Source organism: Lysobacter sp. GCM10012299, assembly GCF_042649405.1.
Lineage (GTDB): Bacteria > Pseudomonadota > Gammaproteobacteria > Xanthomonadales > Xanthomonadaceae > Lysobacter_J.
Genome location: NZ_JBHRZC010000007.1, coordinates 110,093 through 164,759 on the forward strand (window position 1 = coordinate 110,093; position 54,667 = coordinate 164,759).

General features: G+C 64.1%; 63 protein-coding genes (1 of these 63 only partly in view). 49 read left to right on the forward strand and 14 right to left on the reverse strand.

Annotation, left to right across the window (positions count from 1 at the left end; translation table 11 throughout):
• The first annotated feature begins 464 nt into the window (after positions 1-464).
• The 38 genes from ACFOPO_RS16450 (at position 465) to ACFOPO_RS16635 (ending at position 31,012) form a co-directional block, all read left to right on the forward strand.
• Positions 465-911: an N-acetylmuramoyl-L-alanine amidase gene (locus ACFOPO_RS16450; protein WP_386704610.1), complete on the forward strand. Its 447-nt coding sequence runs from the start codon at positions 465-467 to the stop codon at positions 909-911.
• A 10-nt stretch (positions 912-921) separates the two neighbouring features.
• Complete coding sequence (locus ACFOPO_RS16455) at positions 922-1,392, forward strand: hypothetical protein (protein ID WP_386704611.1); 471 nt, start codon at positions 922-924, stop codon at positions 1,390-1,392.
• A 2-nt stretch (positions 1,393-1,394) separates the two neighbouring features.
• A complete protein-coding gene (locus tag ACFOPO_RS16460) occupies positions 1,395-1,739 on the forward strand; it encodes a hypothetical protein (protein WP_386704612.1) in 345 nt (114 codons plus the stop codon).
• Between the two features lie 71 nt (positions 1,740-1,810).
• Complete coding sequence (locus tag ACFOPO_RS16465; RefSeq protein ID WP_386704614.1) at positions 1,811-1,975, forward strand: hypothetical protein; 165 nt, start codon at positions 1,811-1,813, stop codon at positions 1,973-1,975.
• Positions 1,954-2,364, forward strand: a complete 411-nt coding sequence (locus ACFOPO_RS16470; protein WP_386704615.1) for a hypothetical protein — start codon at positions 1,954-1,956, stop codon at positions 2,362-2,364. Before ACFOPO_RS16465 ends, ACFOPO_RS16470 begins: the two co-directional genes overlap by 22 nt.
• Before the next feature lie 149 nt (positions 2,365-2,513).
• Positions 2,514-3,173 carry a DUF1120 domain-containing protein gene (locus ACFOPO_RS16475; RefSeq protein WP_386704616.1) on the forward strand — a complete coding sequence of 220 codons (660 nt, stop codon included), beginning with the start codon at positions 2,514-2,516 and terminating at the stop codon, positions 3,171-3,173.
• A 379-nt stretch (positions 3,174-3,552) separates the two neighbouring features.
• Entirely contained in the window at positions 3,553-3,678 is a 126-nt protein-coding gene (locus ACFOPO_RS16480; RefSeq protein WP_386704618.1) for a hypothetical protein, read from the forward strand.
• Between the two features lie 11 nt (positions 3,679-3,689).
• Positions 3,690-4,364 carry a hypothetical protein gene (locus ACFOPO_RS16485; protein ID WP_386704619.1) on the forward strand — a complete coding sequence of 225 codons (675 nt, stop codon included), beginning with the start codon at positions 3,690-3,692 and terminating at the stop codon, positions 4,362-4,364.
• Position 4,365: 1 nt separating this feature from the next.
• On the forward strand, positions 4,366-5,946 hold the full coding sequence (locus ACFOPO_RS16490) for a TerL protein (RefSeq protein ID WP_386704621.1): 1,581 nt from the start codon (positions 4,366-4,368) through the stop codon (positions 5,944-5,946).
• 4 nt (positions 5,947-5,950) lie between these two features.
• Positions 5,951-7,249 (forward strand): phage portal protein, encoded by a 1,299-nt coding sequence (locus ACFOPO_RS16495; protein ID WP_386704623.1) that lies wholly within the window; start codon positions 5,951-5,953, stop codon positions 7,247-7,249.
• Complete coding sequence (locus ACFOPO_RS16500) at positions 7,236-8,039, forward strand: phage minor head protein (protein WP_386704625.1); 804 nt, start codon at positions 7,236-7,238, stop codon at positions 8,037-8,039. Before ACFOPO_RS16495 ends, ACFOPO_RS16500 begins: the two co-directional genes overlap by 14 nt.
• A gap of 3 nt (positions 8,040-8,042) precedes the next feature.
• Positions 8,043-9,071 (forward strand): HK97 family phage prohead protease, encoded by a 1,029-nt coding sequence (locus tag ACFOPO_RS16505; RefSeq protein WP_386704626.1) that lies wholly within the window; start codon positions 8,043-8,045, stop codon positions 9,069-9,071.
• A gap of 85 nt (positions 9,072-9,156) precedes the next feature.
• Positions 9,157-10,341 (forward strand): phage major capsid protein, encoded by a 1,185-nt coding sequence (locus ACFOPO_RS16510; RefSeq protein WP_386704628.1) that lies wholly within the window; start codon positions 9,157-9,159, stop codon positions 10,339-10,341.
• A 10-nt stretch (positions 10,342-10,351) separates the two neighbouring features.
• On the forward strand, positions 10,352-10,699 hold the full coding sequence (locus ACFOPO_RS16515; RefSeq protein ID WP_386704629.1) for a hypothetical protein: 348 nt from the start codon (positions 10,352-10,354) through the stop codon (positions 10,697-10,699).
• A 10-nt stretch (positions 10,700-10,709) separates the two neighbouring features.
• Positions 10,710-10,940: a hypothetical protein gene (locus ACFOPO_RS16520; protein ID WP_386704631.1), complete on the forward strand. Its 231-nt coding sequence runs from the start codon at positions 10,710-10,712 to the stop codon at positions 10,938-10,940.
• Positions 10,933-11,535, forward strand: coding sequence for a phage head-tail connector protein (locus ACFOPO_RS16525; protein WP_386704633.1), 603 nt, complete (start codon positions 10,933-10,935; stop codon positions 11,533-11,535). Before ACFOPO_RS16520 ends, ACFOPO_RS16525 begins: the two co-directional genes overlap by 8 nt.
• Positions 11,532-11,933: a hypothetical protein gene (locus ACFOPO_RS16530; RefSeq protein WP_386704635.1), complete on the forward strand. Its 402-nt coding sequence runs from the start codon at positions 11,532-11,534 to the stop codon at positions 11,931-11,933. Before ACFOPO_RS16525 ends, ACFOPO_RS16530 begins: the two co-directional genes overlap by 4 nt.
• Positions 11,934-11,949: 16 nt before the next feature.
• The gene (locus ACFOPO_RS16535; RefSeq protein WP_386704637.1) at positions 11,950-12,387 is read left to right on the forward strand and encodes a hypothetical protein; all 438 of its coding nucleotides are present in this window, start codon (positions 11,950-11,952) and stop codon (positions 12,385-12,387) included.
• Positions 12,384-13,442, forward strand: coding sequence for a hypothetical protein (locus tag ACFOPO_RS16540; protein ID WP_386704638.1), 1,059 nt, complete (start codon positions 12,384-12,386; stop codon positions 13,440-13,442). Before ACFOPO_RS16535 ends, ACFOPO_RS16540 begins: the two co-directional genes overlap by 4 nt.
• Positions 13,439-13,735 (forward strand): hypothetical protein, encoded by a 297-nt coding sequence (locus ACFOPO_RS16545; protein ID WP_386704640.1) that lies wholly within the window; start codon positions 13,439-13,441, stop codon positions 13,733-13,735. Before ACFOPO_RS16540 ends, ACFOPO_RS16545 begins: the two co-directional genes overlap by 4 nt.
• Positions 13,732-15,297, forward strand: coding sequence for a hypothetical protein (locus ACFOPO_RS16550; protein ID WP_386704642.1), 1,566 nt, complete (start codon positions 13,732-13,734; stop codon positions 15,295-15,297). The genes ACFOPO_RS16545 and ACFOPO_RS16550 overlap by 4 nt, the downstream gene beginning before the upstream one ends.
• A complete protein-coding gene (locus ACFOPO_RS16555) occupies positions 15,297-15,695 on the forward strand; it encodes a hypothetical protein (RefSeq protein WP_386704643.1) in 399 nt (132 codons plus the stop codon). Before ACFOPO_RS16550 ends, ACFOPO_RS16555 begins: the two co-directional genes overlap by 1 nt.
• Before the next feature lie 55 nt (positions 15,696-15,750).
• Positions 15,751-16,212, forward strand: a complete 462-nt coding sequence (locus ACFOPO_RS16560; RefSeq protein WP_386704645.1) for a hypothetical protein — start codon at positions 15,751-15,753, stop codon at positions 16,210-16,212.
• Positions 16,213-16,232: 20 nt separating this feature from the next.
• Positions 16,233-16,370, forward strand: coding sequence for a hypothetical protein (locus tag ACFOPO_RS16565; protein WP_386704646.1), 138 nt, complete (start codon positions 16,233-16,235; stop codon positions 16,368-16,370).
• Between the two features lie 4 nt (positions 16,371-16,374).
• Positions 16,375-18,468 carry a phage tail tape measure protein gene (locus ACFOPO_RS16570; protein ID WP_386704648.1) on the forward strand — a complete coding sequence of 698 codons (2,094 nt, stop codon included), beginning with the start codon at positions 16,375-16,377 and terminating at the stop codon, positions 18,466-18,468.
• A complete protein-coding gene (locus tag ACFOPO_RS16575) occupies positions 18,468-19,775 on the forward strand; it encodes a DNA circularization N-terminal domain-containing protein (protein WP_386704650.1) in 1,308 nt (435 codons plus the stop codon). The genes ACFOPO_RS16570 and ACFOPO_RS16575 overlap by 1 nt, the downstream gene beginning before the upstream one ends.
• Before the next feature lie 3 nt (positions 19,776-19,778).
• Complete coding sequence (locus ACFOPO_RS16580) at positions 19,779-20,909, forward strand: phage baseplate assembly protein (protein WP_386704651.1); 1,131 nt, start codon at positions 19,779-19,781, stop codon at positions 20,907-20,909.
• An 18-nt stretch (positions 20,910-20,927) separates the two neighbouring features.
• Positions 20,928-21,383 (forward strand): phage baseplate assembly protein, encoded by a 456-nt coding sequence (locus tag ACFOPO_RS16585; RefSeq protein ID WP_386704652.1) that lies wholly within the window; start codon positions 20,928-20,930, stop codon positions 21,381-21,383.
• An 8-nt stretch (positions 21,384-21,391) separates the two neighbouring features.
• Positions 21,392-21,793 carry a hypothetical protein gene (locus tag ACFOPO_RS16590; protein ID WP_386704654.1) on the forward strand — a complete coding sequence of 134 codons (402 nt, stop codon included), beginning with the start codon at positions 21,392-21,394 and terminating at the stop codon, positions 21,791-21,793.
• Positions 21,794-21,809: 16 nt separating this feature from the next.
• Positions 21,810-22,268, forward strand: coding sequence for a phage GP46 family protein (locus ACFOPO_RS16595; protein ID WP_386704655.1), 459 nt, complete (start codon positions 21,810-21,812; stop codon positions 22,266-22,268).
• A complete protein-coding gene (locus tag ACFOPO_RS16600; protein WP_386704657.1) occupies positions 22,243-23,583 on the forward strand; it encodes a baseplate J/gp47 family protein in 1,341 nt (446 codons plus the stop codon). The genes ACFOPO_RS16595 and ACFOPO_RS16600 overlap by 26 nt, the downstream gene beginning before the upstream one ends.
• On the forward strand, positions 23,580-24,230 hold the full coding sequence (locus ACFOPO_RS16605) for a putative phage tail protein (RefSeq protein ID WP_386704659.1): 651 nt from the start codon (positions 23,580-23,582) through the stop codon (positions 24,228-24,230). Before ACFOPO_RS16600 ends, ACFOPO_RS16605 begins: the two co-directional genes overlap by 4 nt.
• Positions 24,231-24,237: 7 nt before the next feature.
• Entirely contained in the window at positions 24,238-24,975 is a 738-nt protein-coding gene (locus ACFOPO_RS16610) for a hypothetical protein (RefSeq protein ID WP_386704661.1), read from the forward strand.
• A 34-nt stretch (positions 24,976-25,009) separates the two neighbouring features.
• Positions 25,010-26,335 carry a hypothetical protein gene (locus ACFOPO_RS16615; protein WP_386704662.1) on the forward strand — a complete coding sequence of 442 codons (1,326 nt, stop codon included), beginning with the start codon at positions 25,010-25,012 and terminating at the stop codon, positions 26,333-26,335.
• A 14-nt stretch (positions 26,336-26,349) separates the two neighbouring features.
• Positions 26,350-26,874 carry a hypothetical protein gene (locus tag ACFOPO_RS16620; protein WP_386704664.1) on the forward strand — a complete coding sequence of 175 codons (525 nt, stop codon included), beginning with the start codon at positions 26,350-26,352 and terminating at the stop codon, positions 26,872-26,874.
• On the forward strand, positions 26,871-27,542 hold the full coding sequence (locus ACFOPO_RS16625) for a hypothetical protein (RefSeq protein WP_386704666.1): 672 nt from the start codon (positions 26,871-26,873) through the stop codon (positions 27,540-27,542). Before ACFOPO_RS16620 ends, ACFOPO_RS16625 begins: the two co-directional genes overlap by 4 nt.
• A 73-nt stretch (positions 27,543-27,615) precedes the next feature.
• Positions 27,616-28,200, forward strand: coding sequence for a hypothetical protein (locus ACFOPO_RS16630; RefSeq protein ID WP_386704667.1), 585 nt, complete (start codon positions 27,616-27,618; stop codon positions 28,198-28,200).
• A gap of 7 nt (positions 28,201-28,207) precedes the next feature.
• A complete protein-coding gene (locus tag ACFOPO_RS16635; RefSeq protein WP_386704669.1) occupies positions 28,208-31,012 on the forward strand; it encodes a pyocin knob domain-containing protein in 2,805 nt (934 codons plus the stop codon).
• Positions 31,013-31,638: 626 nt separating this feature from the next.
• Here ACFOPO_RS16635 and ACFOPO_RS16640 read toward each other — a convergent pair.
• A complete protein-coding gene (locus ACFOPO_RS16640; RefSeq protein ID WP_386704670.1) occupies positions 31,639-32,514 on the reverse strand; it encodes a hypothetical protein in 876 nt (291 codons plus the stop codon).
• Between the two features lie 135 nt (positions 32,515-32,649).
• Between ACFOPO_RS16640 and ACFOPO_RS16645 the strand changes: the two genes are divergently transcribed.
• Both ACFOPO_RS16645 and ACFOPO_RS16650 read left to right on the forward strand, forming a co-directional pair.
• Positions 32,650-33,444, forward strand: coding sequence for a DNA adenine methylase (locus ACFOPO_RS16645; RefSeq protein WP_386704671.1), 795 nt, complete (start codon positions 32,650-32,652; stop codon positions 33,442-33,444).
• Between the two features lie 120 nt (positions 33,445-33,564).
• Positions 33,565-34,500 (forward strand): hypothetical protein, encoded by a 936-nt coding sequence (locus ACFOPO_RS16650; protein WP_386704672.1) that lies wholly within the window; start codon positions 33,565-33,567, stop codon positions 34,498-34,500.
• Between the two features lie 88 nt (positions 34,501-34,588).
• Here ACFOPO_RS16650 and ACFOPO_RS16655 read toward each other — a convergent pair whose 3' ends face one another.
• On the reverse strand, positions 34,589-34,822 hold the full coding sequence (locus ACFOPO_RS16655) for a hypothetical protein (protein WP_386704674.1): 234 nt from the start codon (positions 34,820-34,822) through the stop codon (positions 34,589-34,591).
• Positions 34,823-35,782: 960 nt separating this feature from the next.
• Between ACFOPO_RS16655 and ACFOPO_RS16660 the strand changes: the two genes are divergently transcribed.
• Positions 35,783-36,451: a hypothetical protein gene (locus tag ACFOPO_RS16660; RefSeq protein WP_386704676.1), complete on the forward strand. Its 669-nt coding sequence runs from the start codon at positions 35,783-35,785 to the stop codon at positions 36,449-36,451.
• Positions 36,452-36,468: 17 nt separating this feature from the next.
• Positions 36,469-36,921: a type II toxin-antitoxin system YafO family toxin gene (locus ACFOPO_RS16665; protein WP_386704678.1), complete on the forward strand. Its 453-nt coding sequence runs from the start codon at positions 36,469-36,471 to the stop codon at positions 36,919-36,921.
• A gap of 287 nt (positions 36,922-37,208) precedes the next feature.
• Here ACFOPO_RS16665 and ACFOPO_RS16670 read toward each other — a convergent pair whose 3' ends face one another.
• Complete coding sequence (locus ACFOPO_RS16670) at positions 37,209-37,787, reverse strand: hypothetical protein (RefSeq protein WP_386704679.1); 579 nt, start codon at positions 37,785-37,787, stop codon at positions 37,209-37,211.
• Positions 37,788-38,064: 277 nt separating this feature from the next.
• Here ACFOPO_RS16670 and ACFOPO_RS16675 point away from each other — a divergent pair, with 277 nt between their 5' ends.
• The gene (locus ACFOPO_RS16675) at positions 38,065-38,307 is read left to right on the forward strand and encodes a hypothetical protein (protein WP_386704680.1); all 243 of its coding nucleotides are present in this window, start codon (positions 38,065-38,067) and stop codon (positions 38,305-38,307) included.
• Positions 38,308-38,550: 243 nt separating this feature from the next.
• On the opposite strand, the gene ACFOPO_RS16680 is transcribed toward ACFOPO_RS16675, so the two are convergent.
• Positions 38,551-39,111: a dihydrofolate reductase family protein gene (locus ACFOPO_RS16680; RefSeq protein WP_386704681.1), complete on the reverse strand. Its 561-nt coding sequence runs from the start codon at positions 39,109-39,111 to the stop codon at positions 38,551-38,553.
• Positions 39,112-39,672: 561 nt separating this feature from the next.
• Between ACFOPO_RS16680 and ACFOPO_RS16685 the strand changes: the two genes are divergently transcribed.
• From ACFOPO_RS16685 to ACFOPO_RS16695, 3 genes are read left to right on the forward strand one after another with little or no spacing between them, the layout of a single operon-like run.
• Positions 39,673-40,326, forward strand: coding sequence for a hypothetical protein (locus tag ACFOPO_RS16685; protein WP_386704682.1), 654 nt, complete (start codon positions 39,673-39,675; stop codon positions 40,324-40,326).
• Positions 40,327-40,340: 14 nt separating this feature from the next.
• The gene (locus ACFOPO_RS16690) at positions 40,341-40,682 is read left to right on the forward strand and encodes a heavy-metal-associated domain-containing protein (protein WP_386704684.1); all 342 of its coding nucleotides are present in this window, start codon (positions 40,341-40,343) and stop codon (positions 40,680-40,682) included.
• Positions 40,679-41,074, forward strand: a complete 396-nt coding sequence (locus ACFOPO_RS16695; protein ID WP_386704685.1) for a hypothetical protein — start codon at positions 40,679-40,681, stop codon at positions 41,072-41,074. The genes ACFOPO_RS16690 and ACFOPO_RS16695 overlap by 4 nt, the downstream gene beginning before the upstream one ends.
• A 12-nt stretch (positions 41,075-41,086) precedes the next feature.
• Here ACFOPO_RS16695 and ACFOPO_RS16700 read toward each other — a convergent pair whose 3' ends face one another.
• A complete protein-coding gene (locus tag ACFOPO_RS16700; RefSeq protein ID WP_386704687.1) occupies positions 41,087-41,536 on the reverse strand; it encodes a BLUF domain-containing protein in 450 nt (149 codons plus the stop codon).
• A 349-nt stretch (positions 41,537-41,885) separates the two neighbouring features.
• On the opposite strand from ACFOPO_RS16700, the gene ACFOPO_RS16705 reads away from it, so the two are divergent.
• Complete coding sequence (locus ACFOPO_RS16705) at positions 41,886-42,356, forward strand: cupin domain-containing protein (protein WP_386704688.1); 471 nt, start codon at positions 41,886-41,888, stop codon at positions 42,354-42,356.
• On the opposite strand, the gene ACFOPO_RS16710 is transcribed toward ACFOPO_RS16705, so the two are convergent.
• Positions 42,341-43,147, reverse strand: coding sequence for a transporter (locus ACFOPO_RS16710; protein WP_386704689.1), 807 nt, complete (start codon positions 43,145-43,147; stop codon positions 42,341-42,343). The genes ACFOPO_RS16705 and ACFOPO_RS16710 overlap by 16 nt on opposite strands.
• A gap of 141 nt (positions 43,148-43,288) precedes the next feature.
• Here ACFOPO_RS16710 and ACFOPO_RS16715 point away from each other — a divergent pair, with 141 nt between their 5' ends.
• Positions 43,289-44,314 (forward strand): TraB/GumN family protein, encoded by a 1,026-nt coding sequence (locus ACFOPO_RS16715; protein WP_386704690.1) that lies wholly within the window; start codon positions 43,289-43,291, stop codon positions 44,312-44,314.
• Here ACFOPO_RS16715 and ACFOPO_RS16720 read toward each other — a convergent pair.
• The 8 genes from ACFOPO_RS16720 to ACFOPO_RS16755 all read right to left on the reverse strand — a co-directional run bounded on the left by ACFOPO_RS16720 (position 44,292) and on the right by ACFOPO_RS16755 (position 52,315).
• Positions 44,292-44,822, reverse strand: a complete 531-nt coding sequence (locus ACFOPO_RS16720) for a nuclear transport factor 2 family protein (protein WP_386704691.1) — start codon at positions 44,820-44,822, stop codon at positions 44,292-44,294. The genes ACFOPO_RS16715 and ACFOPO_RS16720 overlap by 23 nt on opposite strands.
• A gap of 112 nt (positions 44,823-44,934) precedes the next feature.
• On the reverse strand, positions 44,935-46,839 hold the full coding sequence (gene dxs, locus ACFOPO_RS16725) for a 1-deoxy-D-xylulose-5-phosphate synthase (protein ID WP_386704749.1): 1,905 nt from the start codon (positions 46,837-46,839) through the stop codon (positions 44,935-44,937).
• 91 nt (positions 46,840-46,930) lie between these two features.
• Positions 46,931-48,028 carry a hypothetical protein gene (locus ACFOPO_RS16730; RefSeq protein WP_386704692.1) on the reverse strand — a complete coding sequence of 366 codons (1,098 nt, stop codon included), beginning with the start codon at positions 48,026-48,028 and terminating at the stop codon, positions 46,931-46,933.
• A 213-nt stretch (positions 48,029-48,241) separates the two neighbouring features.
• Complete coding sequence (locus tag ACFOPO_RS16735; protein WP_386704751.1) at positions 48,242-48,856, reverse strand: HNH endonuclease; 615 nt, start codon at positions 48,854-48,856, stop codon at positions 48,242-48,244.
• 163 nt (positions 48,857-49,019) lie between these two features.
• Complete coding sequence (locus ACFOPO_RS16740; RefSeq protein WP_386704693.1) at positions 49,020-50,804, reverse strand: acyl-CoA dehydrogenase C-terminal domain-containing protein; 1,785 nt, start codon at positions 50,802-50,804, stop codon at positions 49,020-49,022.
• A 69-nt stretch (positions 50,805-50,873) separates the two neighbouring features.
• Positions 50,874-51,374: an LEA type 2 family protein gene (locus ACFOPO_RS16745; RefSeq protein ID WP_386704753.1), complete on the reverse strand. Its 501-nt coding sequence runs from the start codon at positions 51,372-51,374 to the stop codon at positions 50,874-50,876.
• 105 nt (positions 51,375-51,479) lie between these two features.
• Positions 51,480-51,656, reverse strand: a complete 177-nt coding sequence (locus ACFOPO_RS16750; RefSeq protein ID WP_241920033.1) for a hypothetical protein — start codon at positions 51,654-51,656, stop codon at positions 51,480-51,482.
• 230 nt (positions 51,657-51,886) lie between these two features.
• Positions 51,887-52,315 (reverse strand): hypothetical protein, encoded by a 429-nt coding sequence (locus tag ACFOPO_RS16755; protein ID WP_386704695.1) that lies wholly within the window; start codon positions 52,313-52,315, stop codon positions 51,887-51,889.
• Positions 52,316-52,568: 253 nt separating this feature from the next.
• Between ACFOPO_RS16755 and ACFOPO_RS16760 the strand changes: the two genes are divergently transcribed.
• Positions 52,569-54,667: the 5' portion of a DEAD/DEAH box helicase gene (locus ACFOPO_RS16760; protein ID WP_386704697.1), read on the forward strand. It continues 349 nt past the right edge of the window; the window shows 2,099 of its 2,448 coding nt (coding positions 1-2,099); it begins with the start codon at positions 52,569-52,571; the stop codon falls past the right edge of the window.

Below are 54,667 nucleotides of genomic sequence, written 5' to 3' on the forward strand. Positions count from 1 at the left end.
AATGTGCATTGGTCTCGCCGCCTTCACCGTGCTTGCAGCGAGATCTCCGTTTTTCGCCGACGTGTGCAGACGAATCATCTTGTTATGCGGAATGTTCTGCTGTCTCGGTGTCGGCCGCGGGTCATATGCTTAAGGGCCTTAACTGCTATACGCGTATCATGAAGAAGAAAGTCGGAATGTTGCTCCTGTCCCTTAGCCTGATGGTGTTTCTGGGTGGTTGTGACGACAGTGCGGCGGAATGCAACCTGGGCAATTGCCGGTTGTTCGGTAAGTAAGTAGCTGGGCTTCAGCCCTTGCATAGAAGTCTCCGCCGTTACTGGCGGGGACTTTTTGCTTTTCTACGCCCGGCAACGCGGATCGGCCTCGTCTCCGTCGTCGAGCCTCTCGGGGGAGGGGCGCCGGGCACCTATTCAATGCGAAGGCCTTGCCGGCAACGGTGGGGCCTTCGCCGTTTGGAGCACTTCGTGCGACGGATCGACAAGCTCATCGTTCACTGCAGCGCCACGGTGGCCGGGAAGAACATCACAGCGGCGGACATCAGGCGCTGGCACACCGACCCGGAGCCAAAAGGGCGGGGTTTCGCCGATATCGGTTACCACTTCGTGATTCTCCTGTCTGGCGAGGTGGAGCTAGGCCGGCCGGTGGAGCAGGCGGGCGCCCACGCCCGCAAGTACAACGACCACAGCATCGGCATCTGCTTGGTAGGTGGCCTGGACCAGGTGTACCGGCCGGCCAACACCTTCACGGCGGCTCAATTCGCGGCGCTGGAGGCGCTGCTCTTGAAGCTGCGCCGCGACTACCCGCAGACCGAGATCCTCGGGCACCGCGACTTGCCGAAGGTCGCGAAGGATTGCCCCTGCTTCGACGTCCGCGCCTGGTGCCGCGGCCGCGGCATCAAACCTAACGTGTGAGCTGGAATCGATGATGCTGTGGGAAGCGGCGTGCAAGCATGTGCTCGCAGCCGGCGCTGCTGGTTGGCTGGCGCACATGGCCTGTGTGGATCCGGGACCTTGGAACATCACGGTGCTGGGCATCTCGTTGGCGGTGCTGGCCACGTCGCTCGCGGCGGCGGCCATGCGCCGCATGCGGCACCCGCGGGAACCGGACGACAAGGTTGCCGGCCGCGTGCTGTCGACGGTCATCGACGGCTTCTTCGCCGGCTGGGTGGCGATGGTCCTGGTGGTGATCCCGCTGAAGTGGTTTGGCTTGGATGATCGAGCCTTGGGCGAGCTGATCCCACCGGAGGTGGTAGGCGCGCTGTGCGCGATCAGCTTGGTGCCGTTCCTCCGCCGCAAGGCGGAGGGCTGCTTTGACCGGGCGTTCGACGCGCTGCTGGGTGCCCTTGTCGACGTGTTGAAGAGCTGGCTGGGCCGAAAGGGCTCGGGAGGGTGAGCATGTTCGTGCTCCAGTGCCTGGACGTGGCTTCGCTTTGGGTGATCTGGTGGTGCGCGGCCAATTGCCTAGGGGCGGCCCCGGAAGGGCGCACTTGGAAGCTGGTGAGCCTGAAGTTGGCGCTCTGGGTGGTATCGGTCTCGGCCTTCGTTGGCGCGATCACGCTGTTCGTCGAGGCGCAGCCGATCCGATGGTGGGCCAGCGGCTTGCTGTACGGCATCGCGGTCGTGGCGCTGTGGATCTACGACTACCGCCTCGGTGTCATCCGGCAGTGGCGCCTGCTCCGAGACTGGTTGCGGTCGGTGCCGGAATGCCTGCGCGATCGCCTGAGGCGGCGAAGCCCATAAAAGCAAAGCCCCGGACGCTGGCAGGCGGACCGGGGCTTCTCATTCCACCTTGCACGACCAAGGACAGAACGTTGTTCAAGTATAAGCCGAAGAGTTCGGTTGAGGTGAAAGGCGCAATGAGCGAAGAGGGTGCTGACTACGCTGGGAAGCTGCTGGCCAAGGCCGCAGTGATCGCAGCGGCCGGTATTGCGATCGCCGGCATGGCTTCGTTGCTGTGGGCGATCCGCTGGTGGTAACACGCGTGCAGGTTGGCCTGATCGTCGGCGCGCTGATCGTGCTGGTGCTGGGATGGAGCCTGATTACCGGCCACTTCTGGGAGTGGCGCGCTGATGTCTGGAAGGGCCGCGCCCAAGGGGCGACTCAGACCGCCCATCAGGCCAAGGCAAATGCCGACAGCGCCAACGCGGGGGCTGCCAACGCCACGCAGACCCGGCAGCAGCTCGACGCCGCGGTCGACAAGACGCGGGCCGAGACGAAGCGTTCGGCCGAGAGGATCAAGCCTGCTTACACGCCTGCTAAAGCTGGGCCGGTCCCTTTGGACGTCTTGCGCGAATTAAAGGCAGGCGATCGGGCATACCGAGCAGCTGTGATGCGACTGCAGGCGCAAGGGCGGCGCCATCCCTAAACGGAGAATGAATAAGAGTAAGCGTGCTTACATTTCCGCTTGCGAATATAAGTAAGTGCACTTACATTCATTCCGTCGCCGCAGCGGTGACGTACGGGTAGCCGACTCGGCTCTCCACTCCGTTCCCTCAACTGTTCTAAGGATTTTGCATGAAGCTTCGTTCTATTGTTCTTGCAGGCGTTATTGCTCTCGCTTTCGCACCGGCCGCCTTTGCGTCATCCCAGGCTGACCTCACGGTCACCGGCACCATCACTCCGGGGGCCTGCATCCCGAGCCTGGACGGTGGCGGCAAGATCGACCTGGGCCAGATCGCCGCCGCCAGTCTGTCGGCAACGGATCTGACGACGCTGCCGTCGCAGTCGATTACGTTGAGCGTCCACTGCCCGGAAGCGGCCACGTTTGCAATTCGGGCACAAGACAATCGGGCGGGTTCCTCGTTCGCCACTGGTGGCGACGGCTTCTTCGGCCTGGGTGCGGCTCCCGGCGGCGAGAAGATCGGCGGGTATTCGCTGCATGTCGTCTCCGGCAGCGTAACCGTGGATTCGGCCTCGACGGCTTACGGGATGTCATCGACCGACGTTGGCGCCACGTGGACGCACTATGGCGCTGGCGGCACTGCGGCCCCGGGCTCTAACGGCGTCCGGATCATCGCCTTCGCCAAGACGGCCGGCGAGACGACCCCGAGCGCCATCAAGGACGCCGCCATGACGCTGCAGGTGTCCCCGATGATTGTTGCCCGGAGCCAGCTGCCGACCGCTGACGAGATCACCATCGACGGCAGCGCCACGTTGGAAGTCGTCTACCTGTAAGAGCTATCTGATGGCGGCCTGAGCTGCCATCGCCCCATGAGGCAAGGGAGGTGCCCCGACGATCGGAAGGTCGCCGGGGCATTTTTATGTGGATGAAAGGATCGAGACCTGTGCGCCAACTGGCACTGCCGCTTCTGGCGGCGTCCCTGCTGTCCTGCTCGAGCACGAAGCCGGTGATGGTGTCCACGGAGCCGCCACGGATCGATTGCTCAAGCCGGGCACCCGCTGAGGCACCGCCGCCGGTGCCCGTGGACAGCAGCCTGGAGGGCATGGCCGCCTACGCCCGCGGTTGGCAGGGCGTGGCCACGGCGGAGGTGGTGAAGCGGGCCGCGACGGCCGACTGTCTGGACCGCGAGCGTGCCGCCGGGAGGATCCGCTGATGGAGCTCATCGCGGATGTCCTGGGTTGGGCCCAGTGGCTGCTGGCCATCGCGCTGCTAGCGATCGTGATGTACGCCACCGCGCCGAATGGCGGCAAGCGCGAGCTGCCGGCGCGGCAAGAGTGATTCGAAAGGCCATGACTGAGATCAACAAGCCTGCCGCCCCAGATTGGGAGCGCATCGAGGAGCTGTACAGGGCGGGCGTGCTGTCGGTACGGGAGATTGCGGCCGACCAGGGCGTGTCCCACACCGCAATTCAGAAGCGCGCCAAGTCGCATGCGTGGGAACGCGACCTAGGCGCCAAGATCAAGGCGAAGGCCGATTCGCTGGTTGCCAGACGTGAGGTTGCCACGCAGGTTGCCACGGAAACGGCAACTTCGAAGGTGGCAACCGAGCGGGTCATCGTCGAGGCCAATGCTGAGGTGATCGCCGGCATCCGCTTGGCGCATCGGTCGGACCTTCGCCGGGCGCGGACGCTGACCATGGGGCTGCTGGCCGAGTTGGAGGCCCAGTCGGTGGACCGCCAGCTGTTCGAGCAGCTGGGCGAACTGCTCGACGGCGCCGAGGGCGAGGGCGGGGCGATCGTCCCTGACAAGATGCTGGATCTGTTCCGGGCGGTGACCAGCCTCCCGGGCCGGACCAAGACGATGAAAGACCTGGCCGAATCACTGCAGAAGCTGATCGGCATGGAGCGCGACGCGTACAGCATCGGCGACCCGAAGAAGATCGAGGTCACAATGCCTGGCGCCGGCACCCTGTCGGCGGACCCTGTGGAGGCGGCACAGACCTATCAGGCCGTGATGTCGGGCTGACATGCCGATTCCGTTCCCGTTCGATTTCAAGAACCCCGACTATGTCGCGGTCTTCGAATGGCGGTTGGAGCGCTTGCGCCGCATCCGCGAGCAGCCGGAAACACTGCCAGCGCTGAAGGCGTTCTATCGCGCCAACCCTGCGCAGTTCATCATCGACTGGGGTACCACGTTCGACCCGCGGAACCCGGAGCGCGACCTGCCGTCGACGGTCCCGTTCTTGCTGTTCCCTCGACAAGAGGAGTGGGTGCACTGGTTCCTTGAGCGCTGGCGCAACCGAGAAGACGGAATCACCGAGAAGACCCGCGACATGGGTATGTCGTGGCTCACGATGGGGTTGGCTTGCACCGTGTGCCTGTTCCGCCATGAGATCACGGTCGGCTGCGGCTCCCGCAAGGAAGAGTACGTAGACGCGCTGGGCGACCCGGACTCGCTGTTTGAGAAGGCTCGCTTATTCCTGGCTGGTCTGCCAATTGAGTTCCGCGGCGGATGGACGCGCGAAGCGCACGCCTCGTTCATGCGGATCCAGATACCGGAAACAGGGTCGATCATTACTGGCGAGGCTGGCGACGGCATCGGACGCGGTGGTCGTGCCAGCTTCTACATCGTCGACGAGTCGGCATTCCTGGCGCGTCCGCATCTGGTGGATGCCTCGCTGTCGGCGACGACGAACTGCCGACAGGACATTTCGACTCCGAACGGTCGCGGCAACTCGTTTGCCAACCGCCGCTTCAGCGGCAAGGTCAAGGTATTCACGTTCCATTGGCGGGACGACCCACGTAAGGACGATGCCTGGTACGAGTTGAAGAAGGAAAGGCTCGATCCGGTGACGCTGGCGCAGGAAGTCGACATCGACTACGCCGCATCGGTTGAGGGCGTCGTCATCCCGTCCGCGTGGGTGCAGGCCGCTATCGATGCGCACGTGAAGCTAGGGATCGAGCCCACCGGTATGCGCCGCGGTGCGCTAGACGTGGCCGACGAGGGGCGAGATAAGAACGCGTTCGCCGGAGGCCCCGGGATCCTGCTCGACGTGCTCGAGGAATGGTCCGGCAAAGGCGGCGACATCTTCACCACCGTCCAGAAGGCCTTCGAACTTTGCGATGAGCACGACTACGAGTCATTCGACTACGACGCCGACGGCCTCGGCGCAGGCGCGCGCGGAGACGCCAGGGTGATCAATGAAGCCAGGCGGGCCCGTGGCGAGACTAAGCGAAAGGCTGAGCCATTTCGGGGTTCGGGAGAGGTATTCGACCCAGAAGGTCAGATGGTCCCGAAGCGCAAGAACAAGGACTTGTTCGTGAATCGGAAAGCGCAAGCCTGGTGGGCCCTGCGACTCCGGTTCCAGCAGACCCATCGGGCTGTTGCGGAGGGCATGAAGGTCGATCCGGACAGCATTATCTCGTTGGATAAGAAGCTCAAGCTGCTGCCGCAGCTGGTCATGGAGCTTTCCCAGCCGACGTTCAGCGTGAACGGCGTCGGGAAGATCGTCATCGACAAGGCTCCGCAGGGTGTGCGGTCTCCCAATTTGGCCGACGCCGTGATGATCAAGGCAGCAAAGCGGCAGTCGAGTTTTGCAGCGGCGTGAGCAAATGAAATTCAGAGACCTGTTCCGCCGCGACAAGAAGAGTGCGGTAGATACGACAAAGCAGACCGCCATACCGATCACGCCCGGCTCGTTTCTTGAGTTCGCGCTCGGCGGCGGCGGGCAGGTGCAGCCGTCGACGGCGATGTCGTTCTATCGGCAGTGCGCATCGGTGGCCACGGCCGTCGACATGATCGCGGACGAGGTGGAGTTCATCACGCCGATGTTGGTTGGCCCGGATGGCAGCTACATTGACGACTCGGACGTGCTGAAGCTGCTGCGAAAGCCCAACTCGTTGGAGGACTGGAGCTCGTTCGTTGGCGCGCTCGCGCGCAACTACCTCTTGGCGCGAAACGCGCCTATGTATGCCGGCGGCAACGTGAACCGGCCGCCCCTGGAGCTCTTTGCCCCCAGTCCGACGTGCCTATCGGTGGTGCAGGACGGGCGCGACCGGTATCCGCACACGTTCCAGGTGTCGCAAGGTGTGGGACAGGGTGTTTACACCAGGATGGAGGCCAAAGGCGCCGCCAGGTTCTATGACGGCAACCTGCGAGAGCTCTACCGGATCGGTGGGTACGGCAGCCGCGGCCCGTCATTCCCTGATAGCCCGCTGGAGGCGGCCGCGCTTGAAGCGCGTCAGCAGATCCTCGGGCGTTACCACAACTTGTCGCTGCTGAAGAACGGCGGTCGCCTCTCGCTGATCGTCCAGTTCAAGGATGCGGAGCTCGGCCAGGATGAACTGGAGGAGCGCAGGAATGTGCTCAACCGGGTCCTCGGCGGGGCCGAGAACGCGGGGCGCATAGCGACGGTTGCATCGAACGAGATGGCCATCCATGAGGCCGGTACTGCCAACAAGGACATGGACTACTCGGTCCTTGACCAGGTAGCCGGAGATGCGATCTACCTGCGGTACAAGGTCCCGCTGCCGCTGGTCCGGATTGGGGCGGCAACCTACGACAACGTACGGCAATCCACCTACCAGCTGTACGACCGTGCGGTCGTCCCGCTGGCCAAGCGCCTGTTCTCGGGTCTGTCGGCGATGCTGCTGCCGCGGTACGGGCTCGACCCGTCTCAGTACCGGATCGCCTACAACCCCGACCATATCGCAGCGTTGGTCGAGCGTCGCTGGGAGGAGATCAAGCTGCGTAAGGAAATCAATGTCGAAACCCCCAATGAGATCCGGGACCTGATTCCTGGTCGCGGGCCGATCAAGGGTGGCGACATCCTGTATCAGCCGGCGACCTTGGTACCGGTGGGCAAGGACCTCTTCACGGATGACGAGCGGGCCGACGATGTCGAGCAGTAAGCAGCAGGCGGCGAAGCAGCTCCAGCTGAAGCTTGAGCTGGAGGTGGCGCTGAAGCCTAAGCTGCTGAAGCTGTTCCGTCGAATTGCCAGGGAGTTCCGGACGGCGGTGGCCAAGACGGGCCGGCCCCAGGAAGCAGCGCAGTACCGCGACGCGTTCGCCGCCGTCATTGCCGTGCACGATAAGAAGGTGCAGTCGGCCTTCAGGGCGCGCGCGCTGCGCACCACCAAGTCAGCCGAGCCGGTCGAGGATGACAGCGACGCGGAGGCGCTGGCGCTGCTCCTGTTGCTCTGGCGCACCGATCAGGCTGCCGCTGCGGCGGTCCAGATCACAGAGACGAACGTCGGGCAGATGGACGACGCCATCGTCGAAGCGCGCGCGCAGCTGCAGCAGGAGCGCGTTCAGGCGGCGACGGACGGAAAGGTCACGGCGCCGGCATCCAACCGCGAGGTGGCTGCGCTGGCGGCAGTACTGCTGCTGCGCAAGTTCAACGCGCGCGCGCCGCTGATCGCGCTGACTGAAACGCAGGCTGCGGCCGAGTCGACAAAGTTCATCGAGGCGGAACACGAAAGCGAGGCCGCTGGCGAAGGAAAGCCGAGGAAGCGCTGGGCCACGGTCGGCGATCGCCTGGTGCGTGGAACGCATGCCGACGCCAATGGCCAGACCGTAGACTTCGACACCGCTTTCATCGTGGGCGGCGCGCAGCTGCGCTACCCGGGCGACCGCAGCCTCGGCGCGCCCGCCAGCGAAACCATGAACTGCCGATGCGCAGCCCTCTACACCGAAGGTTGATAGATGAACCGCAATTGCGAACATGCAGTCTTCACGCTGGAACAGAAGAAGTTCACCGAGGACGACGACAACTTCTACTTCGAGGGCTATCTGTCCGTGTTCAACAACGTTGATCACGGCGGAGACCGGGTGATTCCGGGGGCCTTCAAGAAGGCGCTGATCGAGCTCGAGGGCAAAGGCGATGCCAAGCTGCCGGTGTTCTGGAATCACGACGACGACAGCCCGGTTGGGGTGTTCACCGAGCTGGCGGAGGACGAGCAGGGGCTGTTCGTGAAGGGACGGCTGCCACTTGCGGACGACTTCGTGCGCGGTCGCATCGTGCCCCAGATGAAGACTGGATCCATCGCCGAAATGAGCATGGGCTTCTCGACAATCACCCATAAGAGCGTCGGGAACGTCCGCGAGCTGCATGAAGTGAAGCTCTGGGAAGGGTCGCTAACGAGTATCGCCATGAACCCAAAGGCAAAGGTCACCGACTTCAAGTCCGCCGTTCCGTACCAGGACTACCCCATCGCGCCGAACTGGATGGAGTGGGATCCTGATGGTGCCATCCGTCGCATCAAGAATCGCGTCGGTGCGACCGATGCGCCGAATCCCGCCTACCGCCGTGCGTTCCTCTGGTTCGACTCAGAAAGCCCAGACAGCTTCGATGCCTACAAGATGCCGATCGTTGATGTCTGGGACACCGAGCTGCGGATTGTTCCGCGGGCGGTCTTCCATGCGGCCGCGCTGATGGTGGGTGCCCGCGGCGGCATCGACATTCCGGAGTCAGATCGCGACGCCGTCAAGGCGAACATCGATCGGTACTACGCGAAGCTCGGCATGGAGAGCCCCTTCGAAGAGGGTTCGTTCCGCGTGGATGACGTAGGCGCCCTGTCGGAGCGAGAACTGGAGACCCTGATGAAGAGCGGGGTCTCCTTTAGTCGGGGCCAGGCCAAGAAGGTGGTGAGCGCCATCAAGAGCGTGCAAGAGCCCTCCATTGCGCGGCAGATTAAGGCCATGCAGGAGGAGTTGGAAAGCAAGCGCAAGTAGCAACGCGGTACCAAGTAGCTCGCCTGCGGGACGCCGGTGTGTTCATCAAACATCAACGTCAACAGGTGCAGTCATGCCGGATGAAATGAAAGAGATCAACGAGGCGCTTGGCGCGCTTCGCGAGACCGCGAGCAAGTTTGGCGCGGACCATGCCGAGACGAAGGCGATGTTCGATAAGACGAACAAGGCCTTCGAAGAGCAGGAGGCTAAGAATCAGAAGGTCGTGGCGGACCTGGCCATCGCCCAGAAGGCGGCCGAGGAGAACACTGAACGCCTGATGGTTCTCGAGCTTGAGCTGTCCCGCAAGAACGGCGCGGGAGCAACGCTGAACTACAAGGAGAGCCCGGAGTACAAGGCGCTCAATAGGTTCGCGCGCGAGGGCATCGATTCGTTGGAGGGAGAAGAGAAGGCGCTGCTGCGTTCGGACTCGGGTACGGATGGCGGCTACCTGACGATGCCGGAGATGGACACCACCATCATCAAGGCGATCACAGAGATCTCCCCGGTTCGCCAAGTGGCCCGCGTTCGCACGGTGTCCCGCAACACGCTACAAATGCCGACCCGAATTGGCATTCCCGTCGCCAACTACGAGGGTGAGGCTGAGCCGGACGAGGAGTCGCAGTCCAAGTACGGGGCTGAGACCATGACCGTCCATCGTCTGTCGGTCACCGTGCCGTTCACGAAGGACCTGATGTTGGACTCGCAGTTCGATATCGAGAGCGAGATCGTCGGTGACGTGACCGAGGCGATGGCTTTCGGCGAGGGGCGCAACTTCGTCCTGGGTGACGGTAAGAAGAAGCCGCAGGGCTTCCTCTCCGACGCCGCTGGCCTGAAGGCCACTTCACGCGAATCTGGCGCATCCGGGCAGCTCAGCGGCGACGACATTCTCCTGCTGACCGGTGACCTGAAGGTTGGCTACGACCCGCGCTTCGCAATGAATCGTCGGACCTTGGTGCAGATGCGCATTCTGAAGGGCAGCGACGGCCACTACCTGTGGCAGCCTGGCCTCAATGGTGTGGTGCCCAATCAGCTGGCCGGCTACCAGTACACGCTGATGAACGACATGCCCGATATCGCGGCCAATGCGTTCGCACTCGTCTTCGCTGACTTTCGTCGCGGCTACCAGATCGTCGATCGAACGGGCATGGACGTGATTCGCGACAACGTCACGAAGAAGCACCGGGCCATCATCGAGATGACCTTCCATCGCTACAACCACGGCCAGGTGATCCTGCCGGAAGCCTTCAAGCTTCTGAAGATCAAGGCCTAAGGAGACCGCAATGCGTAATCCACTGACCGACCTGGACATCCGGGTCACCGCGGCCGATGCGGCCATCGATCTGTCGGGCTTCGAGACTGTGTTCGTGGCCGCCAGCGCTCTCGCTGCGCCGGCGACCGCAATCACTTTTGCCCTGAAGGAGAGCGACGATCCCGTCTTCGCCAATGCCACGGCGGTGGACTTGACTCAGGTGCTCAACGCCGAGGCCAAGCTCGACGCGGCGAACCAGGTGGCGAAGATCGGCTACCTCGGGAGCAAGCGCTATCTGTTCGTTACCGCTGTTGGCGGCACGCCGGACGGGCTGCTGGCGGTCCTCGGCTCGCCGTCGACGGCTCCGGTTCCGGGTTAACGGAGGGGAGATGATCAGGATCACGAAGGACGGCGAGTGGGCCGTCGGCGGTGTCGACGTGCTGATGCTGGCCAAGGGTGAGAAGCGCGACTTCGGCCCGAAGGAAAACGCCGAGCTGGTCAAGGCGGGCTGGGCGCAGCACGTCGAGCACGAGCCTGCAGCTGATCCGGAAGGCAAAGGCAAGGAAGTCGGTCGCCAGCAGGGACAGCGCGCCGGCGGTAGCAAGTCCGGCAATGGCTAATCGGTACGTGGCGGCGGCGCCGGAGTTCATCCCGGTGCCGCTTTCGGCCCTGAAGGCCCACCTGAAGATCCAGAGCGACGCCCAGGACGCGGTTCTCACCGATGCGCTCAATGACGCCGTTGACCTGATCGAGCGGTACACCGCTCGCTACTTGGCCCAGCGGGAGGTTATCGCCCACGTCGACGAGCTGGAACTTGGTGGCAGCACCATGGCCAGCCCATACGCGTGGCTCAAGCGCGCGCCGGTGCTCGACGACGCGGTCAGCACCGTCGTGGTCGATGGGACATCGCTGCCCCCAACCGATTGGCGCCTGAAGATCAGTGGCGAACAGGCGCACGTGCACCTCCTGCAGGGGGTCACGAGCGTTGCTGGCGCGCTGCCATACCCGCTCAAGATCACGTTCAAGGCCGGCTACAAGACGGCGCAAGACGTGCCCGCTGGTCTCAGGCGTGCCGTGCTCGAACTGGCGACGCACCTCTACACCAACCCGGGCGACTGTGGCGGATGTGAGGGCGGCGGCTCCTCAGCGAGCGAGATCCCCGCGAGCATCCGCGCCAAGTTGTCGCTGTACACGATCCGCAGGGTGTTTGCGTGAGCTGCGCGGTCAAGCGGATCAAGCACGTCCGCCTGTGCTCCGCGGACTTGCGCCACCAGATTGACATCGTCCGCCGGTCGCTCAGCGGAGTAACACCTGCCGATATCGGCGCGTCGCCGGTCGAGTTCGTGCCCGTGGTGCTTGGTCGTTGGGCCGGGATCGAGACGGTGCAGGGCACCAGTCGTTTCACGGGTGTGAACATCAACCCGAAAGCGACACATCTGTTCTACGTCTACTACGACCCTGCGCTGTCACTTCACCTGGAGCACGGCAACAGCTTCGTGCAGTTCGAAGGCCGGAACATGCGCGTGCTGGAGGTGACTGAGTTCAACGAACAGAAGGAATTCACCATCATCCAGTGCACCGAGCGTGGTGAGGGCGACGCCTCTCAGGCGTAAGGATGCGGACACGTCGATGGAGCTGCTGATCGCCCCTGACAAGCGATCGCGGCGGGTGTTGTTTCGCCTCGTCGGTGCCCCAAAGGCCGTTGAGCGTGCGATCCCGCGCGCCTGGGACGAGTCGGGCGCGGTCCTGAGCAAGCGGCTGACGACGCTCCTCACGACGGGGCCGCGCAACGGACGACGCTACATGCACCGTGGCGTCGAAATCACGGCATCGGCTCCCGGCGAGCCTCCCGCGAAGCGGTCTGGTCGACTGGCAAGGTCGGTGGAGTACCGCACGCGCGGCGCCCAGATGGAATTCGGCGAAACGGCGGAGTACGCGGGCTTCCTCGAGGACGGCACGAGGAAGATGGCGGCTAGGCCGCACGTCTCCCGGGTTGTCAAGACCACCAGTGGCGACGTCTACCAGATCCTCGCCCGGCACATTTCACAGGCGGCCAAGGCGCGATGATCACACCGAATGGAATCCTGTCCTACTTGTATCAGCGGCTTCCGTCTCTGACGGACCGGTTCAATCAGGACTTGCCTGTTGCCTCAGCTCGGATCGAGAGCGGCAATGTGGTCCTCGCGGTTCCGGGCCACAGCGTGGTGCCGGGTCAAGACCTGGTGGTGGCCGGTGGTGAATTGCAGAACCCAATCATCGCGGCGACCGACAATGGCGATGGCACCTACCGGCTAGAGACCCAGTTCAATCACCAGCTGACCGAGCCACGGCAGCCACTGGATCCAACGACGCTGCAGGTGGGGGCGACCACTTACGAGATTGAAGCGGTGCCAAACCGCCGCACGTTCGAAGTGGAGGCGCCGGCCGGCACCATCTTCGTCGGCCAGGCGCTGGTCGAGCGGTTGTACAACACGATTGGCTACCTTCCGGTGGTCTCTGTGTCCGGCGATGAGCTGACCCTGCAGCCTCCGGCCGGCCCTGAGCTTTACAACACCGCGCTACCCGGCCTGCGTGCATCGGCGAAGCTGCGGATCGCCGTTGCCGACAGCATCGGCCGCGCGACCACGATGTACACAAGCGACGGCCCGCAGAGGCCGTTCCTGTTCATCATCATGGGCGACACGGATGTCTCGAAGGATCGGCACACCCAGTCCGATGCGATCGCCGCTTTCACCGCGCAGGATCTGCGTCGGCTCACGCTACTGCAGAACTTCAGCGTCGCGGTGTTCCTGCCGACGGTAGACGACATCGGTTCCGCCCGCGCGCAGGAGGCCGCCTACGGGGAGATCTATCTGGCGCTGACCCAGGCGTTCTACGGCTACGGATTCAAGGAGCGCGACAGCGCGCTCCAGTACGTCACGGTGTCAGCCGGCCACGGCCCCGGCCCGGTCAACACTGCCTATTACGTGCACGTCTACGACTGGCAGTGCCCCGCGACCCTGACCTTCGAGTCGGGTGCCGTCATAGACGACAGCGTCGCCTTCCGCGACATCGATTTCACTCTCGACCGTGACGGCGCCGTGCTGTTCGCGAACGTCGATCTGGACAAGGAGCCTTTGTGAAGCAAGTGATCGTCACCAACTGTTCAAACGTTGCGATCCGTGGGCTCGCCCCGGGCGCGAGCATCCCGCTCGCCACCGACAGCAGCAACGTACCGCTGGATGCGTTCTGGCGCAGGCGCCTCAGAGACGCAGCAATCGACGGCTCTCTGCGGATTGAACCCGACCACGCCCCTGAGACGGCGGCGAGCCAGGCCAATCCTCCCGCAGCGCCGGGGCCGGCAACCCTTGAAGGCCCGCGAGTCGATGCGGACCCCACTTCGCCCAAGCAGTCCAAGAAGGAAAAGGCGTCATGAGCCACACCAGTCTTCCCCGTATCACCATCGGCCTGTTGCCGGCGGCCATCGTCTCGGCCTTTTCCGATCGTCGCGACCTGCTCGTGGGCACTCTCGCAGACGGTGCCGCCGCGGTCAGCGGCGCGCTGCTGACCGACCTACAGCGCCTGACCCGGTCCGAACAGCGAGCGCTGTTGGGCAATGGCGAGCTGTTCCAGCGCCTTCGTCAGTTCTTGGCCGGCAATGCTGGCTACAGCCCGGTCGATGTGATCGGCGTCGCGCCAGCCCCGACGGGCTTGCCGGCGACAGCCGCGGTGAAGTTGACCGGTGCGGCGACGGCACCGGGAACAATCAAGGTCTCACCGGTGGATGCCGTGCAGTTCACGGTGGACGTACCGATCTCGATTGGCCACACCGCCGACGTGGTCGCTGCCGCCCTCGTGGCAGCGTTTGATGCGATCGCGGACAAGCCATTCACCGCGGCGGCCACGGCCGGCGACGTTGAGCTGACGGCCACCGACAAGGGCACGCCGGGCAACCTGTACGGCATCGCCGTCTCTGGATCGACGCCAGGCATTACCGTGACGCTGGATGCATGGCTCGGTGGCGCAAATGATCCCAGTGTCACTGCGGTGTTCGATGCCGTCGGCGCGACGCGCTACACCGGCATCAGCTGGCCGGAGTATCTGGCGCCGAACCTGGCGATCGTGAAGGACTTCCTTCAGGCGCGCTTCAATCCAGCCAACTCGATCCAGGACGGCGTCGCATTCGTCGGCCGGTCACTGACCTATGTCGAAGCGCTCGCGGCCGTCGCCGCCGAGAACAGCCAATGCATCGTCCAGGGCGGCAACAACCGCATCTCCACGGCCGCGCACAAGGGGCCGGCCATCCTCCAGCCTGCCGACTGGACGCTCGCGTACCTGATGGGCGTGCGCTCCAAGCGGCTTACGCCCAACGCACCGCTGGCCTCGAACGTCCAAGCCACCGCCGGTTCGCTCGACGCGATTGGTGGTCCCGCGCTGGCATCGCTGCCGTTGTTCAACACGCCGCTGCCGAGTGCGCCGGTCGGCCTGCCGGGCCTGCTCTACAGCGAGCAGGAGCAGGGCGACCTGCAACGGGCAGGGTTCAGCACGTTCGGCAGCAATCTCGAATCCAGCGGAACCGTCGCCGGCGAGATCACGACCAACTGGAAGACCGACGCGTCCGGGAACGAGAGCCCATCGTTCCACTTCCTCGAGTACGTCGATACCGGCTCGGTCTGCCGTGAAGTCTTCTGGCGAACCCTGCGAAGCACCTTCGCGCAGTCGAGGCTGACGGAAGGAGCGCTGATTCCCGGCCGTTCGATCGCCAACGCCGCCTTGATCCTGGCCGAGATCCTTCGCATTTATCGGGAGTTGGCCAACTTGGCACTCGTGGTCGCCGGCTCCGAAGCCGAGGACTACTTCTCGGCCAATACCCAGGTGCTGATCGACATGTCCAGCGGTCGAGCCACGGTCCGTGGTCCGCTACCCATCGTGACGCAGCTGCGCACGATCGACTATCTGCTCCAGTTTGACTTCACCGTAGGGACGAGGGAGGCCTAATGTCCAAGCTTGCTATTACCGCGCCGAGTGTTTCGATCAACAACGAAACGATCGGCATCGTACCCAACAGCTTCACCTACGACGGCGGCGAGGGGGAGATATCCGTGCGCGCTGCCAGTGCCGGTGGCTACAGCGCTGAGTCGGTGCACGGTATCAACGCCGAGACCATGATCTCCAAGGTCACCTTTGAGCTGTTTCCGACCACGGATCTGGACGCGAAGATCCGTCGTTGGAAGCGCGGCATCGCCAGCAACGTTATTCAGGTGACCGAAGTCCTTCCTAACGGCCAAAGCATCGCGCGCACCTTCCAGCACATGAGCCTGATGAACGCGGTGGAACGAAATGCCTCCGCTGACGGCACCGTGTCGCTGGAATGGTCTGGCGATCAGATGATCTGACATCCGCACGCCTACTTGGCCGGCTCACGTCCCTATGCCCAACTCAGGAAACGCAATGAAAGAGTACGAGTTCCACCTCTCCACCCCCGTCAAATTCGCCCGCGCAGGGGGCGAGGCGGGCGAGACCACGCTGATTGTGTTCAAGGAGCCCATGTACAGGCACGCTGGCGCAACGGCGGCCCTCAAGGGGCACTACACCCAGGCAATGTTTCAGGCCTCGGAGCGAGCGTCGCGGCAGGGCATAGAGGTAAAGAACGAGCAGGAAACCGAGCCGACAGCAGAGGACCGGGCGGCCTTCATTAATCTGATGATCCGAATGGACGGCACTCTTAGCGAGGCCATCATTGGAGCATTCATCCGCTTGGTGAAGATGCCAGGAATTGCTGCCGTTGACGGTGATATCCAACTCAGCGAAGTCCATTTGGCGAGCATCCCGTACGAGGACATCGAGCGGATGACCGTAAGTTTTTTGGCCAATTTCATCGAGCGATCCTCCTCGACGGTGCCGACCGCCTAAGGCAAGCAGTTCAACTATCGATGGCGACCGACGGCGCGATTGGCTTGGCTGACGCGCTGTCACTCGACCTCGATGAGGTTTCCGTGGTCTGCGCCGAGATTGAGCAGATCAATCGCAAGCGGGCCGCCGCGATACAAGCGGCGAAAGAGAAGAAGTAGCCAAATGGCGTTCACGATCAACTACATCTATAAGGCCACTGACAAGTTCACGGCGCCCTTGGCCAAGATGGTCAAAGAGGTAGATCGAATGACGGCGCGGATGGGTGCGTCGATGAACCGCGTGTCAGCATCCATGATGGGGGTGGACAAGGCCGCCGGTCGCGCGAGGAGTGGCGTTTCTGCCCTCGGCAAGGTCAACAGCCAGTTGCAAGGTATGGCGCTCAATGCCGAGCGCTATGCCGCTGCCATGCGAAAAGTTGGCTCGGTTCGCATGGCGAACCTTCCTCGTATTTTTGCGCCTGGGCGTGGCAGGGCCGGTGGGCGTGACGCCGCCTTGGAGGGCCTGGCCGCTGGAGGTAGCGCGCTCGGGATTGGCGCGGCGCTAAACGCTGGCGCTAGGGCGGCCATGAACCTCGAGACGGAGATGACGAATGTCAAACGGCTAGCGGACCTGACCGACGCCAGTCTCGCGAGCTGGAAGAAGCGCGTCGCCGCAATGTCACCGCATCTTGCAAAGTCCCAAGCAGAACTTCATGCCATGGCGGCTAATGCCCTGTCGGCCGGCGTGGAGTTGGGTGAGATGGCCGATTTCCTCGATTTTGCGGCGAAGGGGGCTGTAGCTGCGGAGTTCGCGAGCGCGGACGAGGCTGGCTCAGTGTTCGGAACCATCAAAGCGCAATTGGGCCATGACATGGCAGCAATGCGGATGCTTGGCGATCAAGTCAACGCGATGGCGGACAAGACAAACACCAGTAACCAGAAGATGTATGACATCTTGCAGCGATCAGCTGGATCGTTGCGTAGTTACTCGACTGAGGTTCAGGCAGCGACAGCTGGATTCTTTAGCAATTTGGAGCCGGACTCTGCTGTGGCAGCGACAGCCCTGAACTCCATGCTGCTGAAGCTGAAGTTGATGAAGGGATCATTTGGCGCGCTGATGAGAAAGGATGCTGTCGCAGGCCTTACCAAGTTTGCACAGATCGTGAAGAAGCTTCCAGAAGGGAAGCAACTTCAAGTCTTGAAGAAGGTCTTCGGCACGGAACACGCCGACACTGCCCAGAAGATGGTGCAGCGCATAGATGAGCTGCAAGCGGCATTGATAACGGTGTCTGACCCTTCGGTGGTGGGTGGTCTTGGGCGCGAGTATGAAACCCAGATGCGCACCATGGCTGGTTCCACGCAGAAATTCAGGGCGCAGTGGGAGAACCTGAAGGCCACGGTCTTCGATAAAGGTGTAGGTAAAGGATTCATCGACAGCCTTACAACGGCGGTAGAGAAGATCAATGCCTTTGCTGATGCCAATCCAAAGCTGACCCAGTTCATCACGATCGCCGCCAGCGCTACAGCTGCGGCACTGGCGTTGGCTGGCGGAATCGCGATGGTCAACTTGATGCTGGCTCCGCTGGCAGGCGTTGGCCTGGTGGTTGCCGGCACCGTCGCGGCGATTGGCGCCGCGATACTGGCAGCCTGGGTCTACTGCGAACCATTTCGCGAACAGCTGAGCGGTCTGGCGACGGACTTTGGCCTAACGTCCGGTGCTGCAGACACCCTGTTCACTGCCGTCGGCTACCTGTTTGAGTTCATCGGCAAGATGGTCGGCACTGTGTTGGCGACTGCCATATTCACCGTGCGGCAGTTCTTGAACACGCTGGGCGCGATAGGAGAGATTATCTGGGCAGTAATCACTGGACGATGGAGCGAGATCGACGACATCTACAACGCTCGTGATCAGAAGTCGCGCGAGATGAGTCAGCAGTTCGACCAGTCCATGATGAAAAGCTGGACGAAATGGGGAGGCGATAGCGATCATGCCGGTAGCGGAACGCCCATCTACCTGGTTAAGGGCGGACAGGAGCAACTGGTTTCGGGCTCGCCCGTGGATAGGGCCGAGGCCGCGCGCCAACAGCTTGTGACCGCAGGTGGTGCCGCGGCATACAACCTCCCCACCTACAGCGCGGGTACGCCGGGCGCAACGCCGGCGATGCTGCCCCCCCCGCCGAGCCAGATCGAAGTCGTCGTACGGGCTGAGCCGGGGACCTCGGCGACGGTCAACAAGGCGAACCTCGCAACCGGAACGAACGTTCGGACCCAGAAGTGATGTTCGAACAGCTGCTCGAAGCCAGTTTCAAGGGCGTCACCTTCCGGGTCCGGGAGGAGTCCTTGCCTGCGTCCGGCCGCCGCACGGTGCCGCACGAGTATCCCAACAGCGACGAGCGCTTCGTCGAAGATCTTGGCTCGATTCCGGCGCAGTTCTCCATCGCTGCGTTCGTGCATGGCGCGGATTGGTTGGAAAAGGCCAAGGCGCTTGAGCGTGTGCTCAGCGAGCCTGGCGCCGGCAGGCTGTCGCTCCCGAGCTTCGGGGTGCACACGGTTTGGGCATTGCCCTACAAGAAGAGTGTCAAGCACGAGGCGCTCGGCATCGTCGAGTTCGACCTGGAGTTCGCCAGTGGCCGGCCGAGCTCCGGACCCGGTATCGCGGACCCCAACATCGAGGACGTATTCAGCGCCGGTGATTCGACGCGCGCTTCGCTGCAGTCCGGCTACGCCGGGCTGGCTGGCGTGCCCGATCTGGACGCGATCGGGCAGCAAGCGGTGGTGTCTGACCTGCTGAACGCAGTCCAGGACATCGGCCTGCTTCTGGGCGTCGTGGACCCTTCGGTGCTGGCCGACATCCAGCTGTTGGTGGGCGAGCTCACCTTGTCGGCGCCGGTGCTGTTGACCAACCCGTTGCAGTTGGCCGGGAAGCTGTTCTCGAACTCTGAGCTGGAGCCGGGGCTGTGGAGCCTGGTATCGATTGGCTCGACCGTATCCAGTTCCGCGACCGGTTCGCTCCACGAGGCGCTGTCATTCACCCGGGGATTCGGTCGTGACCTCCCCATCCGGGAGGACGATATCGAAGCTGGACGTCGCATCGAGCCGGTACCGGGCACCTCGTTGTGGCCGGCGGATACGGCTCAGCGGATCCAGCGCAACCAAGCGCGCCAGCTGTTCGTAGATTCCCAGCGAATTGCCTCGCTGACGGTCGCCTTCGAGGCGGCGGCCAGCGCTGCCTACGGTACCCGGGCGGAGATCCTCTCGGCGATTGATGCGCTGGAGACGGCTTACAGCGACGTCGCTTATGCCCCGGAAGGTCTGGCAACCCTGCAGCCTGTCCGCGATGCCCTGCGGGGCGTGCGCCTGGCCGCACTCGATGTGATCTCCGCCAAGCTGCAGAGCGCCTACCAGGTGACCAGCGTGGCGATTCCGGTCGCGGTATCGCCCTTGACGCTTTCGTATGGTCTCTACGCCGAGCAGCTGACGGCGCCGGCGGCGATCACCGACCGCGCGTACGTGTTGCGGGATCTGAACCCTGAGTTGCCCGCTGATGCGCTTGTGGGCGACGTTGCGGTCACAGTGCAGGGCTGAGGGATGTTCGAGATCAGAGTGAACGGGCGCACGTGGCGCCTGTGGAAGTCTGCGAACGTGTCGCGATCGCTGGACGACAATTGCGCGTCGTTTCGGTTCGAATCGTCGTCTCAGGGGCCCGGGTCATTCCCGATCAAGCTCGGGGACGCCGTCCAGATTCTGCAAGGCGGGCGAAACATCTTGTCCGGCTTTGCGGACGAGATCGAGGCTTCTGGCTCGCTCGACGGGCACACCATCGCCGTGTCGGGACGCGACAAGGTCGGTGACCTGGTCGACAGCTCGGTTCCGGACGCGGCCAAGGCCTTGTCAGGCAACCTGAGCATGCTCTCGGTGGCCAAGGCGGTGGTCTCGGCGCTGAAGCTCGGCATCAAGGTCATCGATAGATCCGGTGGGCGCGCCAGCAAGACGCAGAAGGACATCAAGTCCGCGGACTCTGGGCAGTCGTGTTCGGCGTTCCTGCAGGAGTACGCGGCCAAGGCTCAGGTCTACCTGATCTCCGACGGCGACGGGAACCTCGTGCTCTGGCGGCCGACCGGCTCTCGGGCGGAAACACCGCTGCTGCATCGCAAGTCCGGCGAGCAGAACAATGTCATGACGGCTTCGCTCAGATTGACGCTGGCCGACCGGTTTCATCGGTACGTCGTCCGTGTCCAGGACAACCCATCCAGTGACGACGATGCGCTGCCGGGTCTTGAATCGGAAGGCGAGGGCACCTCCCGAACCGCATCCGCGATCGACAGCCAGGTGCGCGTTACTCGCTACCTGGAGATCAAGGGAGAGGGGTCGATGACTGCCTCCGATCTGGCCGGCCGCGCCAACGAGGAAGCGAACCTGCGGCGCGCGCGCTCCACGGAGTACCGGGCCAGCGTGCAGGGCGACAGTCAGGCCAGCGGCGCGCCGTGGGCGATTGGCGACCTGATCCGCGTGCAGGACGACTTCAATGGCGTGCAGCGCGACATGCTGCTGCGATCGATCTCGATCAGTGTCGATATCAGCGGCGGTTCGCGTTCCGAGATGACGTTGGCGCCGGAAGAGGCATACACGACCGTCCCGCAAACGCGTCGCCGGCGACGGGCGCGGGCCAAGGACGGAGACGACGAGCTCGAGCGCCTCCTCACCACTGGGTCAAGTTAAGGGGGGCACGTGATCAAAATGGCAACCCTCGTGTCGGTCACCGATACGGGGCGTTTTCGGCGTGCGCTGGTTTCGTTCCTCGGCCGCCAGCAAGTAGTGCAGTTGCTCGCGCCGTACGGCTTCGTGCACTCACCTCCACGCGGCAGCCAAGTGGTGCTCCTCCCGATCATGGATGACGAATCCAATCAGGTTGGAATTGCAGACGCGCAGCCATCGCGGACACTCAGGGACCTGAAGCCAGGTGAGGTAGCGGTCTGCACTGACGAAGGTGACTACCTCTACTTCAAGAGCAACCGCGCCGTAGAGCTGAACACGGAAAAGACCTATGCCATTTCGCCCGGTGGTGTCGAGGTCACAGGCAGCGTTGCCGCTAGCGACAACCTTTCTTCCGGCACAGGCGCCAGCGGCTCATTCACAACTCCAACCGGCCAGACCGTCACGGTTCAGGACGGAATCATCGTCAACATCTTCTAGGAACCAATGTGAGTTCTCAGCCCACATCCATCGTCAATGCCGAGTACTTCGCAGCCCTGACGCGCCGCGTCGAAGGAATGAAAAGTTGCGAGGAGCTGAACGCGTTTACAGCAGAGCTGTCGACGTCGCTCACGGCGACAATCGACGCCATCACGGCGCAGATGGCCTTTCTGCAACCTGTCCTTGCGCTGCTGACGGCGCCAGGCGCAAACCCTGATCAGATCGTCACGTGGATCACTGACTTCATCACCGCGTTCCTCACGCCGTACGTTCGGCCGTACACCGTATACGCCCAGCAGTTGGTGGAAATGACGGCAGAGATCGCGAATCTTTCCGATGCGATCCAGACCGCGGCGGCCGCGATTCCGAACTGCAGCGTCTCAATCCCGCTGCCGTTGGCGTCGGAATAACGCCGAGGCCGCCGTAGTGAAGCAGGACGTACTCATTCGTGCCAGCCGCGAGCTGGTCTATGACCTACAGCTGGACGGGGCGGATTTCGCATCGGCGGGCGGCTTCGAAACGGCGATCCCTGTGTCGCTGTTCACTGATGCGCGCGCGGCTGCTTCGCAGGTCGCCGATCCGCGATCGCGCCGCGGCTGGATCGGCAATGTCCTGCAGGAGGGCTTCCGACAGCTGGGCTCCACGGCGTGGGTCTACGAGCAGTCCCGCATGGACCAGCGCACGGTCAACGGCCTGCGTGAAGCCGTGTATGGCGCATTGGCGTGGATGGTCGAGGACCGCGCGGTCCAGTCCATCGACGTCAAGGTCGTGCCGACCCAGCACCACGTGACCATCGAGATCGCGATGCACAACCAGGACGGTTCCGTCACTGGATTCAATGCCCTATGGAGAAGCACCAGTGTCGCTGCAATACCCGTCGCTTGAAGAGTGCGTTGAAGTCGGTATCGCCGAGCTGCGGCGCCAGTTGCCCCAGATTGATCCGACCGTCGCCGGTTCATGGGCACGAGCGTTCATCACCGGTGGCGGGGCACTGGCCTTCACGCAAGGCCTGCTGGTTCGGGATCTTGAGCGGCAGGCGTTTCCGCAGACCGCGACCGACGAGTATCTCGATCGGTGGGGCAATTACGAGAATCTGTCGCGCACGCAGCCGACGCCCGCAGCAGGGACCATCAGCCAGCCCGGCACGTACGGGACGCTGATCCCGGCGGGCACTGCATACAGCGGTGGGTACCTGACCTCGCTGCCGGCGGCGGTCGAGAACAATGTCTTCCCCGTGGCCAGTCTGGTCCGCACCGGTGGCATCGCCACGGCTACTACGGCGGATCCGCACGGGTTTGCAACCGGCATGTCGGTCCAGGTCACCGGCGCCTCGGACATCGCCTACAACGGGCTCAAGGTCGTTGCCGTGCTCGACGCGGTGACGTTCACCTACGCGGTGTCCGGCGCGCCGGCCACCCCCGCAGCCGGCACGATCACGGCCGCGGCGACCTATGCCTCAGTTCCCGTGCAGGCCCAGGTGCCCGGAAGCGCAGGCAACCTTCCGCCTGGCGCGCTTCTGACGCTCCAGACTGCGATTCCCGGCATCACCGGCAGTGCTTACGTCCAGCCCTCAGGTGTCGGTGGTGGTGCCGACCTCGAAAGCGATGGGGCCTACCGGGCGCGGATCCTGCTGAGCCGATCGCTGCTCGAGGGCGTGTACACCCCGGATCAGGTCCGACTGGCGGCGCTCAGCATTCCGGGCAATACCCGGGTGTTCGTCGTCCGGCCGAACTCCGCGGGGTCAGGAACGCCAGGGGTGGCCGGGTTCCAGCCGGCGCCGGGTGAGACTGCAGTCTATGTAGTGCGCGACGGCGATTCGCCGATCACTCCACCCCAGGTGGTGCTGGACCAGACCAAGCAGGCCGTCATCGTCGACGGGCGGCTTCCGGCGCACACGCGCGAGCAGGACGTCCACGTGATGGCGCCGACGCTGGTTACCGTCGACTTCAATTTCACCTCGATTACACCCGACACCTCGACCATGCGCGCGGCCATCCAAGCGCAGCTGACCGCCGTATTCGGTGATTCTGTGGACTTCGAGGAATCCGTGGATGCATCCACCTACCTGTCGGCGCTGTATGCCACGCGCGACCTGACGACGGGGCAGGGCCTTGCCGCGTTCTCGCTGTCGACGCCGGCCGGTGACATCGCGGTGCCACCGGGTGGCATCGCCGCGCTCGGGCCGGTGACCTTCGCATGAAGAACTGCTGGGTTGAACCTGGCTGGGTACAGCCGGGCTGGGTGGCGTGCGAGGCCGAGCTCGAATCACCCACGACCATGCCGGACAAGCTGGCGGAACATCTGCCGGAGGGCCGCGCGTGGATGGCCAAGCGGATTCCCGGCACGAACATCCGCGCGCTCGTCGAGGGTGTTGCGGCGTCCTTCAGTCTGTTCCGGGACCTGGTCGCTCGCCTCGATGCGGAGCTGGACATCACCAAGGCGACGGAGCTGATCCGCGAGTGGGAGACCTCTGTTGGCTTGCCGAGCGCCTGCGTGTCGCTGGCCAGCAAGTCCTTGGAGGACCGGCGCGCCGATGTGATCGCACGGCTGCGGCGCACGCCGGTTGTGACGAAGGCCGAGTTCGAAGAGTTGGGTCGCGCTCTTACTGGGTTGGACGTTCGAGTCGAGCCTGGCGCTGCAGTCGAGACTTTCCCGCTGCGGTTTCCGCTCAACTTTTCGTCCGATGGCGGGCGCTTCACCTTGTACGTATACGTGACCGGGTTCACCCACCCGCACTTTCCATACGCGTTTCCGATACCGCTCGGAGCGTATCGGAGCCCATTGCTCGAATGCATTTTCGAGCGCATCACGCCCGCCAATGTGCGGCTCGTCTTCGTCTATCACTGAGATCACGATGTTTGACTTCCAGACCAAGATCGACAACACCGCCGGCCCCGCCGGCCATCTCACGGCCGACGAATTCAATGTCCTCGCGCAGGAGGTGGAGAATCTTGTGAGGCGGGCAGGGCTGCCACTGAGTTCCTCACTGACCGACGTCCTCCAGATCGCCCAGGCTGTGGCGATTGCCGGAAGGAGTGCGGGAATCTTCATCGACGGCGGAGCGGTCAATGGGATCCAGCTGACGCCGCACGCCGGCGCCAACACGTTCCCGTTGCCGCCGGACTTCACCGGCTTGAACGGCAATGCCGTGTCATTTCGACCCGCGTTCGCCAATACCGGCGCGGCGACTATCGACCTGGGCATGACAGCCGGCGGTCTACTGGGGCCCCGCCCTCTGGTACGGCCGGATGGATCGGCCCTACAGGCCGGCGACGTCGCTCCCGGCGGCTACATCACCGCCATCTACGACGCCTCGATCAACAAGTGGCGACTGGCGCAGCTCCCGCTGTCGCTCGATTCGCCGGTATTCAGTGGCGATCCGCAAGCGCCAACGGCTCCGGTCGGCGATGACGATCAGAGCATCGCGAACACGCAGTGGGTGAACGCAGCAATCGCTGCGGCGCTCGCGCCGATCGTCGCGGCCATCGGGGACATCAACACCGCGTTGGGTAACAAGCTAGACACGGTCACGACCGCGCCGCAGAGCGTCGCTAGTGATGTGACCTTCAACGGCATCGTGAGTCACCCGTAAAGCACCGCGGTGTAGAAAACTAGAAGGACAGACCATGCCGGATTACGTGCTTCTCCGCGAGGAAAAAGGCTCGGACCTCTCGCCCGCCGAGGCCGATGCAAACCTCCAGGCGCTCTATAACAACAAGGCAGAGAAAACCGCCGTCCAGGCGATCGACGATCGCGCCACCGTTCTGGAGACAAGCCAGGTCGCCCAAGACGCGGAGCTCGGTTCGTTGGATGACCGAATCGACACGCTGGAGTCCACCCAAGCCGCTCAGGACAATGCGCTTGCCACTCACGAGGCTCGGTTAGACGATGGCGAGGCGCGTCTTGCAGAGCTGACGGACAAGAGCTCTCGGGACAAGGGTGTCTTCGATACGCCTGACGCCCTGCGCGCCGCCCATCCTGCTGCGATCGATGGCGACCACGCGATCGTCAAAAGCACCGATACACAGTGGATCTGGGGTGACGGCGACTGGAAAGACACGGACACGAAAGGTCAGGTGGCCAGCGTCAACGGCAAGGGCGGTGACGTCGTGCTCACCGCGGCCGATGTTGGCGCGGCTGCGTCATCCACGGTCCAGATCTTTGAGGACAACGGCACCTACCTAAAGCCCGCCGGTGCAGTGTCTGTCGAGTTCATCCTCATCAGTGGCGGCAACGGCGGGAGCAGTGGCCAGGTGAGCGACCCGGGCGTCGTTGCCAAGGGCGGCAATGGCGGCGCGGGCGGCGCGATCACTCGCATGAAGCTGCCCGCATCCATGGTCAACGACAGCTGCGCGGTGGTGGTCGGCAAAGGCGGAAAGGGCGCGGACGCATCCAGCGGCAACTCAGTGGCGGGCTCGCCCGGAGGTTCGTCGGCATTTCATGCCGGCCCCGGCTCTGCGCCGCCCTACAGAGTGACTGCGGGACTGGGCACAGACGGCGGTGTGGGTGAGCTGCACGGCGGCCGGTCGACGATTGCAAATGCCAGCGGCTACAACGGCAGCGGCGCAGTCCATATTTCGGCATACGCCGGGGTCAGCGTCGTGGCGAAGGGCGCGCCGGCTGGTGCCTCGGGCGGCGGCATTACCGCAATCGATGCCGAGTCCAGGGGCGGTGGCTCTACCGACCCCTTCCTGCGGGATTCGTCTGGATCGAACAACTCCGACTGGGGTGTAGCGGGCGGCGGCCACGGGGCAGACGGCCTCGACTTTTTATTGCCTGGTGGCGGCAGCTCTGGCGGTGGCTCGAACATCTCTGGGAACGGCGGCGACGGTGGGAACGGCGGCAAGTACGGCGCCGGCGGCAGCGGTGGTGGCGCGGCTCGCACCGGCTTTCTCAGCGGCAAGGGCGGCGACGGCGCTCCCGGTGTCGTAATCGTCATCACCCACTTCTGATTGGCGGGGTAACAATGGAATACCTGAGCATCTCCAATGACCCGAATGAGATCCTGCACCTGACCGACGCCGGCACCGAGATCCTACGCGCGGGCGATACGAGGGAATGGCGGACTTACCTGGACTGGCTTGCCGCGGGCAATGCGCCTATCCGCGACGATTCGCCGCCGCCGACGCTGGAAGCAGCCAAGACGACCGCAGTCGCGCGCCTGAAGCTCGCCGTCGACGCTGAGCTTGCGCCGATCTTGTCGGACTATCCGGTTGCCGAAGTTGCCAGTTGGCCGGTGCAGCTGGCCGAGGCCAACGCATGGCTCGCCGATCCAGCAACGCCGACTCCACTTCTCGACACCGCGCGTGGCGACACCGACAAGGCCGAGTTCTGCCATTCCGTTGTGGGCAAGGCCGATCTCTACAGTCAAGCAGCCGGCCTCGTATTTGCGTGGCGCCGCGCATGCACCGACTGGATCCTGATTGCCGGCGATGTCGAGGCATTGACGGCCTGGTGGCCGCAGTATCCCGAGGTGCCGGTTTCGCCATGACCACGCTGCTTCGATTTCAGGGACAAGATCCCGATGATCTGTTCGAGCCACTCGGCTCCAACGCACCAGACCCGCAGGACGCCGGTGTGCTCATACACGGGCAGGACGCGCGTGCTCGATATGCCCCCGTTGCACTGGGGGCGCCCATCGCGTTCGAAACGCGGCGTGTAAGCAAGGGGCGCGATTGGCGTGATTGGTTTGCCGCCAAGGGCAGCGTGAGCCTGGCGCTGGCCGGGGTCGATGGCCGGTGGGTTGGTGTCGGCGATGCTGCGTTGACGAACCAGCCAACCGTGACCGCCACGGTCTCATTCCAAATTCGGAGCTATGGCGACTGGCTCTTCACCGGCGGCAACTCTCACGGCGCGATCACTATTTCTCCGCCGGCGTCGGGCGTCTGGCTGCCAGCTGGAGGAGTGGCTGGCGACTATGAAGTGCAGTTCGATGTGGTGCATACCGGCGAGGGCGACGTCGCCAACGGGGCTCCGGTCTGGCAGGACTGCTCCAGTTCCCATGGAGCGTCGCTCACGCTGCCTACCTTGTCTGCCGCCAACGCATACGAACGGGAGGGCGAGCTAAGCGTCCGGACGAGGATTCGGCTCAAGACCACCCAGCAAGTCGTTTCCGATTCCACGTGCGTTCTCTCGGCGGTCACCATTGGGTATGCATGAGGTCGCGGCTTGAGAAGTGGTGCCGGATGAGATGGATCGGTGCTTGGCAGTTCGAAGACACAGAGGGTCAATCATGACAATGTTGCAAGAAATACCGCTGGCCGCAGACCAGTGGACTCGCGTCGACGTAACCGCCGGCATGACAGCGGGCAACAACTACGCGCTGCAGGCGCGCATCCAAGGCAACACGCTGTTCTATGTCGGTGCTGTGCCAGATGACGAGGATGCTCGCGTCGTGCTGGTCCTGGAGCGGTTTGAGGTGGCGTATACCGGCGAGCCGCTGTGGTTCTGGACACGTTACGCCACCACCTTGGCCACCGAGGATCTCGGTGTCACATCCACCGCTGGCGGACCGGGCAGCTCAACAGCAGACCTGTCGCTGGAAGCCACTCAGCAGCAGGTGCTGCAGGCGCTGCAGGCCGCGCTGCTGCCGGTGCGGCTGCGGATCCCGGCCACCGACGGCATGACCGACGCGACCGTCTCGGGTGTGGCGATGCCGGCCAGCTGGAACCTGCACATCAACGGTCAGCTGCTCGCCCTCGATGTCGACTATTCGTACGCCGGCGACGGCTCCGCAGCCACGCCGCTCATCATCACCTTCCTGCCGGCGCTGGGCTTCCCAATTGAAGCCAGCGACCTGATCGTCATTACGAGCTGATCCGCCCATGAGCAAGATCCCCAGCAAGCAACTCGACTCTCACGCCGCCGATGTTTCGGTCGCGCCAATCTCCGGCCTCTCGGCAACGCAGGTGCAAGGCGCGCTCGAGGAGCTGAATGTCAAAGCACTCGGGGTCGGCGCGGCGATGATCACCGCCGACGGCGTCGCCATTCCCGGTTCACCCGCCAATCCGATTCCGGTGCGCCTGACCCGCAGCGATGGCGGCGTGGCGTACGCGGTTCCTAGCGCCGCCAACAGCGCAGGCGAAAGCGGGGTGGCGGGTTTCGTTACCACCGCCATCGCTGCCAACGACAGCGGGCCAATCTTGCCCGACCTGGTGTTGATCGGGGTCGATACCGGCGCGGCCGGCAACGGGGCGGGCATCTTTCTGGGGGCGGCCGGCGGTCTGGTTTTCGGGACACCTGACAGCGCGTTCGCAGTCCGCATTGGGCACGTGATCCAGTCCGGCGTCGCCGGTGTGGTGATGCTCAATGCCCTGCAGTACGCAGACGGCATCAAGCGTCACTTTGAGGATGCCGCGGGGAACGCCCACCTGACCCACCTGGTCGATCCAGTCGACCCGGGCGACGCCGTGCCGCTTGGGTTTGCCGACAACCGTTACCAGGCGCAGACGCTGTCGCAGTCTCTCCCCTCCGGCACATCGGGGAACTGGTTCAAGATCTGCTCTTGGAATATCCCGGAAGGAACGCACTCGCAGTATTTCGATCTGGTGGTGACCTGCGTGGCCATTGGCACTTACGCGTCGTCGGTACAGGCGATTCGAATTGCGGCGACGTCGGCCAGACCGATCGACATTTCGTTTTTTGCGGAGCCCGGCGCGCGCTCGGGTGGCTCGGATGTCGCCTTTGGCCAGTTCGTGTGCACGAGCAGCGGCCTGTGGGGAAAGTACCGCGCCGCCTCTGGGCGAGGGGTCCAGTTTGGACTCACGGTGCTGGCCACCGTGGGGAACACCAAAATCGAGCTAGCCCCAGTCAACACGGGGTCTGCCACCCAGCCACCAGGGATTCTGTTTCCGAGCGACGGATCGTTACTGTCCGCGTACAAGGCCTATTCGAATCACGGCCCGTTGCTGTCCCTGGCAGATGGCGATGCGCGTTACGTTCGAGGCGTGGCGCCGGTACCGAACCAGACGACGGTCGCCGTCGCTAACGGCATTTCAACGATAGGCACGGCGCAGGACATCGGAGCCGGTAGCGCGCCAACTTTCGCGCGGGTGCAGGTGACGAGCGACCCGCAGTCGGGCAATGACGCGGTTCGCTCCAGTTACGTCGATCAGCTGCTCACCGGGCAGAAGTCAAAGGGAGCCGTCCGCCTGGCGTTGACCGCGGTCACGGCGAGCCTGTCGGGTTTGCTGGTGGTCGATGACGTGCAGACCGCCGACGGCGAAGTGGTGCTGTATGCCCCGCAAGACGTAGCCGGCAACCCCATTGCGGACGTCAACGCCGGCTTGTGGGTGGTGGCTGCAGGGGCATGGACCCGCGACCAGCGTTCTGATGACTGGGATGAGCTGATCGGCGCCTACGTTGTAGTCACCGAAGGCACCGCCAACCGGGGCGGCCGGTTCACCAGCAGCGCCAGCGGCGCAGGAACGGTTGGCGCCACGGCCTACGGCTGGGTGCGGCTGAAGGATCCCGGGACCGTGGTCGAGGCGCCGACGGACGGCAAGGCCTATGTGCGCGAAGCGGCGGTATGGGTCGAAGGTCTGAAGGAAGCGGACCTGCTTGGCCAGACGATTCGGAACCCTCGTGTTGCCCAGGCGGCCTACGGCGCGATCGACTGGGATAACCTGATCACGCCCGGGCTCTGGGGCGTGAACAACACGGCCACCAATGGCCCGCCCGCCGTGGAAGGTAACCTCCAGGTCTTGGTGTTCCGGGCACCCGGTACCGCGCAAGTCACGCAAGTCGCCATCAACCGTGGCAACAGCGCCGAGCCGCAAATGTGGCAACGCAATACGATCGACGCCACGGTGGCCGCGAACTGGTCGCCGTGGCGGCGGTACCTCACCAGCGGCGACCTCCCCATCCCGGTCGACCAGCTGCTCGACCCCGTCGAGCATCCCAACATTGGCACGGCGGCCGATTCGACTCAGGCCATGATCAACGCCGCCGTCGATGCGTACTTCGCCGGCGCGATGCCCCATGTCAACAATCCGCTGTTGATCAAGGGGCAGCGGATCATCAACAACGGGGAGAGCCTTCGCGACTTGGCGAAGCAAGGCGCCGCGTTCGTGAGCTTCTTCCGCGACTACCTTCCGGCAGCCGAGCGAACCGGTCTGCCGGGCGGAAAATATGCCGGCTACATCAGCGTCTACCAGAACACCGCGGGGCACGAGAACCTCGTGATCGAGGTGCACTTAGTCGGTGCAGGCACGGGCAACACTCCCAGTCGGTACCTGATGAAGTGCGCCGAGGGTGCTTGGAGCGACTGGCTCCCCATCACCCAGAACGTGGCCGACAACACCGAGTTCGATACCGGGCGACGCATGGGCGGCGCCGTCGTGTACGGGAAGTTCGTGAGCGGGACCACAGGCGCATTGGGGGGTACCGTCACCTTGGCTGGCGGGGTCAGCCGGGTCGTATCGCAATCAATCCAGGTGAAGCGAAGCGGGCAATCCCAGTGGCACATGTTGTCCGCGGGCATGCTGTCTTCGACCGACCAGGCGGCAGGACATGCGTCTCCGCTTTTCGTGGCCGCGGGGGCCACCGGAACGGGGAATCTGGGGATCCTCATTTCAACGGCCGCGTTTGCGCAGCAGGCCTATCGGGGTTACCTCGAGTACTTGAAGTGAAGGGCGGCCCGGGGACGGGCTTCATGTGGTGAGCTAGCCCGCCAGAGTGTTCGAAGGGACGGCAGCAGCGAAAAGGCCCCAATTGGGGCCTTCTCTTTACGCATCGCTTGGAGTGTTGGTGTTCGCGCGGGAGCTACGTGCATCACCACGGGTGCTCTCTAGCAACTGCTTGCATGTCGAACTATTTTTGCTTGGTGGGGGGGAGCTTTTCGTCTTTTCCGACATAGACACTCCCGCCACCCGCGTTACCGGGGCCGGTCCCGCAGCTTCCGACGCATCCGCCGCCACTGCCACCTCGAGCGCCGCCACCCTCTCGACCACCACCGCCCCGGCCTGGAACGCTCCCATTCTGCTGCTTGTCACGCTTGGTCCCATAGACGTCACCGGAATCCGTGACGAGATATTGGCCGCAAAACTCGCCATTGCAGACAATGAAGGTGTTGCCTGCCTCGGTCCATCGGAAACCATAGATCGGCAATATGCCTTTGAGGAACTGGTCGGTGGCGCCATCTGGGTATGGAGTGCTCACTGCACAATTGCTGCACATCCACGGCCCTTTGATCGCTGCAATAGCCCAGATTGCACCGGCAATGGCAACGGCCAAAGTAGCCCCAACTGCAACACGCTTACTGCGAACAGCACGCCTCATAGATCTTCCTCCCTTGTGTGGTTGCTCGGTTGATCTCTTCTTGTGTCATGCCGTGTTCAAGGTTGTCTCGCACTCTCCGTGTGATCTCCGGTGGCAGTTCGGTAGGTTGTGCCGTTTCGGCTGCAATGGAGTATGCGTAGGACGTCACGGGATCCCGCTTCGTAAGCACACCGTTTCCGTATGCGCTGGCTAAGCCGCGCAATGCGTCGACGTTTCCCGTTGCAACTGCATGGTGTAGATATCGCATCGCCTTATTGCGGTAGGTAGCAACAGCTTCGGGATTGCCCAGCATCTGCGGCGCGTCCCCAACTATTGCCCTGGAGTCAACTGCGTAGAGTAGTTGTGCTGGGACGTACCCTTGCTCGGCCGAAGTTTCAAGCCATCGCATGTATTCGCCGTAGCGCTCGGGCGAGACCGACTGGCATTCTGAAGAGATGAGAGCTTGGGGAGCGGTATCGGGCGCCTCTCTTCGAGCCTGATCGAGTTCGTTACGGCAGGCCGCGATCTTGAGGTAGATGTTGAATGCAGCCACTTCATCGCCCGCCTGTGCAGCCGGTAATAGCCTCGCGACTACTTCGGCAGCGTCGCCATGAGGGGGCTCAAAAGTTTGATTGATCGCATAGGCCCGTCGACCCAAAACCTTGACATCGAACGTGCTGCGATTGCGTTCGGCCGCTGCGTTCGTGAAAGGGTTGGAGTGTTGAAGTTGAATCGGTGGTAGCGATTCCGTATTGATCAAAGAGCTGTGAGTCGCGTCTGACCCCAAGTTGTTAGGGAGCACGAAGTACAGGACAGCTGCTGTGATCGCTACTATGGCAATGATTGCGGTCGCTCGATTTGACAGCGCCTGCATCGACGCTTCCCTCTGTCAGTTTGGTTGGTTGATCGTGATTCGATTTCGCGGTGGTGGTCTAGGCGAATTCGGCTCGCGTGACTGCGGATCGGTCCAAAGCTGCGTGCGAGTCTTCTGGGTAATGAGTTCAGTGCCATGAGTCAGCCAATGTTCCCTTGGCCTGGCGGTAAGACCCGCCTGCTGCCCCACCTGCTACCGCTGGTCGAGGCGACGCCACACACCTGCTATGTGGAGGCGTTTGCCGGCGGCGCGGCCGTACTGTTTGCCAAGGCGCCGGCCAAGGTGGAGGTGCTCAACGACACGCACGGAGAGCTGGTGCGGCTGTACCGGGTCGTGGCACACCACCTGGGCGAGTTCGTCCGGCAGTTCCGCTGGGCGCTGACCTCGCGCGAGATGTTCCGCTGGGCGCAGCTGCAGCACATCGAGACGCTGACCGACATCCAACGGGCCGCCAGGTTCTTCTACCTGCAACGCCTGGCATTCGGCGGTAAGGTCACCGGGCAGGCCTTCGGGACGCACCACGCCAGCCCTCACCGGATCAACCTGCTGAGGCTGGAGGAGAACCTCAGCGCCGCGCATCTGCGCCTGCACGGCGTGGTGATAGAGCAACTGCCGTGGCAGAAGTGCATCGCCCGGTACGATCGCCCCGGCACGCTGTTCTTCCTGGACCCGCCGTACTGGCAAGTTGAGGGCTACGGCGGCGAGTTCGGCCTCGATGAGTACGAGGCGCTGGCCAGCACCTTGGCTGGCCTAAAGGGTAGGGCGATCCTGACGATCAACGACCATACGGACATGCGGCCAATATTTAGTTCCTTCGAGGGGAAGACGGTGGCGATTCGGTACACGATGGGCGCCGGGGCGGGCGTGGACAGGCGGGAGCGGATCTACACGTCTGCCAATTTCTCCAAGGAAATGCGGCAACCTCCTTGAGAGTTGAGCCAGCTGGCGCACAAGTAGCGCTGAGGAAATTTCTCGGGTGAGGCTGGGGATGCTCGCAAGGCGTCGCGGAACCTTTACAGTGGCCCCTTCCAAGTGCACGGAAAGGGCCTCATGGCGCAGGACGAATTTGTCGTACTTCTCGATAACAGGGTCCGTTTCACGACCTCAGAGCCCGTCCGGGTTGAGGATGTAATCGAGTCCCTCAGGGGAATGCAGCGTATTGTCAGTGCGCACTTCCCAAAGGCCATCAAGAATCTGACCGGCGTGCAGGTAACGAGCGCAGAGCTGCTTGTTACCGGGATCGAGGATGGCTCGCTAATCGAAGATACGATGGTTCGGCTTGGGTTTGGAAGTCAAGAGGACTACCACAAATTCCTCAGCAATATACGAGATTCATTCGTCGCCAAAAATCAAGACGGAGATACCGTGGTGAAGGGCTGGGTCGCAGGCGTCCTCCTCGTTGCATTGGGAATCTCAGGTATTGCGTGGTGGCAGCTGGCCAAGGGAAAGGCGGCTGCGCCTGCGGGCCTGATCTCGGTCAACGGCGACAATAATGTGATCCTCACCATCGGTGCCGAAGCCTACAAGACGTCCCCTGACGAATTTCAGAAGGCGGTTGAGTCGTCTCTTTCCCAGCAGCAGAAAAAGAGCGCGGCAAAGGCTGGCGTACAGCTTTTCGCGCCGTCACGCGGCCAACCTAACGCCGGCCTAGAATTGAATGATGGCGATGATGAGGCGGTCGAGATTGTGTCGCCCGAGACGATCAAGCGTATGCCCAAGTCAATTGAAGCTGAGGACAACTCTCAGGATCGAACGTACAAGCGGGTTGAGCTAAAGATCAGGGCTTCCGACAGCGATTCGGAAACTAAGGGGTGGGCCGGTACGATCGACGAGCTCGTTCAGACTCGCACCCGGATCATCTTTGCCAACCCATCAGACGCGGGCAAGGTTATGTACAAGCCTGGTGCCACTGCCGACGTCACTGTCACATACGCCAACGCGGAGCATACGAAGCCAATGTTGATCATCGTTGAGAAGATCTACTGACGCGGCGGTGACTGTACCCCCGGTGCGCCATCGGACGGCGAGCTTTGATGGCGAGGGGGCTGCGTATCGTCCAGCCCGTCGGCAACCTTCAATAGAACACCGCCGTGAATGAGAACAGCAGCACAAGGGCGAGGGTTAAGGACGCCAGCGCAAAGGTCCACGCCCAAAGGCGAAGAGCTGCGGCCAGTAGAGCCAAGCACACCAGAGTGATGCATCCGATCGCCGTCGCGATTGATGCCACGTCGGGCATGCCGCGGCTCAACGCCCAGCCATGCGAGTAGGCGGTCAGGACGAGGGTTACGGCGATGACAACGGTCACCATTACCCTGGCCATGCGCCGGCGCGTCGTTCGGCGACTACGGTCCGCGAGGTGCGTAATCACAGGCATGGCGGAATCCACTTGGCAAGGTGAGATGGCCGGGCCCAACCGAGCCCGGCCATAAGGCCTCCGCCAACCTGCGGGGGATTGGGCCGATGGCGGGACCTCACCCTAGCCAACGTTGTCTTACAAATAGTCGGCCACCTTCGAGACGATCAGCGTCGTGCGGTTCAATGCAGCTCTGCGGAAATCGAGAACAGAATCGCAACTGCCAAGCCTAGTAGCGCTAGCGCTAGCACCAAAACCCAGCGGGGAAGCATTGCCAGCCACGCGGCAAGGCAGGTCAAGATGAGGCTTGCTATGGCTGTCACGAAGAGCGCGACGTCTACCGCGTGGTGGCGCAAAGCCCAAGAGTCCAAGTACGCAGCTATGAGGACGAGAGCAATTGCCGCCGCTATCACCGCGGGCCTACGAACGGATAGGTCGGCGTTGTTCGTGCGGCCCTGATCGGCTCGCTGAGGATCTTGGGGCACGTGAGTCACTTGGACGCTAGGCGAGTGAGGGTGGCGTTGAGACAGGGGCGAGCGGCTGAAGACCCTCAGTGAACTCGGTTCATGTCACGGTACGGGCGTTCTTGATGAATGGCCGGGGCACCCAGGCCCGGCCATGGGCCGGCGCCAACCTGCAAAGGGGGTTCGCCGTCGACGGGGCCTTAATCTACCCAACGCGCTCCGAACGTCGACCGGCCATGGCCAGGTCAGGGGGGGGCGCCCAAGCCAGCCCGCCACCGCCTAGAGGCTTCCTAGGCCGGGGAGGGTGAGCCGACGTTGGTCAAGGCTGCGCGGGATCTAAGCCTAAACTTATCCACAACATTCAGCATTGACTTGCAGGCCGGTTGTGCTATGGCGGCTAACTATGTGTAAACTTTTGGGTTATGGGGTCGGACCCCACCGGGAGATTGGCATGAATGCCGTAGCTTGCCTGACCCACCATAGGGATCAATCGGCAGGATTTTTGAGCCAGCTAGTTGGCTCGTTTTCGCGAATGGCGACCCTTGAAGCGCGTAGCGTTGAGCGGGTCGTACTTAAGCCCTGCTCACAAACAAATGCGGAGCTCGAAAAGATCCTAAGTTGGATGCGCGAAAAGACAGAAGAAATGTCTAACGTCGCAGAATTTGCTACGAACATGGCTGGCCACATTCGCACGTCGCCGCTTCCAGCCGGTGAGTTCCTCGATGCGGATCTGGAAGAGGTTGATAGGTTCAGTTCGTTGCGTGCTGAACTGTCCGACAAGATCCACATGTTCTTGGATGGCAAAAAGGAAATCCATTCCATCTCGGATGTTTCGCGAGTGGACAAGCTGCGCCTGCATGAGGCTCACACCCGAATTATTGAAGCGATTCGCGCCGTGATGGGTGCCCTCGAGTCATTGATCGCCGCGATAGAGTTCCATGACGAAAACAACGTTGAGGCTTGCCGGCGAGGGCTCTCTTTTGAGCAGGCTGTGCAGCTTCACAGCGCTGAGCGCACCGAAGCCTCCTTGAGTACATTTTCGCGACTCGCAGACTCGCAACTCTTTTCGGTGCCTGGAGCACGTCGCGCGTTCGCCGCTCGGTTCCCTCGGGACTCCTGAGTAGAGCAAGCGCAGGGATGGCGATCTATCTAACCGAAGAGTTTCGAGCCACCGCGGATGACGCTGGAATCGACGTGCAAATTCTCGTCGATGAGTTTTCGTGGTGGAAAGAAGACGAGGCTCGGGAATACCTTAGTCCTTGGTTCGGAAAGGACTCCGCATATACGGCTCCTCGGGTAAACGGCGAGCAGTGGGTGTTGCGCCATTGTCATCTACCACCGAGCCATACGGCCGCATTAGCGCGATGGCAGAAGATCCTAAGCCGTAAAGGCCGAAAGACGAGCGATCGCGTCCTTGTCTATGTCAAGCGACCAGACGGCGACTTCCTTCTGATCTTTGTCCTCGACGAGCCTGGCGCTCACCAGATCGCCAAGATGGAAAATCTCGCTGACCGTCAACTTATGCAGGCCATGTCTGCGGCCGCTGAGGAGTTCCTAGCCGGCGACCACAGCAACTGCCGAGTCGCCTAGCTGGAGGCGGAGTGCTTCCATCTGTCAATGCTGCGCCAGCCCATCCCACCCGACTTCACCTGGCAGCAGGGCTCGATCAGCGGCCCGGCGACTACACGCTGGCTGCACTGTGGATCGACGGCCGTGGCCGTGGTGGCCTTCCACAACGACGTGTCGACCGTCAACTGGCACCTCGACGTGAAGCGGGAGCGGACCGCGCCAGCCCCATCGCAGGAGCTGGCCATGGCCTGGGCTGAACGATGGGCGGTGGCGAACTCAGCCCGGATTAGGCAGCGAGTGACGGCCTGCTAGGAGCCGAATGCTATGCGAACCGCCGTATAGGAATTTGCGATCCCGAATGCAAAGAGCACGTAACCGCTGATGCCAACAAGGATCGCAGCCAGAGTCAGTGCTTGGCCGGCCTTGAACCAGATGCCACCTTCTTCGGGGGCTTCTGCATAGCACGCCTGACTGAAATAGCGGACGGCGTAGCAGCTCGCCGCGAGTAAGACGCCTATGCCGAACTGAAGCAGCGGCAGTGCGAGGAGGCGCGCCAATACGTCGCCAGTGGGTTTCCCTGCTAGATTGCTCAGCATGCCCAGCATAGCGATAACCGCGCCGCCGTTAATGATCAGCAGTGCTTGGATTGCGTTCCTTCCGGCATCCATTACCGACTTGAACATCTCTAGGTTGTACTGAGTCGTGGCCGAGTACTGGGCCAGGGAGCCTTCGTGCGCTATGCGCCGTTCCTCCAGAGAGGTGGTGGCGCTAGCCTTCATCCCTTCCATGTAGCGCTTCATGGCTTCGACGGAGATTTGATGATTGCCAGTGCCTTTGAATCGGTCTAGCTCCGTGATTACGCTGTCAATGAGTGCTTTCGGTTCCACGCAGGCTCATCCTTGGCGACTGGATTTTGGACAGATTGCCGAATTTTGGACAAAAGAAAAGGGCCGCGATCTCTCGCAGCCCTACATATATGGCGCCCGAAGTTCGACTCGAACCAACGACCCCCTGATTAACAGTCATCTGCTCCAACTGTAAGGGCGTTGCCGTTACTTCTCCAAAGGTCGGCTGGGCCGGAGCCGCGATCACGAGTCAATCGTCCGTAGAACCGTCGGGTTAGCCCCCTCGACCGCCGCCGCCTGGATTACCACCTCGGTCAACATGGCCGCCACGGTCGACGTGCCCACCTCGATCAACATGGCCGCCACGGTCGACGTGGCCACCCCGGTCGACGTGCCCCCCTCGATCCACATGCCCACCCCGATCGACGTGGCCACCCCGGTCGACGTGCCCGCCGCGGTCGACGTGTCCCCCTCGATCCACATGCCCACCCCGATCGACGTGGCCACCTCGATCTACATGGCCGCCTTGGTCACCCTTGTTTCCATGCTCTGGCATGTTTAGCCCCCTGTGCGCGCGCCGGCTGGCGCCAGCGAAGCATATGCCGATTCAGGCGGCTACTACCTAGCGGGCATCACCCTATCCAGTTGTAACCCCTTGATCCATATTGATCGGAGCGGGCGAGATTGGCGGGTCAACTTCGGCCCTGAAACCTTTCCGGATCATCGGCTTACGTCTGTCACGACACATGCCTGGGGGGCAGAGGGTCGTCGGTTCAAATCCGGCCGTCCCGACCATTGCATCGAGTCATCCTTTCGGCACGTACCGCAACGCCAGCGCGCCCGAGCCCAGCTCGTGCCTGCCCACGAGCTTCAGGTCGACATACTTCGACAGCCCGGCGAACAGCGTGGGCCCATGGCCCGCAATCCTGGGTTGCACCACGAACTCGTACTCGTCGATCAGGCCCATCTCGGCCAGGGCGAACGGCAACGTCACGCCGCCTACGAAAATTCCCTTGCCCGGCTCGCGCTTGAGCGCTTGCACGGATTCCCGCAGGTCTCCGCGCAGGAGCTCGGCATTCCAGTCGACATGGTCGAGGGTGCTCGAGACCACGTATTTCCTGGCTGCGTGGATCGTATGGACGAAAGGCATCACCCAGGGTTCCGCCCACTCGGGCACCACGCCTGTCTCCGCCGGCTCCCGCCACGCGTCTTCCATCATCTGGTAAGTCACCCGGCCGAAGAGCAGGGCATCGGCTTGTGCGAGATTGCGGGCGTGGTGCTGATGCAGTTCTTCGTCGGCCATGCCTGCACGGTGGTCGCAGCAGCCATCCAGCGTGATGTTGATGGAGTACCGGAGCGGTCGCATGGCGTCCTCCTGGAAGGGCCAACGGTCGAATGTTGCCGAGGGTACGGCTTCGCCTCGTGAAGTCCAAGGTTCCGGCGCGGGGAGGGTATGGAACGCTTCCCCGGCGGGAGTAGACTGCGCGCATGCGCTGGCGCCCATCCCATCGTGTCGTACTGCACCTGCTGCTGGTGGCATGCCTGGCAATTCCAGGCGTGGCTGCCCCGGCACGGGCCGTTGCCGAAGCGATGGCGGTGGCCGCAGCAGCGGCAGATGCTCCGATGCAGTCCGACATGCCTTGCGAAGAGATGCGTTCAAATCGCGCCGGCGAGTCACCCTGTGACTGCTGCGATGTCCGATCGTGCGACTTGTCGGCGTGCCTGGGTACGGCATGCCTGCCCCAGCTGCCGCGCCTGGTCGCCCATGTTCCGCCTGCCGTCGCAGCGACGCCGTGGCGCGGACCCATGCTGCGGACGGGCATGACCGGCACGCCCTTCAGGCCACCCATCACCTGATTGCTCCGTAGCAAGAGCGGGCGCATGCGCGCCCCGGCGCCGCCTCGTGCGGCATCCCGGAGACATACACGTGAACTCACACAAACAGTGGGCAGCTTTCATGCTGCTCGGGCTCCTGCCCCTGGCGGCGGCAGCCAAACCCATCGCATTCGCAAAAGGCACGACCGTGATGGTCGAGTACGGCGCCGGCACCATGAACGAGGCGCAGTTGTTCTACGCCCCACGTTACTGGTACTCGGTGGGTGGCGGCTGGCTGGAGCTGCAGAGCGAGGACGGCAGCAAGCAGCGGCACGTTACCTACCTGCGCGGCAACCTGCTGGCCAAACGCTGGAACCTGCCGGCCGCCCAGGCCAACGTCTTTGTCTGGGGTGGCCTGGGTCGCGCCACCGGCAACGACTTCGAAGGCAGTGACCTGGCCCGCAATGCCGGTTTCCAGGCCGACTACGAAACGCGGCGTGTGTATGGCGCGTTCCGCTCCGATCTGCAGGAAAGCGATCACTTCTCGCACCGCATCGATACGCTCCAGCTGGGCTGGGCGCCGTACAAGCACGACTACAACACGCTTGCGACGTGGTTCGTCGTCCAGGGGCGCAGCTACACCGGAGGGCTGTTCGACGGAACCGAAACCGCCTTCCTCCTGCGCTTCTTCAAGGGCGGCACCTGGGTCGAGATCGGCGCCACCGCGGACGGCAAGGTCCAGGCCATGGCCATGTTCAATTTCTGACGGACACCACTTCCATGAAACTCATCAAATCCAATCGCCTCAAGGTGCTGGCCGCGGCCGCATTGCTGGCCGTGTCTTCGCTGGCTTCGGCCGCCACCATCGAGATGGATGTCAACGGCCTGGTGTGCGCCTTCTGCGCGCAGGGCATCGAAAAGTCGCTCAAGGCATTTCCGGCAACCGACGCCGTTTTCGTCAGCCTCGAGCACCGCATCGTTGCCGTGCACCTCAAGGACGGGAGTGACATCGACGACGCCACGCTGCGCAAGGCCATCACCGACGCGGGCTATACCGTCGTGGCGATCCGCCGCACCGAGGAGTCGCTCGATGCGATTCGCCAACGGGTCAAAGGGCCATGACTGAGGCAGACGCGCGCGCTCCCCTGAAGCGCAATCTCGGCGTCGCGATGCTGACGCTGCTCGCTAGCAGCGGCACGCTGGTGTGCTGCGTCCTGCCTGCTGTGATGGTCGCCGTCGGTGCAGGTGCGGCGCTGGCTGGCCTTGTCACTGCAGTGCCGCAGCTGGTCTGGCTTTCCGAGCACAAGGCAGGCGTCTTCGGTCTTGCGTCCGTACTGCTCGCACTGTCCGGCGGGTTGTTGTGGCGTGCGCGACGGTTGCCGTGTCCGAGCGATCCAGCGCTGGCCCGTGCCTGCACGCGCCTGCGCATGGGCAGCATCGTGCTGTGGTGGGTGGCGCTGATCTGCATGCTGGTCGGAGCGACGTTCGCGTTCGTGTTGCCCCGCCTGGCCTGAGACATGCCGCACTCAGGCCGGGGCGACCGGATTCTGCGCTTGCCACTTGCTCCAGTAATGCACCAGCAGGGCAATGCCGTCGGTTCGCTCGTAGGAACTTCGGGTGATCGGGATCGACTCTTCCCAGCGCGCCTGCGCCAGCTCCTGCAGCGTGGTCGCCGTCGCGTTGCAGAATCCCATGTGCCAACTGTCGAACTGACGGTGGCCGACGGCTGAATTCATCAGTTCGCGGATGTCGGTATGGCTGCGCGCCTGCCGGATTCGCCCGTACACGGCGTCGACGTTTTCAGGCAGGCCTTCGAAGTACTGGAAGAACTGCTGGCCATTGAAGAGCAGTACGCCGGTAACGCCTGACATCGCATTGAACCCGCGCGCGTCCAGCAACAGCCCGTCGATTTCGGCGGGCTGCAGGCTGCGCGTGGCCGTGCTTACGTACGCGATGGCGTGCAAGGCGCTGTTCAAGTCGGCAAGTCCCGATGGATCGATCCGCCCCCTGGCCGGGCCCCGCGACGAGACTAGGCGAGCCGCTTGCCGGCCGCAACCGCGCGCAATAAAAAGGGCCGCGGGCCTCGCTGAGAGGCTCGCGACCCTCCGGCGGACGGCAGCCCGAGGGCATGCCATCGTCGACCGATCAGGTTCGTGGAGGGACCATGAAAAGATCTGCTCTTCGTCACCGGACCGGTAGGAGGAGCGTACTGCGTCCGGCGAAATTCCAGCGTGAGGAAACGGGCGCCAGGCGAACACCTGGCCATAACATCCCCCGCAACCGTGGCGTGCTGGTGGGACAGCCCGACCACGCTACGATGTGCCGATGAATCCGCGCGCGGAACATCTGATCAGCGAACTGCAGCTCACTCCACATCCGGAGGGCGGCTACTTCCGGCGTGTTTACGCTTCCGGAACCAGCGTGGAAGCGAATGGAATCCAGCGGCCTGCACTTACCGCGATCCGCTTCCTGCTTTGCCGCGGGCAGGTGAGCCAATGGCACCGGGTCGATGCGGACGAGTGCTGGCATTGGCAGGAGGGCGATGCGCTGGAGTTGCTGGAGTTCGATCCGGACACCGCCGCGCTCACGACCACTACGCTCGACCAGAGCGGCAAGGGCATGCCGATGCACGTGGTGCGGGCAGGGCATTGGCAGGCGGCGCGTCCGTTGGGCGAGTACGCACTGGTGGCGTGCACGGTGTCGCCGGGCTTCGTCTGGGAAGGGTTCGAGTTGTTGGACGCGAACAGTGACGTGGCGGCCGTGCTGTCGCGCCTGGGCGGCTACTTCTCGGGATAGAGCAGGGTGAAGGTGAAGCGCAGTCCCCAGTCGGCGCCATTGTCGGGTGCTTCCGCGTAGTAGCGGATACCGCCCTGGTAACTCACCATCTGCCGGCCGATCTTGCTGACCTTGCTGTAGCCGATGTTGATGGGGACAGTCCACTGGCTCGCTTTCCAGTCATAGGTCGACTCGAGGTTCGCGGAGACGGTGCGGCCCTGGCCCAGTCCCTTCGCGACGAACGGTTGCAGGAAGGTGTTGCTGAAGTCGGCCCGGTCGTCGTCGCCGGCGAACGACCAGACGTGGTTGACGAGCGCGCCGTAGGTCCAGCCACCCTTGGTCTGCTTGAGCACGACCGCGGTAGGGCCGGCGCCCCACTTTTCCGCACCCAGCAGGTCGTCCGTCGCGGTCGGCAGGTACAGCGCAGGGCCGACGCCCCAGGTCCACCCCGATGCGGTCGGCGCCTTGGGGGAGAAGAACACGCTCTGCAGCGTATCGCCCAGCCCGAACTGCGATCCAGCGCCGGGAACGACGTCCTCCTGGTAGGTGATCGGAACGATGGTTCGCGAGATCAGGTTCCAGTCTTCGCTGATGGAAACCGGAACCACCGGTTGGACATTGACGAACGTCTTGCTGCCATCGTCATCCGGTCCGATGCCTTCGTCATGGTTGAACTGCAACGGCACGCTGATCAGGCTGGCGACGGGATTGGAAAGCTGCTTCGCCAGCTCGTCGGCATCCTGTGCCAGCGCCGGCGCGGAAAACAGCAATGCCATCGATGCGAGGCAGGCCGTCCAGTGATTGAAATACATGTGCGCGATCGTCCCTGGGTTGGAGTGCGTGTGGTCCGATCGTATTCGCCCCGCGCCAGCGAACAGTTCTCGCCTCCTTCACACGGGGGGCGGCCGTGGTCCATCATCGATCCGCCGGACATCGTTCCCAACGGAGTGGATATGCGATTTGGCCTTGCCCCCGCATTGCTTGCGCTTTCGATCCTGCTTGCCGTTGCGCCTGTCAGCGCCCAGGAACCGCTGCCGCCCATCCGCGACATGGAAACGCTCGTGGTCAGCGGCGTCCAGCCCGGGCCCGGCATGTGGAAGGTCCGCCGCGACGACCACACGCTGTACGTGCTCGGCACGCTGTCACCGCTGCCGAAGCGGATGGAGTGGGAGTCGCGCGACGTCGAGAACGTGATCGCCCAGGCACAGGAAGTGATCCAGGCGCCGAGCGTGACCATCGACGGAAAGCTCGGCATCTTCCAGCGCCTGCTGCTCGCGCCCAAGGCGCTGAGCGCGCGCAAGAACCCCGACGGTCAGACCCTGCAGCAGGTTGTGCCGGCCGACATGTACGCGCGCTGGCTGGTGCTCAAGCGCAAGTACATGGGCAACGATCGCAGCGTGGAGGAGTGGCGGCCGATGCTGGCGGCGCTGGAGCTCTACAACGAAGCCATGGACGACAACGATCTCAAGCAGTTCGGCATGGTGTCGCCGGTGGTCGAGAAGATGGCCCGTCGCCACAAGGTGCCGTTGACGACCACGCGCGTCACCATCCTCATCGAGGACCCGAAGGTGGCGTTGCAGGAATTCCGCGAGTCCAAGCTCGACGACGTCGATTGCTTCGGCAAGACCATGCAGCGACTGGAGTCGGACCTGCAGATGATGCGCGAGCGCGCCAACGCCTGGGCGGTCGGTGACATCGCGACCCTGAAGTCATTGCCCTACACCGACCAGAACGAAGCCTGCATCAAGGCGGTGTCGCAGGCGGCGGTGCTACGCAAGCGCACCGGCGACATCGAGGCGCAGGTGCGCGAACGCTGGCTGGACGCCGCCGAGCTGGCACTGAAGAACAACCGCGTGAGCCTGGCGGTGCTGCCGATGCGCGAGCTGCTCAAGCCCGACGGTTACGCGGCGCAGTTGCGCGCGCGCGGCTACTCCGTCGAGGAACCGGGCGAGTCGGCTATCGCCAGTCCAGCACCGTAGGTCCGCCGGTCAGGCGGGGGGGCGCCAGGGTGACCGAGTAGGCCACGGTCGTGATCTTCCAGCCCGCGCCGGTCCTGACCATCAGCCAGCATTCCTTGCCCCAGTTGGTGCTTTTGCCATTGGACAGGAACGAATAGTCGAACGTGACGGCCGCCACTTCGCCGTCGGAATCGATCTTGCTGTTCGAGAAGGTTTCTTCGCTGCGGTTCTTGCTGGCGACGATGCCGTCGATGAAGGCGACAGGGGTGTTCTCCTTCTTGAATCTGGCCTTGATCGCCTCCGGGTGCTTGGCCTGGACCTGCGCGAGCGACTTGTCGTCGAGCACGCTCTGCCACGGAACATCCTGCTGGACGAAAAGGTCGAGGAAACGTTCCCTGTCCTTGTCGATGATCGAAGTGCGGAACGACTCGATCACGGCAAGGATGCCGGGGTCGCCTTCGGCCGCGTATGCCGGCGGGAACGACAGGGCAAGCGCGAGCGATATCGCTGCAAGCGAGCGCGACTTCATGGCGACACGATTCCTGATTGGTCCTCGACCGGATCGCGCATGTTAGCGGCGATCCGGTTTTCGCAATAAAACCGATGCGGACAGCCCCGGTTCGAACCGGGGCCGTCGGGTTTCAGAGCGACGCGCTTTGCGGCTGCGGCTTGAGCAGCAACGGCCAGCGCTTGAGCACGGCAGCGCGGATGCCGGCGGCATCCAGCCCGGCCTCGGCCAGCAGCTGCTCGCGGCTGGCGTGGTGCTGGTATTCGTCCGGCAGGCCCAGGTGCAGGATCGGCATGGCGATGCCTTCGGCGGCCAGCAGTTCGGCGACGCCGGAACCGGCACCGCCGGCGACGACGTTGTCCTCGAGCGTGACGAAGCCTTCGTGGCTGCGTGCAAGCTCCAGGATCAGCGCGCGATCGAGCGGTTTGACGAAGCGCATGTTGACCACGGTCAGGCCGAGTTCCTCTGCCGCCTTCTCCGCCGCCGGCACGATTGCGCCGAAGGCGAGCAGGGCGATGCGCGAGCCCTGGCGACGCAGCTCGGCCTTGCCGATGGGCAGCGTGTCCAGGTTGGCCTGCACGGCCACGCCGGGGCCCGTGCCGCGCGGATAGCGGACCGCGGCCGGGCCCTGGAAGTGGTAACCGGTGCTGAGCATCTGCCGGCACTCGTTCTCGTCCGACGGCGCCATCACCACCATGTTCGGCACGCAGCGCAGGTAGCTCAGGTCGAGGTTGCCGGCATGGGTCGCGCCGTCCGGGCCAACCACGCCGCCGCGATCGAGCGCGAACAGCACGTCCAGGTTCTGGATGGCGACGTCATGCACCAGCTGGTCGTAACCGCGCTGCAGGAACGTCGAGTAGATCGCCACGACCGGCTTGGCGCCTTCGCAGGCCATGCCGGCGGCCAGCGTCACCGCGTGCTGCTCGGCGATGGCGACGTCGAAGTAACGCTGTGGGTATTCCTTGCTGAAGCGCACCAGACCCGAGCCTTCGCGCATCGCCGGGGTGATGCCGAGCAACTTGGGTTCGGCCGCGGCCATGTCACACAGCCACTCGCCGAAGACGTCGGTGTAGGTCGGCTTCTTGGCGCCGGGCTTGCTGACCAGGCCGGTCGACGGATCGAACGGGCCGACCGCGTGGTAGCCGATCTGGTCGCCTTCGGCGAGTTCGTAGCCCTTGCCCTTGGTGGTGATGATGTGGAGCAGCTGCGGACCCTTGAGGGTCTTGAGCACCTTCAGCGCGGACAGCAGCGCCGGCAGGTCGTGGCCGTCGATCGGGCCGGTGTAGTGGAAGCCCATTTCCTCGAACAGCGTGGACGGCACGAACATGCCCTTCCAGTGTTCTTCCCAGCGCTTGACGAACTTCGCCGCCGGCTTGTTCTTGTCGCCGAGCAGTCGCTTGCCGCCCTCGCGGATGGCGTTGAGCGTGCGGCTGCCGGTGAGGCGGCCGAGCATCTGCGTGAGGCCGCCGACGTTCTCGGAGATCGACATCTGGTTGTCGTTGAGGATCACCAGCAGGTTCGGCTCCGGGTCCATGCCGCCGCCGTGGTTGAGCGCCTCGAACGCCATGCCGGCGGTCATCGCGCCATCGCCGATCACCGCCACGACCTTGCGCTCGTCGCCCATCTGCTGCAGCGCGATCGCCATGCCCAGCGCGGCCGAGATGCTGGTCGAGCTGTGGCCGACACCGAAGGTGTCGTACTCGCTCTCCTCGCGCTTCGGGAACGGCGCCACGCCGTCCTTCTGCTTGACGGTGTGGATGATGTCGCGGCGTCCGGTGAGGATCTTGTGCGGGTAGGTCTGGTGGCCGACGTCCCACACGAGGCGATCCACCGGCGTCTCGTAGAGCCAGTGCAGGGCGACGGTGAGTTCGATCACGCCAAGGCCGGCGCCGAAGTGTCCGCCGACCAGGGCGACCTGTTCGATCAGGTACGCACGAAGTTCCTCGGCGATGGCCGGCAGTTCCTCTTCCGGGAACTGGCGCAGATCGGCGGGGACCTCGATCCGGGAAAGGCGGGGATAGCGCTGCGGGTCAATCATCACGACGTTATCAGACGGCAAGTTCGCCATTGTCCCGCCCCAGTCGGGGGCGGGCAAGGCGCAGCATTCAGTTTTCGTCGTGACGGGGCTGTCAGCGGCCGCGCAGGCGACCGAACAGGCCGCTGCCGGACTTGCCGGCTTCCAGCGGTTCCGGCTCGCGCTCGACTTCGGCGAAACCGGTGGCCAGGTTGGCATTGATGAAGTCGGCGACCTCGGCCACGGACACGCCACTGGCTTCGGCGATCTCCGGGATCAGGGCCGGGCCCTTCATCATCACCGTGGCGATGCGGAAGTGCTTGGGGTAGTCGCGTTCGGTCTGCGGCCACTTGACCATCTGGTAGCGGCGCTGCGGATCGTGCTCGGGCGCCAGGGCGCCCTTGCCGGCAAGCAGGTTGCCGAACCACACCAGGCGGACCAGCGGCATCGCCGCGCCCAGGCGCGCGCTTTCGGCGTCCCAGGTGTTGGCGTCGACGGAGATGAAATCGCCGGTGGTGAGCTTGCCTTCGAACAGCGGCGCCAGCGCCTTGAGGCCGGCCGGGCCGTGGTACACGCGCTGCTCCATGTCGATCAGCACGACCTCGTCGCCACGGACGCGCATGCGGCCCTTGAGGCGGTCGTTGGCGAGCCAGTCGAGCAGGGAGTCGTTGCTGGTCGCGGCCGACTTGGCAGCCGGTGCAGGCGCTGCCGCGGCCACGGGGGCCGGGGCTTCGACTGCCGCCGGTGCCGGAGCAACTGGCGCCGGAGCAACTGGCGCGGGAGCCGCCGGCGGCGCTGCGGCGACGCTGGGAGCAGGCGCAGGAGCCGGAGCGGGCGTCGGAGCCGGCGCAGCTGCCACGACCGGCGCGGGCGCCGGGGCGGCGGGCGCTTCGTCGAACGACACGCCGGCCTGGATCCCGATTTCGCGCAGCAGCGTTGCCACGCTGCCGGAATCGAACGGGTTGGCGAGGCGGAAGTCGGTCTGGCTGCGCTGGGAAACGGTCAGCGCGATCACGCTCTTGCCGGCGGCGTGCAGCCGCAGCCAGCTCATCGGACCGTACATGCTGTCCATGTCGACGATGACATAATCAGCCTGGGTGTCCGGCAACATTTGCCAGCGTCCGCCGAGGCGACCGTTGGCGGCCTGGAAGGCCGCCTGCAGGGCGGTCTCCGTGGCCGGGTCCATGCCCGTCAGACCAAGGGTCAGGCGCATCGTCGCTTCCGTTTCAATTGCAATGGTTCGCGAGTGTTGCGGAGGTCCTGACACTCGTCAACGCGCGCAACGCGTCGAAAGTGAGCGTTTTGTGTCAGGTGTGTATTTAGGTTGTCGGAACGGGCGCGGCAAAGCGCGAAGCGCATCACGCTCCGGACGGGGGTTGGATGGGTTTGGACCCTGCTGGAGGCCCCGAATCGGGGCTGGAGCCGCTCAGGCCTGCAGTCGAGCGTTCTTGGGCAGCTGGTTGCGCAGGAACGCCATCTGGTCGGCGAGGATGTTGCGGTTCGACAGGATCAGGTGCTCGACCCAGCTCGGCCGATAGGGCACGGCCAGCAGCGGCATGCTCGCCTGCTGCGGGGTGCGGTTGCCCTTGCGCGAATTGCAGTGGAAGCAGGCAGCGACCACGTTCTCCCAGATGTCGCGACCGCCCTTCGAGACCGGCATCACATGGTCGCGGGTGAGATGCGGACGGCTGAAGTCGTGGCCGCAGTACATGCACAGGTAGCCATCGCGCGCGAACAGCGCGGCATTGGTGAGTGCAGGGGTCGGATCGAGTGCATGCGTGCGGGCATGGCTGCGCGCGGCGACGATCGGGTGGAGCTCGATCACGCTCTGCTCGCCGCTGATCCGGTTGATGCCGCCATGCACCTGCAGGCACGGATCGCCGAGTGTCCAGGCGACGGCGCCACGCACGTAGAGGCAGGTCGCGTCCTGCCAGCTCATCCAGTCGAGGACCCGCCCGTGCGCATCAAGTGAGAGCAGTCGAACCGAATTGAGACGGTCGAGTGCGGGGCGCGGAGCGAAGAGGGGTGTGTCCGGCCCCAGATCGGTTCCGGCTTTGACCAAACGAAGCGTTGCTCTATCGGTCTCCATTGGGAAACCAGCTTATACGCCTTTGTTTACATTTTGTGTACCCGCCGTTCACCGGCGGCAAGGACTGCGGCCGGGAAAGGCCGCAGTCCAGAGCTGTCGCGGAGACGTTTCGACGTCAGGCGACGTCGACCGCGAGCTCGGGCAGACCGGCCGAGCCGCTTTCGATGGCGGCCGCGTGGGCCAGCGTGCGCGGCAGGATGCGGGCGAAATAGAAGCGGGCGGTCGCACGCTTGTCGTCCTTGAATGCCTGCGACTGCGCCGATGCCTCGGCGGCGGCAACGCTGCGCGCCCACCAGTAGGCCAGCACGACATAACCCGAGTACATCAGGTAGTCGTACGCCGCCGCACCAATCTCGTCGGGGTTGGCGGCGGCGTGCTTGCCGACCTGCATGGTCAGCTGCTGCCACTGCGCCACCTTTTCGCGCAGCGGCGCGATGAAATCGGCCAGCGAAGCGTCATCGCCATGGGCGTCGCAGAATGCCGCGACCTGGCCCAGGAATACCTTCAGGCCCGCGCCCTGCAACTGCATGATCTTGCGGCCGAGCAGATCGAGCGCCTGGATGCCGGTGGTGCCTTCGTACAACGTGGTGATGCGCGCATCGCGTGCGAGTTGCTCCATGCCGTGCTCGGCGATGTAGCCGTGGCCGCCGAAGCACTGCAGTGCGTTGTACGTGCATTCCACGCCCCACTCGGTCAGGCATGCCTTGACGATCGGCGTGATGAAACCGACGAAGTCGTCGGCCTGCTTGCGCTCGGCATGATCAGGAGCGTGGTGGGCGACGTCGACCTGCAGCGCGGCGTCATAACCCATGACGCGGCCGCCTTCGACCAGCGCCTTGCAGGTCAGCAGCATGCGCCGCACGTCCGGGTGGACGATGATCGGGTCGGCGGGCTTGGCCGGGAACATGGCCCCCGCTGGCGCACGCATCTGCAGCCGCTCGCGCGAATAACGCAGTGCGTTCTGCAGGGCGCGGTCCGACAGGCCCAGGCCCTGCAGGCCCACCGCGAGGCGCGCGGTATTCATCATGGTGAACATCGCCGCCAGGCCCTTGTGCGGCTGGCCGATCAGGTAGCCCTGGGCGCCGTCGAAGTTCAGCACGCAGGTGGCCGAGGCGTGGATGCCCATCTTGTGTTCGAGGCTGCCGCAGCGCACCGCGTTGGCATCGCCGACATTGCCTTCGCGGTCGACGCGACGCTTGGGCACGACGAACAGCGAAATGCCCTTGCTGCCGGCCGGTGCATCCGGCAGGCGCGCCAGCACCAGGTGGACGATGTTGTCGGTGAAGTCGTGCTCGCCGGCGGTGATGAAGATCTTGGTGCCGGTGATCGCATGGCTGCCGTCGGCCTGCGGCTCGGCGCGCGTGCGCAGCAGGCCCAGGTCGGTGCCGCAATGCGGTTCGGTCAGGCACATGGTGCCGGTCCAGCGGCCTTCGACCAGCGGCTTGAGGAAGGCTTCCTGCTGCCAGGCCTCGCCATGGTGCAGCAGCGCCTCGGTGGCGCCATGCGACAGCAGCGGGAAGTTGCCCCAGGCCAGGTTGGCCGCGTCGATCATTTCCTTCAGCGGCACGCCGGCGGCGTGCGGCATGCCCTGGCCGCCGAACTCGGCGGGCGAGGTCAGGCCCGACCAGCCGCCTTCGACGAACTGCGCATAGGCCTGCTTGAACCCCGGCGGCGTGGTGACCTGGCCCGTGGCCTGGTCGAGCTTGCAACCGTCGCGGTCGCCGACGCCGTTGAGCGGCGCCAGCACGGTCTCGGTGAAGCGGGCGGCTTCGTCGAGCACGGCATCGAGCACGTCGCGCGTGGCGTCGTTGAAGCCCATGCGCTGGAACTGGGCTTCGGCGCCGAGCACATCGAACAGGACGAAGCGCATGTCGGCGAGGGGGGCGTTGTAACTGCTCATTGGAATCTCGTCAGTGGAAGCGAAGTGGCGGACACCGCGCGGCGATCCGGCACTACCGGGAAAGAAAGGTCAGCGCAGAACGCCGGGAAGTCCGGGGGCCGGGCTCAGCGCGCTGCTGCGCTCGACTTCGAAGCTGCGCAACTTGCCCTGGTCGGGCGTGGCATCGATACGGCCGTTGAGTTCGTAGGCGAGGCTGCGACCGGCGGCGAGCGCGTCGGCGGCAGCGAGCTTGGCGGCTGCCTGCGGCGCCACGGTGACGGTGATGATATCGGCCGACTCCGGGCCGATCGACAGACCCGGCTGCGCGCGAAGGTTCCCGGCCGCGGTATCGGCGACCTTCAGGGCCAGGTCGACGGACTCGAAGCGCATCGGGATGCTGCTGAAGTTTTCGATGCGCAGCTCGGCCGACCAGCTGCCGTCGGCGCGGACGGTCAGTTGCTGGATGCGCGCGGAGGGCTCGGAGACACGGCGCACCGGGCCGCTGGAGCATCCGGCAAGCACCAGCGCCGCCAGTAACGACAGCAGCAGGGCCGGACCGTTCCAGCGTTTCCAGTTCGACTTGCACGCCATGTCCGTCATACCGCCGCTCCACCGTGATGGGACGGCGAGCATACTACGGCGCATGGCGGGGGCAGGAGTGGCCGGGGCGTCAGCGCCCGGGGTGGAAGCGGCGCGTCAGCTGGCGGCGGGCGCCACGGTCTGCGCGATCAGGGCCAGCGCGGCCACGGCGGCCCAGACGGCGAGGTAACGAAGCACGGCGCGGCGTGCGCGCGCGCTTCGCGACAGTCGCGAGGCGCTCGAGGGAATACGGATCCGGGCGAGCGCACGCTCGCTGGCATTGGTCGTGGCCATAGGGGGAACACGTTTCCGTGAGTACTACGATGGCGAGATTGTGTACCAGCAAAGCTGAAGGTACCCCGGCCCAGCTAGTTCACCTGCTCAAGGTGACGGTCATATTTCCATTGCTGAGCGGCATCCGTGCTATCGCATAGACCGGGCTGCCGGGGTGCGACCAGAATCGCGCCTGAACCTAGGGCAATGCCATCGGCCCAAGGCGCGAACTGGGGTAGGAATTTTCTGACCTATCTCCGGCGCGTCGGCGCGGCCCGGCGCAGCTTCGCCAGTTCGCTGAGCGCCCGTAGCAGCCCCATCTCGCTCGACAGCGCCACGTCGTAGATCAGGTCGCCGTCGACGCGGGCATCGCGTCGCCAGATGCGGGCATGGCCGCCGAGCGCCAAGTCGGACGCCATGACCAGCGTGCGGTAACGCGCGCTGCGCAACGCCGACTCGTGCGCCCGCCAATGCTCCTCGACGAAGTCGCCGCGCCCCTGCAGGATCGCCCGCGCCGGGCTCCCCGGCATCTCCTCGCCGTGGGCGAGTGCCGGCGACACCGCCAACAACAGGTGCGCCGTGTCGTGGGCAAGGCTGGCGCGCTCCGCCGCGGTGTAGCTCTGGTCCCGTTGCAGCAAGCCTTCGGCGCGCTGCTGGCAGGCAGCGAACAGCTGCGACAAGGGCCGATCCAGATAGGGATTGGAACCGGCCAAGGGGGCAGGCCGGGGCCGGACCGTGATCGGGCTGTGCAGCGAAGGGGTCGGATGTGTCATGGCGGGCAGCCTCTACTTCCGCCGTCTCAGGCATCAAGACTCGAACCGCACCAACGTACGCCCCGGTTTGATAGCGCAGCGTCAATGTTGGCGTGTCAGGAGTCGCAGCCTTTGAGACGGTCATGGCATCCACTCGCGACCGGCCCAGCAGGAGAAGACGATGGCACCGGCGCTTGCCTTGAAACACCACACCGACGAGCGCGCGATCGCGTTGCGCGAGGACGGTCGTCCCGCTGCCGACAGCGGGTTGCTCGCGCAGGCACTGTCCCGGCGCTACGCCGGACGGATCACCGGCAGTTTCACCTTGCCGGGCAGCGAAGGGCGATATGCCGACCTGCCAGGCGACTTGCCGCCGGCACTGGCGCAGGCCTTGCGTGCGCGCGGGATCGAGCGCCTGTACAGCCACCAGGCGCAGGCCTGGGAGGCGGCGCAGCGTGGCGACAACGTCGCCATCGTCACTCCGACCGCGTCCGGAAAATCGCTGTGCTACACGCTGCCGGTGGTGGCGGCGGCGATGAACTCGCGGGCGAAGGCGCTGTACCTGTTCCCGACCAAGGCGCTGGCGCAGGACCAGGTCGCCGAGCTGCTGGAGCTCAATCGTGCCGGCGACCTCGGCGTCAAGGCATTCACCTTCGACGGCGATACCCCGGGCGATGCCCGCCAGGCGATCCGCCTGCACGGCGACATCGTGGTGTCCAACCCCGACATGCTGCACCAGGCGATCCTGCCGCACCACACCAAGTGGGCGCAGTTCTTCGAGAACCTGCGTTACGTCGTGATCGACGAAGTGCATACCTATCGCGGCGTGTTCGGCAGCCATGTCACCAACGTGCTGCGACGGCTCAAGCGGATCTGCGCGTTCTATGGCGCACGGCCACAGTTCATCCTGTGCTCGGCGACGATCGGCAATCCGCAGGCGCACGCCGAAGCGCTGATCGAAGACCGCGTGCAGGCGATCACCGAATCGGGTGCGCCGACCGGCGACAAACACGTGCTGTTGTGGAACCCGCCGGTGGTCAACGCCGACCTCGGCCTGCGTGCCTCGGCACGCTCGCAGAGCAACCGCATCGCCCGCATCGCCATCAAGTCAGGGCTGAAGACGCTGGTGTTCGCGCAGTCGCGGCTGATGGTCGAGGTGCTGACGAAATACCTCAAGGACGTGTTCGACCACGACCCGCGCAAGCCGCCGCGCATCCGCGCCTACCGCGGTGGCTACCTGCCCAGTGAGCGCCGCGATGCCGAGCGCGCGATGCGCGACGGCCGCATCGACGGGATCATCTCGACGTCGGCGCTGGAACTGGGCGTGGACATCGGCAGCCTCGACGTGGTGGTGCTCAATGGGTATCCCGGCAGCGTCGCCGCGACCTGGCAGCGCTTCGGCCGCGCCGGCCGCCGGCAGCAGCCCAGCCTCGGCATCCTCGTCGCCAGTTCGCAGCCGCTGGACCAGTACATGGTGCGGCACCCGGACTTCTTCGCCGACAGTCCGCCCGAACATGCACGCACGGCACCCGACCAGCCGCTGATCCTGTTCGACCACATCCGCTGCGCGGCCTTCGAGCTGCCGTTCAACACGCGCGAGATGTTCGGTCCGATCGAGCCGGAGGTGTACCTGGAGGCGCTGGCAGAGTCCGCCGTGGTCCATCGCGAGGGCGAGCGCTGGGAATGGATCGCCGACAGCTACCCGGCCAACGCGGTGTCGCTGCGCTCGGTCGCCGACGGCAACTTCGTCGTGGTCGACCGCACCGATGGCCGCCAGACCATCATCGCCGAGGTCGACTACTCGGCGGCCGCGCTGACCTTGTACGAGGGCGCGATCCACATGGTCCAGTCCACGCCGTACCAGGTCGAGCGGCTGGACTGGGAGGGGCGCAAGGCCTACGTGCAGCGCACCCACGTCGACTACTACACCGACTCGATCGACTACACCAAGCTCAAGGTGCTCGAGCGCTTTGACGGCTGCGCCGCGGGGCAGGGCGACGCCAGCCATGGCGAAGTGCACGTGGTGCGACGCGTGTCGGGCTACAAGAAGATCCGCTACTACACCCACGAGAACATCGGCTATGGCCCGGTCAACCTGCCCGACCAGGAGCTGCACACCACGTCGGTGTGGTGGCAGTTGCCGCAGGCGACGCTGCTGTCGTGGTTTGCCAGCCGGCAGGATGCCCTCGATGGCTTCCTCGGTGCCGCGTATGCCTTGCACATCGTCGCGACGGTGGCGGTGATGGCCGATGCACGCGACCTGCAGAAGGCCGTTGGCAA

Excerpts from the sequence above, each read along its gene's own strand:
- ACFOPO_RS16510 (WP_386704628.1), top strand. The coding sequence starts at position 9,157 with ATGAAAGAGATCAACGAGGCGCTTGGCGCGCTTCGCGAGACCGCGAGC.
- ACFOPO_RS16585 (WP_386704652.1), top strand. The coding sequence starts at position 20,928 with ATGGCAACCCTCGTGTCGGTCACCGATACGGGGCGTTTTCGGCGTGCG.
- ACFOPO_RS16540 (WP_386704638.1), top strand. The coding sequence starts at position 12,384 with ATGATCACACCGAATGGAATCCTGTCCTACTTGTATCAGCGGCTTCCG.
- ACFOPO_RS16495 (WP_386704623.1), top strand. The coding sequence starts at position 5,951 with ATGAAATTCAGAGACCTGTTCCGCCGCGACAAGAAGAGTGCGGTAGAT.
- ACFOPO_RS16505 (WP_386704626.1), top strand. The coding sequence starts at position 8,043 with ATGAACCGCAATTGCGAACATGCAGTCTTCACGCTGGAACAGAAGAAG.
- ACFOPO_RS16610 (WP_386704661.1), top strand. The coding sequence starts at position 24,238 with ATGTTTGACTTCCAGACCAAGATCGACAACACCGCCGGCCCCGCCGGC.
- ACFOPO_RS16620 (WP_386704664.1), top strand. The coding sequence starts at position 26,350 with ATGGAATACCTGAGCATCTCCAATGACCCGAATGAGATCCTGCACCTG.
- dxs (WP_386704749.1), bottom strand. The coding sequence starts at position 46,839 with ATGATTGACCCGCAGCGCTATCCCCGCCTTTCCCGGATCGAGGTCCCC.
- ACFOPO_RS16480 (WP_386704618.1), top strand. The coding sequence starts at position 3,553 with ATGGAGCTCATCGCGGATGTCCTGGGTTGGGCCCAGTGGCTGCTGGCC.
- ACFOPO_RS16665 (WP_386704678.1), top strand. The coding sequence starts at position 36,469 with ATGGCGATCTATCTAACCGAAGAGTTTCGAGCCACCGCGGATGACGCT.
- ACFOPO_RS16460 (WP_386704612.1), top strand. The coding sequence starts at position 1,395 with ATGTTCGTGCTCCAGTGCCTGGACGTGGCTTCGCTTTGGGTGATCTGG.
- ACFOPO_RS16750 (WP_241920033.1), bottom strand. The coding sequence starts at position 51,656 with ATGGCCACGACCAATGCCAGCGAGCGTGCGCTCGCCCGGATCCGTATT.
- ACFOPO_RS16565 (WP_386704646.1), top strand. The coding sequence starts at position 16,233 with ATGGCGACCGACGGCGCGATTGGCTTGGCTGACGCGCTGTCACTCGAC.
- ACFOPO_RS16715 (WP_386704690.1), top strand. The coding sequence starts at position 43,289 with ATGCGATTTGGCCTTGCCCCCGCATTGCTTGCGCTTTCGATCCTGCTT.
- ACFOPO_RS16535 (WP_386704637.1), top strand. The coding sequence starts at position 11,950 with ATGGAGCTGCTGATCGCCCCTGACAAGCGATCGCGGCGGGTGTTGTTT.
- ACFOPO_RS16455 (WP_386704611.1), top strand. The coding sequence starts at position 922 with ATGATGCTGTGGGAAGCGGCGTGCAAGCATGTGCTCGCAGCCGGCGCT.
- ACFOPO_RS16605 (WP_386704659.1), top strand. The coding sequence starts at position 23,580 with ATGAAGAACTGCTGGGTTGAACCTGGCTGGGTACAGCCGGGCTGGGTG.
- ACFOPO_RS16710 (WP_386704689.1), bottom strand. The coding sequence starts at position 43,147 with ATGTATTTCAATCACTGGACGGCCTGCCTCGCATCGATGGCATTGCTG.
- ACFOPO_RS16635 (WP_386704669.1), top strand. The coding sequence starts at position 28,208 with ATGAGCAAGATCCCCAGCAAGCAACTCGACTCTCACGCCGCCGATGTT.
- ACFOPO_RS16580 (WP_386704651.1), top strand. The coding sequence starts at position 19,779 with ATGTTCGAGATCAGAGTGAACGGGCGCACGTGGCGCCTGTGGAAGTCT.
- ACFOPO_RS16490 (WP_386704621.1), top strand. The coding sequence starts at position 4,366 with ATGCCGATTCCGTTCCCGTTCGATTTCAAGAACCCCGACTATGTCGCG.
- ACFOPO_RS16555 (WP_386704643.1), top strand. The coding sequence starts at position 15,297 with ATGTCCAAGCTTGCTATTACCGCGCCGAGTGTTTCGATCAACAACGAA.
- ACFOPO_RS16655 (WP_386704674.1), bottom strand. The coding sequence starts at position 34,822 with ATGGTGACCGTTGTCATCGCCGTAACCCTCGTCCTGACCGCCTACTCG.
- ACFOPO_RS16570 (WP_386704648.1), top strand. The coding sequence starts at position 16,375 with ATGGCGTTCACGATCAACTACATCTATAAGGCCACTGACAAGTTCACG.
- ACFOPO_RS16485 (WP_386704619.1), top strand. The coding sequence starts at position 3,690 with ATGACTGAGATCAACAAGCCTGCCGCCCCAGATTGGGAGCGCATCGAG.
- ACFOPO_RS16645 (WP_386704671.1), top strand. The coding sequence starts at position 32,650 with ATGAGTCAGCCAATGTTCCCTTGGCCTGGCGGTAAGACCCGCCTGCTG.
- ACFOPO_RS16695 (WP_386704685.1), top strand. The coding sequence starts at position 40,679 with ATGACTGAGGCAGACGCGCGCGCTCCCCTGAAGCGCAATCTCGGCGTC.
- ACFOPO_RS16680 (WP_386704681.1), bottom strand. The coding sequence starts at position 39,111 with ATGCGACCGCTCCGGTACTCCATCAACATCACGCTGGATGGCTGCTGC.
- ACFOPO_RS16705 (WP_386704688.1), top strand. The coding sequence starts at position 41,886 with ATGAATCCGCGCGCGGAACATCTGATCAGCGAACTGCAGCTCACTCCA.
- ACFOPO_RS16615 (WP_386704662.1), top strand. The coding sequence starts at position 25,010 with ATGCCGGATTACGTGCTTCTCCGCGAGGAAAAAGGCTCGGACCTCTCG.
- ACFOPO_RS16745 (WP_386704753.1), bottom strand. The coding sequence starts at position 51,374 with ATGGCGTGCAAGTCGAACTGGAAACGCTGGAACGGTCCGGCCCTGCTG.
- ACFOPO_RS16525 (WP_386704633.1), top strand. The coding sequence starts at position 10,933 with ATGGCTAATCGGTACGTGGCGGCGGCGCCGGAGTTCATCCCGGTGCCG.
- ACFOPO_RS16520 (WP_386704631.1), top strand. The coding sequence starts at position 10,710 with ATGATCAGGATCACGAAGGACGGCGAGTGGGCCGTCGGCGGTGTCGAC.
- ACFOPO_RS16560 (WP_386704645.1), top strand. The coding sequence starts at position 15,751 with ATGAAAGAGTACGAGTTCCACCTCTCCACCCCCGTCAAATTCGCCCGC.
- ACFOPO_RS16550 (WP_386704642.1), top strand. The coding sequence starts at position 13,732 with ATGAGCCACACCAGTCTTCCCCGTATCACCATCGGCCTGTTGCCGGCG.
- ACFOPO_RS16575 (WP_386704650.1), top strand. The coding sequence starts at position 18,468 with ATGTTCGAACAGCTGCTCGAAGCCAGTTTCAAGGGCGTCACCTTCCGG.
- ACFOPO_RS16500 (WP_386704625.1), top strand. The coding sequence starts at position 7,236 with ATGTCGAGCAGTAAGCAGCAGGCGGCGAAGCAGCTCCAGCTGAAGCTT.
- ACFOPO_RS16515 (WP_386704629.1), top strand. The coding sequence starts at position 10,352 with ATGCGTAATCCACTGACCGACCTGGACATCCGGGTCACCGCGGCCGAT.
- ACFOPO_RS16660 (WP_386704676.1), top strand. The coding sequence starts at position 35,783 with ATGAATGCCGTAGCTTGCCTGACCCACCATAGGGATCAATCGGCAGGA.
- ACFOPO_RS16720 (WP_386704691.1), bottom strand. The coding sequence starts at position 44,822 with ATGAAGTCGCGCTCGCTTGCAGCGATATCGCTCGCGCTTGCCCTGTCG.
- ACFOPO_RS16475 (WP_386704616.1), top strand. The coding sequence starts at position 2,514 with ATGAAGCTTCGTTCTATTGTTCTTGCAGGCGTTATTGCTCTCGCTTTC.
- ACFOPO_RS16740 (WP_386704693.1), bottom strand. The coding sequence starts at position 50,804 with ATGAGCAGTTACAACGCCCCCCTCGCCGACATGCGCTTCGTCCTGTTC.
- ACFOPO_RS16650 (WP_386704672.1), top strand. The coding sequence starts at position 33,565 with ATGGCGCAGGACGAATTTGTCGTACTTCTCGATAACAGGGTCCGTTTC.
- ACFOPO_RS16630 (WP_386704667.1), top strand. The coding sequence starts at position 27,616 with ATGACAATGTTGCAAGAAATACCGCTGGCCGCAGACCAGTGGACTCGC.
- ACFOPO_RS16625 (WP_386704666.1), top strand. The coding sequence starts at position 26,871 with ATGACCACGCTGCTTCGATTTCAGGGACAAGATCCCGATGATCTGTTC.
- ACFOPO_RS16640 (WP_386704670.1), bottom strand. The coding sequence starts at position 32,514 with ATGCAGGCGCTGTCAAATCGAGCGACCGCAATCATTGCCATAGTAGCG.
- ACFOPO_RS16690 (WP_386704684.1), top strand. The coding sequence starts at position 40,341 with ATGAAACTCATCAAATCCAATCGCCTCAAGGTGCTGGCCGCGGCCGCA.
- ACFOPO_RS16730 (WP_386704692.1), bottom strand. The coding sequence starts at position 48,028 with ATGCGCCTGACCCTTGGTCTGACGGGCATGGACCCGGCCACGGAGACC.
- ACFOPO_RS16675 (WP_386704680.1), top strand. The coding sequence starts at position 38,065 with ATGGCCGCCACGGTCGACGTGCCCACCTCGATCAACATGGCCGCCACG.